The sequence below is a fragment of the Pseudomonas sp. genome (assembly GCF_040514055.1).
Lineage (GTDB): Bacteria > Pseudomonadota > Gammaproteobacteria > Pseudomonadales > Pseudomonadaceae > Aquipseudomonas.
This window is the reverse complement of sequence record NZ_JBEVDL010000064.1, coordinates 276,282-329,845: the sequence shown is the minus strand read 5'-3', so window position 1 is coordinate 329,845 and position 53,564 is coordinate 276,282. Positions and strand designations below refer to the sequence as shown.

Here is a 53,564-nt window from a genome sequence, read left to right as displayed (position 1 = left end):
CCATGGTGCAACCGGAGTACGGTGCCAGGAATTGCAGCGCAGGAGATTCCGAAGCACTGGCAGCCACGATGATCGTGTTGGCCAGGGCGCCGTTTTCTTCCAGCTTGCGAACCACGTTGGCGATGGTCGATTGCTTCTGACCGATCGCTACGTAGACGCAGAAAATGCCGCTGTTTTTCTGGTTGATGATCGCGTCGATGGCCAGAGCGGTTTTACCGATCTGACGGTCACCGATGATCAGCTCACGCTGGCCACGGCCGACAGGGATCATGGCATCGACAGCCTTGTAGCCAGTCTGTACAGGCTGGTCTACCGACTTACGCCAGATCACGCCTGGAGCAACTTTCTCGACCGCATCGGTCTCGGTGTTGTTCAGCGGACCTTTGCCGTCGACAGGGTTGCCCAGTGCGTCGACTACGCGACCCAGGAGTTCCTTACCAACCGGAACTTCGAGGATGCGGCCGGTGCACTTGGCACTCATGCCTTCAGCCAGAGAGGTGTAAGCGCCCAGTACGACAGCACCCACGGAGTCTTGCTCCAGGTTCAGTGCCATACCGTAAACGCCGCCCGGGAACTCGATCATTTCGCCGTACATAGCGTCGGCGAGACCGTGAATCCGCACGATACCGTCAGACACGCTGACGACTGTGCCTTCGTTTCGGGCTTGGGAGGCTACATCGAGGTTCTCGATGCGGCCCTTGATGATTTCACTTATTTCGGAAGGATTGAGTTGCTGCATTGCTCTGCTGCCCCTTCAAACTCAAGATTTCAATGCTTCGGCTAGTTGCGCGAGTTTGCCGCGAACTGAGCCATCGATAACCAGGTCGCCGGCGCGGATCACGACGCCACCAATCAAGGTGGCATCCTCCGCAGCGTGCAGGCGCACTTCCCGGCCGAGCCGTGCACTGAGAACCTTGGCGAGTTTGTCTTGCTGTTCATCGCTCAATGCAAAAGCACTGGTGACATCCACATCGACGGATTTTTCCTGTTCGGCCTTGTACAGCTCGAACAATTCGGCGATTTCCGGCAACAGCACCAAACGGCTGTTTTCGGCCACTACGTGGATGAAATTTCGTACCTGGGCATCGAACTTGTCACCACACACGTCGATAAACGTGTTGGCTTTATCTGTACTCGTCAGACGCGGAGCTTTGAGCATGCGCTGCAGGGTGTCGTCTTGCGACACCGCCGCAGCCAGGCCGAGCATGGCTGACCAATTGGCCAGTTGCTGGTGGGCCTGAGCGTACTCAAAGGCTGCCTTGGCGTAAGGTCGGGCCAGCGTGGTCAGTTCTGCCATGATCGCGCCCTCGCTTAAATTTCGGCTGCCAGTTTCGCAACCAGCTCCGCATGCGCATTTTGGTCGATGGAAGCGCCCAGAATCTTCGCGGCACCGCTGACGGCCAGGCTACCCACTTGGGCACGCAAGGCGTCTTTGACGCTGTTCAGTTCCTGTTCGATCTCGGCCTGAGCCTGAGTCTTCAGGCGCTCGCCTTCGACACGTGCCTGATCGCGAGCTTCGTCGACGATCTGGGTAGCGCGCTTCTTGGCTTGCTCGATGATTTCAGCGGCCTGAGTCTTGGCTTCGCGCAGTTGCTGACCCACTTTCTCGTGGGCCAACTCCAGATCACGCGCCGCACGACTGGCAGCGTCCAGACCCTCTGCAATCTTCTTTTGACGATCCCGCAAAGCCGTGATGACCGGAGGCCACACGAACTTCATGCAGAAAAGCACAAAGATGAAGAAGGCAACGGACTGGCCAATCAGGGTTGCATTAATGTTCACGCCAACACCTCGCTCGTTCGTTGTCCATCACACCAATCAACTCGAAAATTCGAGTGATTAGCCAGCGAGCTGACCAACGAAGGGGTTCGCGAAGGTGAAGAACAAAGCGATACCAACACCGATCATGGTCACGGCGTCGAGCAGACCCGCCACGATGAACATCTTCACTTGCAGCATCGGAACCATTTCCGGTTGACGCGCCGCGCCTTCCAGGAACTTGCCGCCCAGCAGGCCGAAACCAATGGCGGTACCCAGGGCACCCAGGCCAATCAGCAGTGCAACGGCGATCGCGGTCAGACCAACTACAGTTTCCATCTTTCCTCCCGACTTTTACGTCGTATTGGTTAAGGTTTTAAAGGTGAAGCGGTAAAGCGAAAATCGATTGAATCTGCCCTCGCGGGCCCCATCGAGTCTTCCCAGCCGCGCCGTACAGGCCGCGGCAGGGCGTTCTTAATGGTTATCTTCGTGGGCCATCGACAGATAAACGATGGTCAACATCATGAAGATAAAGGCCTGCAGGGTGATGATCAGGATGTGGAACACCGCCCACGCCCACTGCAGCACCACGCCCAGGCTGCTGAGCCAGAGCAGACCGCTGCCGAACATCACGGCGATCAGGATAAACACCAGCTCGCCCGCATACATGTTGCCGAACAACCGCAGCGCCAGGGAAATCGGCTTGGCCACCAGGGTCACGAATTCCAGCAGGAAGTTGATCGGGATCAGCAGGATCTGCACGGCGATGTTCTTGCTGCCGAACGGGTGCAGGGTCAGTTCGCCGAGGAAGCCGCCGATGCCCTTGACCTTGATGCTGTAGAAAATGATCAGCGCGAACACCGACAGGGCCATGCCCAGGGTCGCATTCGGATCGGTGGTCGGTACGGCGCGGAAGAAAATGTGCTCGTTGCCGGTGGCCCACATCGCGGCATGCGGGATCCAGTCGACCGGGATCAGGTCGATGGCGTTCATCAGGAAGATCCAGACGAAAATCGTCAGCGCCAGCGGGGCGATCAGCGGGTTACGGCCGTGGAAGGTGTCTTTCACGCTGCCGTCGACGAACTCGACCATGACTTCGACGAAGTTCTGCAGGGCACCGGGTTGGCCGGAGGTGGCTTTTTTCGCCGCCATGCGGAATACCAGGACGAAGAGCACGCCCAGGAGTACGGACCAGCCCAGGGTGTCGACGTGGAAGGCCCAGAAGCCCATTTCCTTGGCTTCCAGCGCGGTGTGGGCAAAGCCCCACTCGCCGTTGGCCAGTCGCCCGAAAGTCAGGTTCTGCAGGTGGTGCTGGATATAGCCCGAAGCGGTTTCTGCTGCCATGGTTGCCTCAAACGCCCTAAGGTCTCGAAAGTCTTGTTTTAATCAGCAGGGGAGCGAACCAGTTGACCAATTGGGTCAACACGAAGACACCGAATACCGCCAGCGCCTCCAATGGCTTCACGCCTGCAAACGTTAGTGCAAAAAGCACTGCCGTCAGAATTAATTTGCCCGCCTCGCCGGCGTAAAACGACCGGACTATGGCCTGGGCGGCCCGCGCCCCACTGAAGCGAAACGCCTTGTACGCAAAATACAGGTTGGGTAACCAGGCGATCAGCCCACCGCACAAACCAGAATAACCGGACACCGTGCCCAATAGCTGCCACAAAACGACAGAGGCGATTAACAACACGACGCCCTGGGCCAGCAAGACCGGAAACACCGGCCAGCGGCGGAAAGACAGGCGGTTTGGCGTACGCACCTCCATCTTCCTTTCCCCCTGCGCCGTCGGCTGCCTTAAATCACTGAATTGGCATAGTTTGTGCCGACAAAATGCGCGCAGAGTATAGGGGCGCATCCCCCCCGGTTCAACTGCCAGGTAGTGATTTCTGGCGACCCGCTACACGCCCAATTGTTTCAGCGGATGTGGGCCAGTACCCCTTGCAACTCGTCCAGCGAGTTGTAGCGGATCACCAATTGGCCCTTGCCCTTCTGTCCATGCTTGATCTGCACCGCAGAGCCCAGGCGCTCAGCCAGGCGCTGCTCCAGGCGGGCGATATCCGGGTCCACTTTAACCTCGGTTACCGGCTTGGTCTGGGTACTCAACCACTGGCGTACCAGTGCCTCGGTTTGGCGCACGGTCAGCCCGCGTGCGACAACATGTCGCGCCCCTTCAGTCTGTTGTTCGGCCGGCAGGCCGAGCAGCGCCCGGGCATGCCCCATCTCCAGGTCGCCATGGGACAGCAGGATCTTGATCTCTTCGGGCAGGGCGATCAGGCGCAGCAGGTTGGTGATGGTGACCCGCGATTTACCCACCGCCTCGGCCACTTGCTGCTGGGTCAGCTGGAATTCCTGCTGCAAGCGCTGCAGGGCCACCGCTTCCTCGATCGGGTTGAGGTCTTCGCGCTGGATGTTCTCGATCAGCGCCATGGCGATGGCCGCCTCGTCCGGCACGTCGCGGACCATGGCCGGAATCTTGTCCAACCCCGCCTGCTGGCTGGCCCGCCAACGGCGTTCGCCGGCAACGATCTCGAAGCGCCCGCCGCCGATGGGGCGGATCACGATCGGCTGCATCACGCCCTGGGCGCGAATCGACTGCGCCAGTTCCTCGAGCGCGGTGGCGTCCATGTCGCGGCGCGGCTGGTACTTGCCGCGCTGGATCAGGTCCAGGGGCACGTACTGCAACTCGCGGGTATCGACCTGCAGCGCCTCTTCCTGCAACGCGGTGACACTGGTGCCCCCCAACAGGGCATCCAAGCCGCGTCCCAGCCCTCGTTTTTTGACAGCCATGGAAATCCTTATGCGGTTGCGGTTGGCGCACTGCTGCGCTGGCGGCGAACCAGTTCGCCGGCCAGCGCCAGGTAGGCGATGGCGCCGCGCGATTGTTTGTCGTAGACCAGCGCCGGCATGCCGAAACTCGGCGCTTCGGCCAGGCGCACGTTACGCGGGATCACCGTGTGGTACAGCTGTTCGCCGAAATGCGCCTGCAGTTGGGCGGACACATCGTTGGTCAGGCTGATGCGCGGGTCGTACATCGTGCGCAGCAGGCCCTCGATCTTCAAGGTCGGATTGAGCAACTTGCCGATGCGCTGCACGGTGTTGACCAGGTCGGACAGGCCTTCCAGCGCGTAGTACTCGCACTGCATGGGGATGATCACCCCGTCCGAGGCGACCAGCGCGTTAACCGTGAGCATGCTCAGGGCCGGCGGGCAGTCGATCAGGATGTAGTCGTAGTTCTCGCGAATCGGCGCCAAGGCCTGGCGCAGGCGGTTTTCCTTGAAGTCCATGTCCAGCAGGCTGACTTCGGCGGCGGTCAGGTCGCGGTTGGCCGGCAGCAGCTGGTAGCCCCCGTGCTCGGAAAACTGCATGGCTTGCACCAGGTCGCATTCGCCGATCAGCACGTCGTAGATCGAATGTTCCAGGGCATGCTTGTCGATGCCGCTGCCCATGGTCGCGTTGCCTTGGGGATCCAGGTCGATCAACAGCACCCGGCGTTTGGTCGCCACCAGCGAGGCCGCCAAATTGATGCAGGTGGTGGTCTTGCCCACGCCGCCTTTCTGGTTGGCGATCGCGAATACCTTAGCCATGGCGATGCGTTTCCCTGCTCATAGAGTGCGCCGCAGTATCAGCAAATGCCGTTGGCCTTGGCAACCGGGAACCTTGAGCACCTCGGTGGCCTGCAGACGAAAATCCGCCGGCAATGCCTGCAGTTCGTCGTCCGGGTGCACGCCCTTCATGGCCAGCCATTGGGTCTGCCCGTCGCCGAGGTGACGGGTCCAGTTGCTGAAGTCTTCCAGGGCGCTGAAGGCCCGCGAGACGATGCCGTCGAACGGCTGCGGCGGCTGCAGTTGCTCGACCCGGCTGTGGATAACGTCCAGGTTGGCCAGTTTCAGTTCGAGTTTGACCTGGGTCAGGAAGCGGGTTTTCTTGCCGTTACTGTCCAGCAGGGTGAACTGCCGCTCGGGAAACAGGATGGCCAAGGGCACACCGGGCATACCGCCGCCGCTGCCGACATCCAGCCAGCGACTACCGCCTGCCGCGACGAAGGGCGCCACACTGAGGCTGTCGAGCAAGTGCCGCGACACCATCTCGTCCGGATCGCGCACCGCGGTGAGGTTGTAGGCCTTGTTCCATTTGACCAGCAGCGCCAGATAGGCCAGCAGCAGGCTGTGCTGGGCCTCGTTCAGCACGACGCCCAGCGTTTGGGCACCTTGGGACAGTTCTTCGGCATGGGAGCTAGTAACCTGACTCATCCGGCGTTCTGCTCCAGCTGGCGACCCGCGCCACGTTTTTTCAGGTGAATCAGCAGCAAGGAAATAGCGGCCGGGGTGACGCCGGGGATACGCGAGGCCTGGCCCAGGGTCTGCGGCCGGCTCTGGCCGAGCTTGGCCTGGATTTCCTTGGACAGCCCGGAAATGCCGCTGTAGTCGATGTCCTCGGGCAAGCCGGTATCTTCACTGGCACGCAGACGGGCAATTTCATCCTGCTGGCGGTCGATGTAGCCGGCGTACTTGGTCTTGATCTCGACCTGCTCGGCCACCTGCGGATCGTCCGAACCGGCACCGGTGATCGCGATCAGCCCGGCATAGTCGATCTCCGGGCGGGTCAGCAGGTTGAGCAGGTTGTACTCGTGGGTCAGCGGGGTGCCGAACCGTTCGGCGATCGCCGCCCCCTGGGCCGTGCCCGGTTGTACCCAGGTGCTTTTCAGCCGCTGTTCTTCCAGCGCGATGGCCTCGCGCTTGGCGCAGAACGCCGCCCAGCGGGCATCGTCGACCAGGCCCAGCTCGCGGCCTTTTTCGGTCAGGCGCAAGTCGGCGTTGTCTTCGCGCAGGATCAGCCGGTATTCGGCCCGCGAGGTGAACATCCGGTAAGGCTCCTGGGTACCCAGGGTGATCAGGTCATCGACCAGCACCCCGATGTACGCCTCGTCCCGCCGCGGGCACCAGCTGTCCTTGCCCTGGGCACGCAGGGCGGCATTGGCCCCGGCCAGCAAGCCTTGGGCACCGGCCTCTTCGTAACCGGTGGTGCCGTTGATCTGTCCGGCGAAGAACAGGCCTGCGATGACCTTGGTTTCCAGGCTGTATTTCAGGTCGCGCGGGTCGAAATAGTCGTATTCGATGGCGTAGCCCGGTCGCACGATATGGGCGTTTTCCATGCCACGGATCGAACGCACCAGCTCCAGCTGCACATCGAAGGGCAACGAGGTGGATATGCCGTTCGGATACAGCTCGTGGGTGGTCAAGCCTTCGGGCTCGATAAACACCTGGTGGCTGTCCTTGTCGGCGAAGCGGTGGATCTTGTCTTCGATCGAGGGGCAGTAACGTGGGCCGATACCTTCGATCACCCCGGAATACATGGGTGAGCGGTTGAGGTTGGCGGCGATGATCTCGTGGGTGCGCGCATTGGTGTGGGTGATCCAGCAACTGACCTGGCGCGGATGCTGCGCCTGGTTGCCGAGAAAAGACATCACCGGAATCGGCGTGTCACCCGGCTGTTCGGTCATCACCGAATAGTCCACCGAACGGCCGTCGATGCGCGGCGGCGTGCCGGTCTTCAGGCGACCGACCCGCAGCGGCTGCTCCCGCAAACGCTGAGCGAGTGCGATGGACGGTGGATCCCCGGCGCGGCCGCCGGAATAGTTCTGCATGCCGATGTGGATAAGTCCGCCGAGGAAGGTACCGGTGGTCAGCACCACCGACTCGGCGAAGATCCGCAGGCCCATCTGGGTGACCACGCCTTTCACGCGATCCTGTTCGACGATCAGGTCGTCGCAGGCCTGCTGGAAGATCCACAGGTTTTCCTGGTTCTCCAGCACTTCGCGGACCGCTGCCTTGTACAGGATGCGGTCAGCCTGAGCACGCGTGGCCCGTACCGCCGGGCCCTTGCGGCTGTTGAGCACCCGAAACTGGATACCACCCAGATCAGTGGCGTGAGCCATTACTCCGCCGAGGGCGTCGATTTCCTTGACCAGGTGGCTTTTGCCGATGCCGCCGATCGCCGGGTTGCAGCTCATCTGCCCCAGGGTTTCCACGTTATGGGTCAGCAGCAGGGTTTTGACACCCATGCGTGCGGCAGCGAGCGCAGCTTCAGTGCCGGCATGGCCACCACCGATCACGATCACATCAAAACGGGAAGGGAAATCCACCACGCACCTCGTGCCTGTTGAGAATTGGGGGAGGCTTTTTTCAGGAAAAGCGGAAAGCCGGCAAGTATAGGCACTTCGCTGAGGTGAAAGAAGCCTTTTGAACAAAAAATAGCCAATGGCCGTTCCAGCGTTTGAGCGTCGGTTAATAAGAGATATATGAATGAATTTTTATAAAGCTTTGTTTTTATGTTTATTACTTATAAGCCGGTTTTCTGTGGATAGATGGCTGCAGCCCAGACAGTATGGTCTGTACAGAGCTGTATAAGGCTGTGCCCAGGTACGCCAGAGGGGTCTGGATAAGCGACTTAAGCCTGTGGATGAAAGCGTAGGTTATCCACAGAGGGCATTATCCTCAGCTTTACCCCCCGCTTATCGACCGGGCTTAGACCCACTTTTCCACAGGGCTTAGACGTGCACCTTTCTCCTTGAACGAGCGGGAAAGTCCTTGGGACTAGATGGGATGGTGGGTGCCGGGGGATTCCAGTAAACGTTGGAGTGCACGACAGCATCGGATGGGCCTGGTTTTGTCCACCGGGTGGGCAGGAATTGGCGGCCTTGACTGTGCATAAGCCTGAGATGGCTTTGCGAAGAGGGCGAAGCCCTTATCCACACCAGCATTGGGCACCTGTCCGGGAGCTCAGAGGTGATAACCGAGATATCACTCACGGCTAGGCTCGCTGAGGTGCTCTAAACCTGGGCAATGCGGGCTGTACATATTCTGATCGCTGTTCCCGAACCCTAGTGCTACCTGCTCTGGAGCCAGGGCCAAACAGCTTATCCACAGCACCATCCACGGCAATCGGGGATAACCCGGTCCTCCTATGTGGATAACCGAAGGGGGCAGCAGCAGATTTCGCCATGGTGCAGCAGGGCCTAGCTTGGATTTTCTCCTGCAGCACCGCTGCATGGCCTAAGTCGGAACTTTTAAAGGCATAGCCTAAAAAATGATCGATAAGCGCCAGCCCCCGTCGTTGCTGGGGTGGGGAAAGGGCTTAACAGTTTATCCACAGGCCTGTCCAGACTAAACGGGGATAAGACGGCATGGCTCGTTCGATACAGTGAATAATCAGGGGCTCTGTCGGTCGACCTGCCGCGGCCCTCTACAGCAGAAGCCCTGTCCTATCGGCTGCGGCTCGGCTGGTTAGAAAACCAGCAAGGTCCACCAAGGCCCGTCATGGCTGGGCTGCATAAAGCGCCAAACAGCTTATCCACAACCCCATCCACGTTATACGGGGATAATTGGATGAGTATGTGCCCTGCTGTGAATAACCTAAAAAACAGCTGTTCCACAGAGGGGCCAAGGTTCTGGGAACCGCAGGCATTTCTCGGGCGGGGCGAGTGGCAGCTCTGAGCGTTAGTTTTCAGCCGGGTGGCACCGTGGATCGGTGTAATGCCGGGGTGCTGCACTGAAGCACCTCGTAAACCTGCAAGCTTTTGCAGGTGCGCACCACTTGTCCACAGCCAGTACTGACGGCCTCGCATCAGTTCCGCAAATAAACGGATGCCGTCGAGGCCCCGTGATACGGGGCCTGGGTAACTGGTTGTACAACTTATCCACAGATCGAAGACGGGCAGGAGGTTATGGACAGACGATTTTGAGGGCGCTTATGCATAACCCTTACCTTGGTCCCTGGGTATTCGGTCGTAAGCATTTCGGGCATGGGCCAGTGCGCTGTACAAAAAACGATCTAAGTCAGGAAGGCCGCGGCATCGCTGGGCTGGAACAAGGCGTGTACAGTTTATCCACAGGCTCATTAAGCATTAATGGGGATAATAGCGGCTGCATATCCATGGTGTTGTGAATAACCCCGTCTGGAGGCATCGAGATAGAGTCCCAGCTGCCTAAGGTGCAATCAGCAGGGTTACTTCAACAATTTGGGGTAAAGCAGTGTCGTTGAGTTATCCACAAGAGGCTGGCCATTCGGCAATGACAAAATAGCGCTGTGCAGGATTGACCAGAGTCGATCGTCCATAACCAGGGGCCCATGCCCGCTTCTACGCCGGACTCCAGCACGGCCGTCGCCATAACGTTCAGGGCACCCTCCAGCCCCGTTATACCCGCGTAGGCGGACACCACCGAAGCTCAAGGAAGCGGCCACCCACAACAAGGGCTACCCGCAAGGCGCCAACACTGGCGCCTGTGGATAAGTAAGCGCGACACACAGCGTGTTGCAGCTGTTACTTGCCGATGCAGAAGCTGGAGAAAATTCGCCCGAGCAGGTCGTCGGAGCTAAAGGCGCCGGTGATTTCACCCAGGGCCTGTTGTGCCAGGCGCAAATCCTCGGCCAGCAACTCGCCGGCGCCGGCCAGGGTCAGCTGGGCATGGCCATGCTCGAGAAATGCACCAGCCTGGCGCAGGGCTTCCAGGTGGCGGCGACGGGCGCTAAAACCGCTTTCGGCGGTCTGTTCGTAGCCCATGCAGGCTTTTAGGTGGTCGCGCAGCAGCTCCAGGCCCGCGCTGGATTTAGCCGACAACGCCAGGGTAACGTGACCATCGGCGCAACTGTCCAGGCCCACCGCTTCGCCGCTCAGGTCGACCTTGTTGCGAATCAGCGTGACCTTGGCCGGGTCGGGGCGCTGGTCGAGGAACTCCGGCCACAGGGCAAAGGGATCTTCGGCCTCTGGCGCGGTGGCATCCACCACCAGCAGGATGCGGTCGGCCTGGGCGATGGCCTCCAGCGCGCGGGCCACGCCGATGCGTTCCACCTGGTCCTGGGTGTCGCGCAGTCCGGCGGTGTCGACCACATGCAGCGGCATGCCGTCGAGATGAATATGCTCGCGCAGTACATCCCGGGTGGTGCCGGCGACATCGGTGACGATCGCCGCTTCGCGCCCGGCCAAGGCATTAAGCAGGCTGGACTTGCCGGCATTCGGTCGTCCGGCGATGACCACGGTCATGCCTTCGCGCAGCAACGCACCTTGCCCCGCTTCGCGCTGCACGCCGGCCAGGTCGGCACGCACGCTATCGAGCAGCCCAAGGACATGGCCATCGGCGAGAAAGTCGATCTCCTCCTCGGGGAAGTCGATGGCCGCCTCGACGTAAATGCGCAGGCTGATCAGGCGTTCGGTCAGGCCGTGGACACGCCGGGAGAACTCGCCCTGCAGCGAGCGCAAGGCGTTGCGCGCCGCCTGCTCGGAACTGGCTTCGATCAGGTCGGCGATGGCTTCGGCCTGGGCCAGGTCCAATTTGTCGTTGAGAAAGGCCCGCTCGCTGAATTCACCCGGACGGGCCAGGCGTGCGCCAAACGCGAGGCAGGCTTTGAGCAGCAGGTCGAGCACCACGGGGCCGCCATGCCCCTGCAGTTCCAGCACATCTTCGCCGGTAAAGGAGTGAGGTCCCGGAAAATACAGGGCCAGGCCCTGATCGAGTACCTGGCCGTGGGCATCGCTGAAGGGGCCATAGTGGGCATAGCGTGGCGTGAGGTGGCGTCCACTGACGGCCAGGGCGATGCTGCTCGCCAGCGGGCCCGAGACCCGCACTATGCCGACCCCGCCACGGCCTTGGGCGGTGGCAACGGCGGCGATGGTGTCTTGAACGTTGGACATGGCTCGCTCGTCAAAAAAATAGGCCCGTAGCACGCTACTCGCTGGGTCAGCGCCAAGGCCCTGCCACCCAAATTAGCCGGTCAGTGGCAGCTCGAGTGCGGCGCTCGCCGCCTGTGGATAACCTTGGGTTGCCTCTAGCTGGCCGTTAAAATCCACTCAACAAAACGCCCCACGAGGGGGCGTAATGTGATTACCGGTCAGGTTGCCAAGTGCCCTGCTTAGGCAGGCACCTTCTTGGCAGCCGCTTCGATCTTGCGGGTAATGTACCACTGCTGGGCGATGGACAGGCAGTTGTTGACCACCCAGTACAGCACCAGGCCAGCCGGGAACCAGAGGAAGAAGAAGGTGAAGATGATTGGCATCAGCTTCATCACCTTGGCCTGCATCGGGTCCGGCGGCGTCGGGTTCAGCTGCTGCTGGATAAACATGGTCGCGCCCATGATGATCGGCAGGATAAAGAACGGATCCTTGATCGACAGGTCGGTGATCCAGAACATCCAGGGGGTCTGGCGCATTTCCACGCTTTCCAGCAACACCCAGTACAGCGCCAGGAACACTGGCATCTGCACCAGGATCGGCAGGCAGCCACCCAGCGGGTTGATCTTCTCTTTCTTGTACAACTCCATCATCGCCTGGGACATTTTCTGGCGATCGTCGCCATGCTGTTCCTTCAGTGCCGCCAGCTTGGGTGCCACGGCGCGCATGCGGGCCATGGACTTGTAGCTGGCTGCCGACAGCGGGAAAAAGGCCAGTTTGATGATGATGGTCAGTACGATGATCGACCAGCCCCAGTTGCCCAGCAGCTCATGGATATGCCCCAACAACCAGAAGATCGGTTGGGCGATAAACCACAGAATGCCGTAGTCGATGGTCAGTTCCAGACCTGGCGACAGGGTTTTCAGGTGCTCCTGGCTTTTCGGGCCGGCATACAGGGTAGCGCTGGTCTGGCCCTGCTCACCCGGTGCTACGTTCAGCGCCGGGCCGGTAAAACCGATGATGTAGTTACCCTTGCTGTCCTTGCGGGTCTGCACGGTGTTGGCATCGTTCGCCGAGGGAATCCAGGCGGTCACGAAGTAGTGCTGCAACCAGGCGACCCACCCCCCCTGCACCTTTTCCGTGAGCGGTTGTTTGTCGATGTCTTTCATCGATACTTTCTTGTACGGCTCTTCCTGAGTCCACATGGCCGCGCCCAGGTAGGTGGCGGTGCCGGTGGCGGTACTGGAAGACGGGTCGCTGCTGGCATCACGCTTGAGCTGAGCGAACATGCCGCCGGTCCAGGCCGTCGGGCTCTGGTTGTCGATCAGGTAGGTCACTTCCACCTGGTAACCGTCGGCATTGATGCAGCCGGTTTTGCGCTGCTGCTGTTCCTTGCCCGAACACTGCGGGTTCAAGCCACGCTTGAAGCTGAAACGCTTGATGTAATGGATCCCGTCCTGGGTCAGCGTCAGGTCGACTACCAGTTTGTCCTGGCCTTCGCCCAGCTGATAGGCCTGTTTCGGACTGCTCCACAGCGCACGCTTGTCTCCGGTATCCGGGGCATTTTTGCCGGTCAGGCCGCTTTGCGCCAGGTAGGTACGCTCGCCGCTTTTTTCGAACAGCTGGAAGGGCACGTCAGGACGGTCCTGACGACGCGGGTACTGCGGCAGCATCAACTCGACGATATCGCCGCCCTGCGGATCGATGGCCACTTCCAATACGTCGGTTTTGACCCGGATCGGTGCATTGCTGCTCGCAGCCGCACTGGCGACCGGCGCGCTGGGGCTGGCCGTCTCGGCACCCTCGAGATTGGGCACATCATCGTTGGTCGCGGTCGACAAGGTCGGCGTATCCGGCAACGCCGGGGTGGCGCTGCTGGCAGCGACACTCTGAGTCGGCAGGGCGGCTTGGCCATAGTCCTGGTTCCACTGGAGAACCATCATGTAGGACACGACTGCCAGGGCGACGATCAGGATCGAGCGTTGGATATCCATGATTATTCGGCCATCGAAGAGGAACGGGATATGGGTGGAACCGGGTCGTAACCACCGGGATTCCACGGGTGACAACGACCGAGCCGGCGCAAGGCCAGCCAGCCGCCCGTCAGCAGGCCATGTTGTTCGATGGCCTCCTGAGCGTAACAGGAGCAGCTGGGGTAAAAACGACAATGACTGGCCATCAAGGGACTGATGGCATAGCGGTAAAACCGGATCGGAACGATCGCCAGTTTACGCATGGGGATTGTCGGTCACCCCAATTCCGGCGGCGACTTGCGGACCAGGCCGGCTGCGAGCCAGGCGCTTCCAGAGTTTGCCGAACTGTTGAATCAGTTCGGGGTTGTCCAGATCGCCTAGCCCCTTACGGGCGACTATCACGATGTCCCAGCCGACCAGGTCATCCTGGTTAAGCCTAAACGTTTCGCGTACCACCCGTTTGATGCGGTTGCGCTCAACCGAGAGCTTGACGCTCTTTTTACCTATGACCAAACCCAGGCGGGAGTGCTCGAGGTCGTTGTTGCGCGCCAGCAGCAGGACGTTCTTGCCCGGCACCTTGCCGGAAGGCGAATCGAAGACCGCAGAAAATTGCCGGGGTGTGAGCAGACGCTTTTCCCGACCGAAGCCTCGATTCACCGCCTGTGCCGAATCAGACTGCCAGACGCTTACGGCCCTTGGCGCGACGACGCGACAGGACGGCGCGGCCGTTCTTGGTGGCCATGCGGGCACGGAAGCCGTGGGTGCGAGCGCGTTTGATGGTGCTGGGTTGGAACGTGCGTTTCATGGTGCGATACCTGGAGGGTCGACTACGGGCCGGAATGGCCCCCGGTTTTAAGAGACCGGCGATTCTAGAGAAAGCCGCGTGTCAGGTCAATTTCCAACCAGCATTTTCCTTGTCGGCCCTTTTCTTATCGAAGGGGCATAAGAAAATAAATTAAGAAGATATTTAAATCTTTTTAGTGATGTTTATAACTCTTATAGGAGCGATTTTCTGTGGATAAGGTGCTGCAGCCCACGTGGTTAGTGGTCTACAGCGATCGGCAAGGGTGTCCATAGGCCGTGCGGCGGCTGTGGGAGGACAGCGCATAAGCTGGGGACAGAACGGTCTTTTATCCACAGCAGGGTTATCCACCGTTTGTCGGCAGGGGTTATGCGCAGCCCTGAGGCGCAGTTATCCACAGGGCTTGTTCCATACCCCGGCGTGTCCGGCAAAAGTGCCTAAGTAACTGAATTACCGGTGCGAAGGCCACGCTTCATGTGGATAACTCCCAGGCCGCTGGGTACAATGGCGGCTGTTTTTTGCCTCGCCGTATTGCGATTTAGGGGATGTCCGTGTCCGTGGAACTTTGGCAGCAGTGCGTGGATCTTCTGCGTGACGAGCTGCCGGCTCAGCTATTCAACACCTGGATCCGCCCTTTACAGGTCGAAGGCGACAGCGCCGAGCTGCGTATCTATGCACCCAACCGCTTTGTCCTCGACTGGGTCAACGACAAGTACCTGGGGCGTTTGCTCGAACTGCTGGACGAACGCAGTGAAGGCCAGGCGCCAGCGCTGTCCTTGCTGATTGGCAGCAAACGCAGCACAGCGCCCCGTGCCCCGCTGAATAACCCGGCTCCCGGGCCGTCCAGCGCAGCGTTGCAGACCTCGTCTGCCGTCATCGCGGCCCCGCCGCGCAACGAGACACCGCAGCCGAGCAATGAACCCTCGCGTTCGAGCTTCGACCCCATGGCCGCTTCCCACTCGCAGCCGCAGACGGTGCGCACCGAACGCTCGGTCCAGGTCGAAGGCGCGTTGAAGCACACCAGCTACCTGAACCGCACCTTTACCTTCGAGAATTTCGTCGAGGGCAAGTCCAACCAGCTGGCCCGTGCCGCCGCCTGGCAGGTCGCGGACAATCCCAAGCACGGGTACAACCCCCTGTTCCTGTACGGCGGCGTTGGTTTGGGTAAGACGCATTTGATGCATGCGGTGGGCAACCATCTATTAAAGAAGAACCCCAATGCCAAGGTGGTCTACCTGCATTCGGAGCGCTTCGTCGCGGACATGGTCAAGGCTCTGCAGCTGAACGCCATCAACGAATTCAAGCGGTTTTACCGTTCGGTCGATGCGTTGCTGATCGACGACATTCAATTTTTCGCCAAGAAGGAACGCTCTCAGGAGGAGTTTTTCCACACCTTCAACGCCCTGCTTGAAGGCGGCCAGCAGGTGATCCTCACCAGCGACCGTTATCCCAAGGAGATCGAAGGCCTGGAGGAGCGCCTGAAGTCGCGCTTCGGCTGGGGCCTGACCGTGGCGGTCGAGCCGCCGGAGCTGGAAACACGGGTGGCGATCCTGATGAAAAAGGCCGACCAGGCCAAGATCGAGTTGCCCCACGATGCGGCGTTTTTTATCGCCCAACGCATTCGCTCCAATGTCCGCGAACTGGAAGGCGCGTTGAAGCGGGTGATCGCCCATTCGCACTTTATGGGACGCGACATCACCATCGAGCTGATTCGCGAGTCACTCAAGGATCTGCTGGCGCTGCAGGATAAACTGGTCAGCGTCGACAATATCCAGCGCACGGTGGCCGACTACTACAAGATCAAGATCTCCGACCTGCTGTCCAAACGACGTTCCCGTTCAGTGGCCCGACCGCGGCAAGTGGCCATGGCCCTGTCCAAGGAACTGACGAACCACAGCCTGCCGGAAATCGGCGACGCCTTCGGCGGCCGCGATCACACCACGGTATTGCACGCCTGTCGTAAGATTGCTGAATTGAAGGAATCCGATGCGGACATCCGCGAGGACTACAAGAACCTGCTGCGTACGCTGACTACCTAAACCGCAGCTCCATAGGCAAGGGACGAGACCATGCATTTCACCATTCAACGCGAAGCCCTGTTGAAACCTCTGCAACTGGTCGCCGGCGTCGTCGAGCGACGCCAGACCTTGCCCGTGTTGTCCAACGTCCTGCTGGTGGTTCAAGGGCAGCAGCTGTCATTGACCGGTACCGATCTCGAGGTCGAACTGGTGGGGCGCGTGACCCTGGACGAACCCGCTGAACCGGGCGAGATCACGGTACCTGCGCGCAAGCTGATGGATATCTGCAAAAGCCTGGCGAACGATGCGCTGATCGACATTCGGGTCGACGAGCAGAAACTGGTGGTCAAGGCCGGTCGCAGCCGCTTTACCCTGTCGACCCTGCCGGCCAATGACTTCCCCACCGTCGAGGAAGGTCCAGGTTCGTTCACCTTCGAACTGCTGCAGGGCAAACTGCGCCGTCTGATCGAACGCACCAGTTTCGCCATGGCCCAGCAGGACGTCCGTTATTACCTCAACGGCATGCTGCTGGAAGTGCAGACGGGCCTGTTGCGCGCGGTGGCGACCGACGGCCATCGCCTGGCCATGTGCTCCATGCAGGCGGCGATCGAACAGGCTGAAAAGCATCAGGTCATAGTGCCGCGCAAGGGTATCCTCGAGCTGGCCCGGTTGCTCACCGAGCAGGACGGTACGGTCAGCATCGTTCTGGGCCAGCACCATATCCGCGCCACCACCGGCGAGTTCACCTTCACTTCCAAGCTGGTGGATGGCAAGTTCCCCGACTACGAACGCGTCCTGCCCAAGGGCGGCGACAAGCTGGTACTGGGCGATCGTCAGGCGCTGCGCGAAGCCTTTAGCCGCACGGCCATCCTGTCCAACGAAAAGTACCGGGGCATTCGTTTGCAGCTGGTCGCCGGCCAGTTGAAAATCCAGGCCAACAACCCCGAGCAGGAAGAAGCCGAGGAAGAGATCGCGGTGGATTACAACGGCGGCAGCCTGGAGATCGGCTTCAACGTCAGCTACCTGCTCGACGTACTGGGCGTGATGACCACCGAGCAGGTTCGCCTGATTCTGTCGGACGCCAACAGCAGCGCTCTGGTGCAGGAATCCGACAACGACGATTCGGCCTACGTCGTCATGCCGATGCGCCTCTAAGCGTCCATGTCCCTCAGTCGTGTCACGGTCACCGCGGTGCGCAACCTGCATCCGGTGACGCTCCACCCCTCCCCGCGTATCAACCTCCTTTCCGGCGATAACGGCAGCGGCAAGACCAGCTGGCTGGAAGCCGTGCACCTGCTGGGCCTGGCCCGGTCCTTCCGCAGCCTGCGGCTCAATCCCGTCATTCAATACGAGCAACCGACCTGCACGGTGTTTGGACAGGTGGAGCTTGGCGACGGGCGACATAGCAGCCTGGGTATTTCCCGCGATCGTCAGGGCGAGTTGCAGATCCGCATCGATGGGCAGAACGCGCGCAGTGCGGCGCAGCTGGCCGAGACCCTGCCGTTGCAGCTGATCAACCCGGACAGCTTCCGCCTGCTCGAGGGCGCGCCGAAGATTCGCCGGCAGTTCCTCGACTGGGGAGTGTTCCACGTGGAACCTCGCTTTATGCCCGCCTGGCAGCGCCTGCAGAAGGCCCTGCGGCAACGAAACTCATGGCTGCGTCATGGTACACTGGACCCCGCGTCACAAGCGGCCTGGGACCGCGAGCTGTGCCTGGCCAGCGATGAAATCGACCAGTATCGACGCGCCTATATCCAGGCGCTCAAGCCGGTGTTCGAACGCACATTGAAAGAGCTGGTGGCACTCGAGGGCTTGTCCCTGAGTTACTACCGGGGCTGGGACAAGGAGCGTGAGTTGGGTGAAGTGCTCGCTAGCGCCCTGTCCCGTGATCAGCAACTGGGCCATACCCAAGCAGGTCCCCAACGGGCCGATTTGCGTTTGCGGTCAAACGGCCATAACGCCGCGGAAGTACTTTCCCGTGGCCAGCAGAAGCTGGTGGTTTGCGCGCTTCGCATCGCCCAGGGACACTTGGTCAGCCAAGGGCGACGTGGACAATGCATCTACCTGGTGGATGACTTGCCCTCCGAACTGGATGATCAGCACCGGCGCGCGCTCTGTCGCTTGCTGGAAGAATTGAACTGCCAGGTGTTTATCACCTGCGTAGACCTTGAAGTACTGAAGGACGTCTGGCGCACGGATACGCCGGTCGCCATGTTCCACGTGGAACATGGCCGTATCACCCAGACCCACGACCATCGGGAGTAAGGCATGAGCGATAACCAAACGTACGACTCGAGCAGCATCAAGGTGCTGAAAGGGCTTGATGCCGTACGCAAACGTCCCGGCATGTACATCGGCGACACCGACGATGGCTCGGGGCTGCACCATATGGTGTTCGAGGTGGTCGACAACTCCATCGACGAGGCCTTGGCCGGGCACTGCAACGACATCTGCATCACCATCCACCCGGACGAATCCATCACCGTGCGCGACAACGGTCGTGGCATCCCGGTGGATGTGCACAAGGAAGAAGGCATCTCCGCCGCCGAGGTCATCATGACCGTGCTGCACGCCGGCGGTAAGTTCGACGACAACTCCTACAAGGTCTCCGGCGGTCTGCACGGTGTGGGTGTGTCGGTGGTCAACGCCCTTTCCGAGTTGCTGCTGCTGACCGTTCGCCGCAGCGGCCATATCTGGGAACAGACCTATGTGCACGGTGTGCCCCAGGAACCGATGCGCATCGTCGGCGACTCCGACAGCACCGGTACCCAGATCCATTTCAAGCCCTCGGCCGAAACCTTCGCCAATATCCACTTCAGCTGGGACATTCTGGCCAAGCGCTTGCGCGAACTGTCCTTCCTCAACTCGGGGGTCGGTATCGTCCTGAAGGACGAGCGCAGCGGCAAGGAAGAGCTGTTCAAGTACGAGGGAGGCCTGCGCGCCTTCGTCGAATACCTGAACCAGAACAAGACCGCGGTCAATCAGGTGTTCCATTTCAACGTTCAGCGTGACGACGGCATCGGTGTTGAAGTCGCGCTGCAATGGAACGACAGCTTCAACGAAAACCTGCTGTGCTTTACCAACAACATTCCCCAGCGCGATGGCGGCACCCACCTGGTGGGTTTTCGCTCGGCGCTGACGCGTAACCTGAACAACTACATCGAGCAGGAAGGCCTGGCCAAGAAGCACAAGATTGCCACCACCGGCGACGATGCACGGGAAGGCCTGACCGCGATCATTTCGGTTAAGGTACCGGACCCCAAATTCAGCTCCCAGACCAAGGACAAGCTGGTCTCCTCCGAGGTCAAGACCGCGGTTGAGCAGGAAATGGGCAAGTACTTCTCCGACTTCCTGCTGGAGAACCCGGCGGAAGCCAAGGCCGTGGTTGGCAAGATGATCGACGCCGCCCGCGCCCGTGAAGCCGCGCGCAAGGCCCGGGAAATGACCCGCCGCAAGGGCGCCCTGGACATCGCCGGCCTGCCGGGCAAACTGGCCGACTGCCAGGAAAAGGACCCGGCGCTGTCCGAGCTCTATATCGTGGAAGGGGACTCCGCGGGCGGCTCTGCCAAACAGGGCCGTAACCGCAAGACCCAGGCCATCCTGCCGCTCAAGGGCAAGATCCTCAACGTCGAGCGCGCGCGTTTCGACCGGATGATTTCCTCCCAGGAAGTGGGCACCCTGATTACCGCGCTGGGCTGCGGTATCGGGCGCGATGAATACAACATCGACAAACTGCGCTACCACAACATCATCATCATGACCGACGCCGACGTCGACGGCTCCCACATCCGCACCCTGCTGCTGACCTTCTTCTTCCGTCAGTTGCCGGAGCTAATCGAGCGCGGCTACATCTATATCGCCCAGCCGCCGTTGTACAAGGTCAAGAAGGGCAAACAGGAGCAGTACATCAAGGACGAGGAAGCCCTGGAAGAGTACATGGCCCATTCGGCCCTGGAAGACGCCAGCCTGCACGTCAACGAGAGCGCTCCGGGCATCTCCGGTGGCGGCCTGGAGCGGCTGGTTAACGACTACCGCATGGTGATGAAGACCCTCAAGCGCCTGTCGCGCCTGTACCCCATGGAGCTGACCGAGCACTTCGTCTACTTGCCGCGAGTCAGCGTTGAGCAACTGGCCGACCAGGGCGCCATGCAAGGCTGGCTGGACCTGTTCGACGTGCGCCTGCGTGAGGTGGAAAAATCCGGCCTGGTGTACAAGGCCAGCCTACGTGAAGACCGTGAGCGCCACCTGTGGTTGCCGGAAGTCGAGCTGATCTCCCACGGGGTGTCGAGCTATATCACCTTCAACCGCGACTTCTTCGCCAGCAACGACTACAAGACCGTCACCAGCCTGGGCGATCAGCTCAACAGCCTGCTGGAAGACGGGGCTTACATCAAACGGGGCGAGCGCAAGAAACCGGTCACCCGCTTCAAGGACGCCCTGGAATGGCTGTTGACCGAAAGCACCAAGCGCCACTCCATCCAGCGTTATAAAGGGCTGGGCGAGATGAACCCGAGCCAGCTGTGGGAAACCACCATGGACCCGGACGCGCGCCGCATGCTCAAGGTGACCATCGAGGACGCCATTGGCGCCGACCAGATCTTCAACTGCCTGATGGGTGACGAAGTGGAGCCGCGTCGCGAGTTTATCGAGGCCAACGCCCTGGCGGTGTCGAACCTGGATTTCTGATCCAGTCGTTCACGGCAGTTAAAAAGCCCGGGGATGCCAATCCGCCGGGCTTTTTTTATCGGTAACCGTAAGGAAGCAAAGGACGACAGCCGCGCGCCGAAATGCGCCCTGAGGCCGGCTCCAAGCCTGGGCACGCACAGCTGCTGGGAAGCGTAAGCAACTAAACCGCCAGAAAATCCTTGTACTGACCCATTTTTGTGGTGAACAAATCAGGACGGCTCCAGCATCCCTTCCAGCTCCCGAGCCCGGCGCTGGGTGGTCTCGAGCACGCAACTGGCACTGATGATGCTGTCGACGCTGCCGCCAGTGGCGCCTTCATAAAAAGCGCAGCTGGCGTCGCGGTACTGCAGCCATAGCCGTTGGATATCCCGCAGCTGGGTCTTGCGGGCCGGCTCCAGGGTCTTGCCAACGGCCTGGTAGGCGGCATTCAAGCGGTTATCCTGCACTTTGAGTTCATCGTCGATGCAGTCGAGCATGCCGGCGGTGGTGTCGCCCAAGGCTTCCATGCAGTGCGAATAAGCCGTGGAGGCTTCCTCGTCGTCCGCATGGCCGCCGATCGGCAGTGCCGCGAAGACGGCGGTCAGCAGTACAGCAAACAAACGGCCCATAACGACTCCTCAAGCACCCTGGTAGTGGCTTGTGCAGGTGCATAAGCCCTGGGCGGTAACGCGCAGATCCACCGTTGTTCACCATAACGCGCCGCCGTCGAGATTTCACTGTTAAGCGGTAGCCACTTCACGCCTCTATCGGCAAACAGAACTCCACCTGCCCTCGCCCACCGACCGGATCGAAATCCTCGCTGCAACGCACCAGCTCCGGACGGTCGCCAACCGGGTAACCCGACTGCGGCAACCAGTGCTGCCAGATATGCTCGATGCTGTCACGCAGCTCGGCGATATGCCCGGGGTGTTGGAACACCGCGTAACGGCCGGCGGGTACCTTGAGCCGCTGCCAGGACGCCGGTAGACCCTCCAGGCGCGAGACCTCGATGCCGGCCAGGTAATCGAAGCCACCTTCGTCGTCGCGCTCGCTGCATACGCCGTAGACGCAACCGTCGACGCGGTTGGGCACTGCGCCAATCCGGGGGGTGAAGCGTTGCCAGAGCCGCGGAATGTTTTGCCGGGTCCCATAGCTCAAGCGTTCTCCCAGCCCACCAATCAGCAAGGCCCCCAGGTGTTCCAGCCTCGGCGGTGGCAATGCCACCGGCGGACGCCGCTCCAGGTTGAACGGCTCCACCAGTCGCAGGGTGTCCAGGTTGCCCTGGGCCCGCAGCGCTTCCGGGGTCAGGTCGAAGTGCTCGCGAAACGCCCGGGTAAAGGCTTCATGGGAGCCGTAACCGGCACCCAGCGCCAGGTCGAGGATGCTCTGCGTACTTGCCGAACCGGCGGCCAGTGCCCTCGCCGCCTCGCTCAGGCGGCGGGCACGGATATAGCGCATGACCGAATAGCCGGTGCTAAAGCCGAACAGCCGCGCCAGACTGAAGCGCGACAGCCCGCTGAACTGGGCGATGCCGTCCAGGCTAAGTTCGCTGGCGAGCTGGCTTTCGATCAACCAAAGCGCTTTGCCGATGGGGTTCATAGCGGTACTCGCACAGTAGGGGGATGGCCAGTATGGGAGAGCGGCCAGCGCGGCATTTGATCGCCGTTGCAGGGGGGCAATTCGGCAATTCTGCGGTACCCATGGATCATCTCAAGGCTGCGCAGGGGGCGGCTACCGGCGTCCGACCACTCCCGGCGTCATACCCGCGGAGGCGGGTAACCAGGGCCCGTATAACAAGGGTACCTTGGGCATGGTTGGGCGCCCTCGCCTGCCTGAAAAGCCCCGGGAAATTCGTGTGCCCTGGGCCTCTAAGCAGGGCGACACGACGGGAGCATAGATGGCGGGCTGGCACTAAATGTGGCAGTGGTATGGGCCCCTATGAGGGCTGCTCGACCCAGACAAAGTGCTCGGCGGTGAGTTCGCGTTCACCTTGCCAGCGGTAGGCGCAGAGCTTGCCCGGGCCCTTGCCTGTCAAGGGATCGTTGGCGGCGATACTGTAGTCCAGGCAAGCGATAGAGCGGCTCAAGGGCGCCGGGGTGCCACTTAACCAATAATGGCCCACGAACAGCGGCTTTTCGCCGTCATATCCCGGCAGCACATCCTCGGGCACGGGAGTATGAGGCAGGCTGGCGATCACCTCGGCGGGCGCCATGGCCAGGTCGCGGTAGGTCAGGTGCTGCGACCACCAGCGAGTGCGAATATGGTTGCGCAGGTGCCCGTCCTTGTCGGCGTAGTGGACGCCCTCCGGCAGCGGCACCTCCAGGCCCTTGAGTACGGTCTCCAAGGCCCGGAAGGCCAAGCTGCCCTCTGCGGTCAGGGCCGGCCAGGCATCGGGCAGGATACGTTGCCGATCGTCCAGATACGGCTGCAGCTGCGCGAGATAGAGCGGATGCCAGCACGCATGCACCACGCGCAGCCCATCCAGGTCCAGATACAACGGCAAGCTTTTGAACCACTCGATGGCGTCGCGGTGGGCCGCGGAGCCCTCCTCCAGTTGCGTCAGGAAGGCCTGATGCTGCTGGCGATTCTTGGCGCTGTGCGGTCGCAGGTATTCTGCCTGGCGAACCGGATCGACGCTGGCCCAGGCCACGGCATTGAACTCATGATTGCCCATCACGGCTTGCGCACGCCCGGCGTTCACCATATGGCGAACGATCACCAGCGTTTCCCGTTGCGCCGGACCGCGGTCGACAAAATCGCCGAGGAAAATCACCTGGCGATCCGGATGGCCCCAGGTGCCGTCGCGTTCGGCGTAACCCAGCCGACGCAACAGCCTGACGAGCGGATCCGCGTAACCATGGATATCACCAATCAGGTCATACATGGGCAGCTCTACCTTGGCCTAGTCGCACCGCGAGGGGCCGTGCACCAACGGATGGAAAAACTTATGCACTTTTTGGCGCCAGCCGACTGTCGTCCTGACAGCCCCGTGACGCGGGGGCTTGACCGACCAAAAGGTTGGTCAAACGGCAGACTGTCCACAGCTTATCCACAGACGCCGGACTTTACTGGCGGCTACTTTAAGGCAGTGTCGCGAGCGGACTAGGACGGTTCGGTCAACGAGCTGGCTGCGCCCGGGGATTCGACGTTCGAGAGTCGGCGCTGCGTCTGTTCCACCCAGTGGAAGGCGCGATCGTTCAGCTCGGCGATGGCCCTCGGGCCGCTGCCCTGGGCATGCATCAGCGGGCCTATGACCACCTGGATGGTACCGGGAATTTTCGTCCAACCCAGTTTTGGCCAGAACTCGCCGGCATTGTGGGCGACAGGCAGCACCGGCCGGCCGGCATTGACCGCCAGGGCCGCGCCGCCGCGGGAAAACTTGCCGATCTGGCCGACCGGAATGCGCGTGCCTTCGGGGAACACCAGGATCCAGGCGCCTTTTTCCAGGAACTCATTGCCCCGTTTGGCCAGTTGCTTGAGGGCTGCCTTGGGGTTGCTGCGGTCGATGGCGATGGGGCGCAACATGGCCATGGCCCAGCCAAAGAACGGCACGAACAGCAACTCGCGTTTGACCACCTGGCTCAAGGGTTCGAAAAATCCACAGAGAAAAAACGTTTCCCAGGTGCTCTGGTGTTTGGCCAGGATGACGCAGGGGCGCTGAGGGATGTTTTCCAGGCCGCTAACCTCGTAACGGATGCCGGCCACCACCTTGGCCAGCCAAACCGCCAGGCGGCACCAAGTCTGGATCACGAAACGGTAACGCGCCCGGAACGGCAGGAAAGGGGCGACGAAGACACTGACAATGCACCAGACAAACGAACTGGAAGACAGCAACAGGTAAAAGAGAAGGGTTCTGAAGACCTGCAGTGTCGACATGGAAGAATTTACCCTAGTGAAGAAGATGGGCGGCAACTGCCGCCAGATCGTCGAATACCAAGGTACCTTCTGGCAAGCGCTGGTCCAGGGTCCGTTGGCCTTTACCGGTCTTAACCAAGACTGGCTGACAATCGACGGCCACGGCGGCCTCGAGGTCACCGCGGCTGTCGCCGACAAACCAGATGCCCGCCAGGGGTTGGTCGTAATGCGCGGCGATTTGCAGCAGCATGCCCGGTCGGGGCTTGCGGCAGGCACAGCCTTCATCGGGACCATGGGGACAATGGACGATCAAGCCCACCTCACCGTCCTGTTCGGCCACCAGTGCCTCAAGCCGCCGGTGCATGGCCTCCAACGCCGCCAGGTGGTAATAACCGCGCGCCAGGCCGGACTGGTTGGTGGCGACCGCCACGGTCCAGCCGGCACGGCTGAGGGCTGCGATGGCGTCGATCGAGCCGGGGATGGGGATCCACTCCTCGACCGATTTGATATAGGCGTCGGAGTCCTGGTTGATCACCCCGTCGCGGTCGAGAATCAGCAGTTTCATCACTCAGCCTCAAATCGTAGGATGGGTTAGCCGCGCCGCGGTGTAACCCATGCTGGTGGGAGGTGCCCGCCCGAGCGTCGGTAAAACACCGGCCAGCCCAGCCGCAAGGGCCGTAGGATGGGTTAGCCGCGCCGCGGCGTAACCCATGCTGTTCCTAGGGTACGCCGGTCAGCCCAGCAGCGAGATATCGGCTACCCCGAGGAACAGCCCGCGCAACTGCGCCAACAAGGCATAGCGGTTGGCCCGTACCGCGGCGTCCTCGGCATTGACCAGCACCGCCTCGAAGAAGGCATCCACCGGTTCGCGCAGGCTGGCCAAGCGTTCCAGCGCCTCGCGGTACTGACGCGCAGCGGCCAGCGGCGCGACGCCTTCGGCGGCGGCGGCCACGGCCTGGGCCAGGGTTTTCTCCGCGTCTTCCTGCAGCAAGCCGCTGTCCACCGCAGCCGGGACTTGCCCCTCGAACTTGCCCAGCAGGTTGGAGACCCGCTTGTTGGCGGCGGCCAGGGCGGCGGCTTCGCTGCGGGCACGGAAGGCCTGCACCGCTTGCACACGTTGGTCGAAATCCAGTGGCGCGCTGGGCGACAGGGCGCGCACAGCCTGGTAGACACTGACCTCGATGCCTTCGTCCTCGTACCGGGCGCGCAGGCGATCGAAGATAAAGTCCTGCACCTGGACGGCGAGGCCCTCGGTCTTGACCTTGTCGCCGAACTGCCCGATGGCGAACGCCACGGCGTTCAGCAAATCCAGGTCCAGGCGTTTTTCGATCAGGATCCGCAGTACCCCCAGGGCGGCGCGGCGCAGCGCATAGGGGTCCTTGCTGCCGGTGGGCAGCATGCCGATGCCAAAGATGCCGACCAGGGTGTCGAGCTTGTCAGCCACCCCGACCGCGGCACCGGTCAGGGTGCCCGGCAGTTCGGCGCCAGCGCCACGGGGCATGTACTGCTCGTTGAGGGCCAAGGCGACATCCTCGGCCTCGCCATCGTGTTTGGCGTAGTAGTAGCCGGCGATACCCTGCATCTCCGGGAACTCGCCGACCATTTCGGTGGCCAGGTCGCATTTGCTCAGCAGGCCGGCCCGGGCGGCGCGTGTCGCGTCGCCGCCGATCCGCTCGGCGATAAAGGCGGCCAGGGCCGAGACCCGCACCGCCTTGTCATGCACCGAGCCGAGTTGGGCCTGGAACACCACGTTGGCCAGGCGCGTGTTGAAGCTTTCCAGTTTCTGCTTTTTGTCCTGTTTGAAGAAGAACTCGGCGTCGGTCAGGCGCGGTCGCACCACCTTCTCGTTGCCGGCGATGATCTGCGCCGGGTCCTTGCTTTCCAGATTGGCCACCGTGATAAAGCGCGGCAGCAGCTTGCCCTGGGCATCCAGCAGGCAGAAGTACTTCTGGTTGTCCTGCATGGTGGTGATCAGGGCTTCCTGGGGCACCTCGAGGAAACGCTCCTCGAAGCTGCAGACCAGCGGTACCGGCCATTCCACCAGGCAGGCCACTTCGTCCAGCAGCGCTGGCGGCACTATGGCCGTGCCCTGCTGCTCGGCTGCCAGCACGGCGACACGCTGGCTGATCAGCTCGCGGCGCTCACCCAGGTCGGCCAGCACGTAGGCGGCACGCAGGTCGTCCAGGTAGCTGGCTGGCGAGGCGATGGCAACCGCTTCGGGATGGTGGAAGCGGTGACCGCGGGAGTCGCGACCTGCTTTCTGGGCGAGGATCTCGCATTCGATCACCGCGTTGCCAAAGAGCATTACCAGCCACTGGGTCGGACGGACGAATTCTTCCTTGCGCGCCCCCCAGCGCATGCGCTTGGGTATCGGTAGTTCGTTCAGCGAGGTGCTGACGATGGCGGGCAGCAGCTCGGCGGCGGCCTGGCCGGGAATCTGCTGGCTGTACTTGAGCTTGGGCCCGCTGCGGTCGATGGCCGCGATGTCGACGCCGCATTTTTTGGCGAAGCCCAGGGCGGCCTGGGTCGGCTTGCCCTCGGCATCGAAGGCGGCCTGCACGGGCGGACCATCGAGGTTCAGGCTGCGATCCGGTTGTTGCACGGCCAGGGCCAGCACACGTACCGCCAGGCGCCGTGGGGCGGCGAACACCTGGGCTTCGGTGTAGGCCAGACCAGCGGCTTTCAGGCCTTTTTCGATCCCGCCGAGGAAGGCCTCGCCGAGGCTCTTGAGGGCCTTGGGCGGCAGCTCTTCGGTGCCCAGTTCGACCAGGAAATCCAAGGAATCGCTCATTGCATCGCCTCCAGCTTGGCCAATACTTCGTCACGCAATTCGGGGGTGGCCATGGGGAAGCCGAGTTTGGCCCGCGCCAGCAAATACGCCTGGGCGACCGAGCGCGCCAGGGTCCGCACGCGCAGGATGTACTGCTGGCGCGCGGTGACCGAGATGGCCCGGCGTGCATCCAGCAGGTTGAAGGTGTGGGACGCCTTGAGGACCATTTCGTAACTGGGCAGCGGCAGTGGCTGTTCCAACTCGATCAGGCGCTTGGCTTCGCTTTCGTAGAAATCGAACAACTCGAACAGCTTGTCGACGTTGGCGTGTTCGAAGTTATAGGTGGATTGCTCCACCTCGTTCTGGTGGAACACGTCGCCGTAGGTCACCTTGCCGAACGGGCCGTCGGCCCAGACCAGGTCATAGACCGAGTCCACGCCCTGCAGGTACATGGCCAGGCGTTCCAGGCCATAGGTGATCTCGCCGGTCACCGGGTAGCATTCGATGCCGCCGGCCTGCTGGAAGTAGGTGAACTGGGTGACTTCCATGCCGTTGAGCCAGACTTCCCAGCCCAGGCCCCAGGCGCCCAGGGTCGGCGATTCCCAGTTGTCTTCGACGAAGCGCACGTCGTGCACCAGGGGATCGAGGCCGACGTGTTTCAGCGAGCCCAGGTAGAGCTCCTGGAAGTTGTCCGGGTTGGGTTTGAGCACCACCTGGAACTGGTAGTAATGCTGCAGGCGGTTGGGGTTCTCGCCGTAGCGGCCGTCAGTCGGACGACGGCTGGGCTGCACATAGGCGGCGTTCCAGGTTTCCGGGCCGATGGCGCGCAGAAAGGTGGCGGTGTGAAAGGTGCCGGCGCCCACTTCCATATCGTAGGGCTGGAGCACCACGCAACCTTGCTCGGCCCAGTACTGCTGCAGGGCGAGGATCAAGTCTTGGAAGGTGCGCACGGCAGGCGTAGTCTGGCTCACGGAAAATTCACCTGTACTGATGAGGCTGCGACAGAAAGGGCGGGAGTATAACCCGATTCCCCGATGCCTCCACCGCCCTGGAAGGCTTATGCCACGCTGCTTTTGGTGTACCGACGATCCGCTTTACATCCACTACCACGACCACGAATGGGGCGTGCCGCTACGCGACGGCCAGCGGCTGTTCGAGTTGCTGCTGCTGGAGGGCTTCCAGGCCGGCCTGTCCTGGATCACCGTGCTGAAAAAGCGTCAGCGTTACCGCGAGGTGTTGTTCGGCTTCGACCCGCAACGCCTGGCGCACTTAAGCGACGAGGAGATCGACGGGCTGATGCAGGACCCGGGGATCATTCGCAACCGCCTCAAGCTCAGGGCCGCCCGGCAGAACGCCCAGGCCTGGTTGCGCCTGGCGGACCCGGTGGCGCTGCTCTGGTCCTTCGTCGACGGGGTCCCGCGGATCAACCACTTCGAGGCCCGCGGCCAGGTGCCGGCGATCACCGCTGAAGCCGAAGCGATGAGCCGCGCGTTGAAAAAGGCCGGTTTCACCTTCGTCGGCCCGACCATCTGTTATGCCTATATGCAGGCCAGCGGCATGGTCATGGACCACACCACCGATTGCCGGCGTTACGCCGAGTTGGCGGGTCGCGCGCCTCTATAGCGCGGGCGTGGTTACAATAGCGGCCCGCAACGATCAGGAGGTGCCCGTGGAGAAGCTCAAAGGAGCGCTGGTGGTGGGTTTTCTGCGCCTGTTCGCCCTGTTGCCCTGGCGCGTGGTGCAGCATCTGGGCGCTGCCATCGGCTGGTTGATGTGGAAACTGCCCAACGGCTCGCGCGAGGTGGTGCGGACCAACCTGGCCAAGTGTTTCCCCGAGCTCGATCCCGCGGCCCGCGAACGCCTGGTCGGCCAGACCTTGATGGACACCGGCAGGACCCTGACCGAAAGCGCCTGCGCCTGGGTCTGGCCGGCGCCCAAGACCATCGGTCTGATCCATGAGGTGCAGGGGGTGGAGGTGCTACACGCGGCGCTGGCCTCGGGCAAGGGTGTGGTCTGCATCGCCACCCACCTGGGCAATTGGGAGGTGTTGAATCACTACTTCTGTTCGTTGTGCAAACCGATCATTTTCTACCGGCCGCCCAAGTTGCAGGCGGTCGATGACCTGCTGCGGCGCCAGCGCACGCAGTTGGGCAACCGGGTCGCCGCCTCGACCCGGGAAGGCATCCTCAGTGTGATCAAGGAAGTCCGCAAAGGCGGCGTGGTCGGTATTCCGGCCGATCCGGAGCCCAGTCGCTCGGCCGGGGTCTTTGTGCCCTTCTGCGGGATTCAGGCCTTGACCGGCAAGTTTGTGCCCGGCCTGTTGGCGGGTGGCAAGGCCGAGGGCCTGTTTATCAACTCGGTGCGCCTGCCGGGCGGGGTGGGCTTCAAGGTGATCTTCGAGGCGGCGCCCGAGGCCATGTACAGTGAGGACGTGGAAGTGGCGGCGGCGGCCATGAGCGGCGTGGTGGAGCGTTACGTGCGGGCTTATCCGAGCCAGTACATGTGGAGCATGAAACGCTTCAAGAAACGTCCCGAGGGTGAGGCCAAGTGGTATTGAGCGCAGAGTGCGTTTGGCCGTCGTCGGCGCTAGAACATACGCGGTGAAAAGTGGCTAATTGCCGCTTTTTTACGCGCAGCACTGGGCGTTGAACCAAATATGCGGTATTAACGGCAGACCGTCGTTCAGGACCCTGCCCCATGGCCCAGCAGCGTGTACACCCCCGTACCCCAATGAAGTGCCGGATAAAGATCAGCCACCCGAGCTTTGGCGAGCTGATTGCCATGACCCTTGACCTGTCCAACGGCGGGGTTTTCGTCAAGCATCCCGACCTGGTGGCCCTGCCCCAGGGCACGCGGGTCACCGGCCAGGTGCAGGACCTGCCGATCGAGGCGCCGGTGCTGCAGATGGAAATCATGCGAGTGACCGGGGATGGGGTCGGCCTGCGTTTTATCGACGAGTGACCGTCAGTACTCGGCGCCTGGTGGGGTAGGCATCATCAGCACCAGGGGCTCGCACGCCGCCTGCCAACAGCCCCAGAAGAAGCGATCGCCGCCAGGCTGCCAGGTGCTGGCCGTGGCCGCTGGGTTGATCTCGAACCGCCAGGTTTGGCCATTGGCATCGCGCAAGCTGCCTTCGAGGTGGCACGGCATCCAGTCGAAACTGTCATGCAAGGCGCGGCTGTCCTGGATCTCGCTCAGGGCAAAAAACCCATTTGCCTGTTGCACCGATAATCCCCACGCCCGGCAGGCTTGCTCCGCCGATGGATCCTGGCGAGCCTGATCCGCCAGCTGGATGGCGCCGATGCGCTCGACCTGCAGGGGTTTTTGCGGCCCGCTCGCGGCCCAGCCGAGGGGGCTGCCCAGCAGGGCCAGGGCAAGAATCGAACGGACTGCGCTGCTGAACATGCTGTGCTCCCGGAATCACTGGGTGTGACGGTCGAGGCGCTTGAGAAACACCGCGATTTCCTTTTCCGCCTGCTTGTCGCCCTGCTCCCGGGCGCTTGCCAGCCCGTGCTCCCAGGCCTGCCGTGCGGCGTCGCTATCGCCCAAGGCGTGCTGGGCCTTGCCGAGCAGTTTCCAGGCCGCGGAGTAGCGTGGGTCCAGCGCCACGCAGCGCTGCAAATGCTCACGGGCGGCGGAGGCGTCGTTCTGGTCCAGGCAGGCCTTGCCAAGGCCGAAGCGCAGCAGGCTGTTGTCGACCCCCTTGGCCAGCATTTTTTCCAGGGATTCACGCATGCGGCGGCTCCGTGTCGATCAGAAAAAGGTCAGGCCGACCTGGAATAGGCGTTCGACATCGCGAATGTACTTTTTGTCGACCAGAAACAGGATCACATGGTCGCCAGACTCGATCACGGTAATGTCATGGGCGATCAGCACCACTTCATTGCGAATGATCGCGCCAATGGTGGTGCCCGGCGGCAAGGCGATGTCCTCGATCGCCCGGCCAACCACCTTGCTCGACTTGGCATCGCCATGGGCAATGGCTTCGATGGCCTCGGCGGCGCCGCGGCGCAGCGAGTGCACGCTGACGATGTCGCCGCGACGCACGTGGGTCAGCAGGGTACCGATGGTGGCCAGCTGCGGGCTGATGGCGATATCGATCTCGCCGCCCTGGACCAGGTCGACATAGGCCGGGTTGTTGATCAGGGTCATCACCTTGCGCGCGCCCAGGCGCTTGGCCAGCAGCGAGGACATGATATTGGCTTCGTCGTCGTTGGTCAGGGCCAGGAAGATATCGGCGTCGGCGATGTTCTCCTCCACCAGCAGGTCACGGTCCGACGCGCTGCCCTGCAGCACTATGGTGCTGTCCAAGGTTTCCGACAGGTAGCGGCAACGCGCCGGACTCATCTCGATGATCTTGACCTGGTAGCGGCTCTCGATGGCCTCGGCCAGGCGTTCACCGATATGCCCACCGCCGGCGATCACCACCCGCTTGTAGCTGTCGTCCAGGCGGCGCATCTCGCTCATCACCGCGCGGATATGGGCCTTGGCGGCGATAAAGAACACTTCGTCGTCGGCCTCGATCACCGTATCGCCCTGGGGCAGGATCGGCCGGTCGCGGCGGAAGATGGCGGCCACCCGGGTATCCACATTGGGCATATGTTGGCGCAGCTGACGCAGTTGCTGGCCCACCAGGGGGCCCCCGTAGTAGGCCCGCACGGCGACCAGCTGCGCCTTGCCGCCGGCGAAGTCGATTACCTGCAGGGCGCCGGGGTATTCGATCAGCCGCTTGATGTAGTTGGTCACCACCTGTTCCGGGCTGATCAGCACGTCCACGGGAATGGCGTCGTTGTGGAACAAGCCGGTCCGGGTCAAGTAGGCCGATTCACGCACGCGGGCGATCTTGGTCGGTGTATGGAACAGGGTGTAGGCCACCTGGCAGGCGACCATATTGACCTCGTCGCTGTTGGTCACGGCGATCAGCATGTCGGCATCATCGGCGCCGGCCTGGCGCAAGACCGTCGGAAACGAACCGCGGCCTTGCACGGTGCGGATATCCAGGCGATCACCGAGGTCGCGCAGGCGGTCGCCGTCGGTGTCGACCACCGTGATGTCGTTGGCTTCGCTGGCAAGGTGTTCGGCGAGGGTGCCGCCGACCTGGCCGGCGCCGAGAATGATGATCTTCATCGCGCAGTGTCCTTAGCCGCGGGGTTCGGCGGCGATCTTCATCAGCTTGGCATAATAGAAGCCGTCGTGGCCGTCGGGCTGGGTCAATAGCTGGCGTCCATGGGGCTGCTCGAGACCGAAAGGACCGGCGATCGCCAGTTCCCGCGCCCCGGGGGTGCGCTGGAGAAAAGCGCCGATGACTTCGCTGTTCTCTGTCGGCAGGGTCGAACAGGTGGCGTACAGCAGCACGCCACCCACCGCCAGCGTCGGCCAGAGGGCGTCCAGCAGCTCGCCCTGAAGCACCGCCAGGGCGAGGATATCCTCGGGTTGGCGGGTCAGCTTGATGTCCGGGTGGCGACGGATCACCCCGGTCGCCGAACAGGGGGCATCGAGCAGGATGCGCTGGAACGGTTGACCATCCCACCAGAGCTCGGTCCGTCGGGCATCGGCGGCGATCAGCTCGGCGCTCAGGCCCAGGCGCTGCAGGTTTTCCTCCACGCGCAGCAGGCGCTTGGCTTCCAGATCGATCGCCACCACCGCGGCCAGCTCGGGTTGAGCTTCCAGTACATGGCAGGTCTTGCCGCCGGGGGCGCAACAGGCGTCCAGCAGCCGTTGGCCCGGTGCCAGGTCGAGCAGCTCGGCGGCCAGCTGGGCTGCCTCGTCCTGCACGCTGATCAGGCCCTCGGCAAACCCTGGCAACTCGCGCACGTCGCAGGGGCTGGTCAGTACGATGCCGTCGCCGCTGTAAAGGCAAGCCTTGGCATCGATGCCTGCCGCCAGCAGTTGCGCCAGATAGTCCTCCCGGCTGCCGTGGCGGCGGTTGACCCGCAGGATCATCGGTGGATGGGCGTTATTGGCCGCGCACAGCGCTTCCCAATGCTGTGGCCAATGGGCCTTGAAGGCTTTCTGCAGCCAGCGCGGGTGGGCGGTGCGCGCGACCGGGTCATGCTCCAGTTCGGCCAGCAGGCTGGCGCCTTCGCGTTGTGCGCGGCGCAGCACGGCATTGAGCAGGGCCTTGGCCCAGGGTTTTTTCAGCTTGTCGACACAGCCAACGGTTTCGCCCAGGGCCGCGTGGGCGGGAATACGGGTATAGAGCAGCTGGTAGAGGCCGACCAGCAGCAAGGCTTCGACATCCTTGTCGGCGGCCTTGAAGGGCTTTTCCAGAAGTTTGTCCGCCAGCAACGCCAGGCGCGGCTGCCAACGGGCGGTGCCAAAGGCCAGGTCCTGGGTCAGGCCACGGTCACGGGCGGCGACCTTGTCCAACTGGCTGGGCAACGAACTGTTGAGCGAGGCCTTGCCCGCCAGCACCGTGGCCAGGGCGCGGGCGGCGGCCAGGCGCGGATTCACGCCGGTGCTCCCAGGCGAGTACCCGGGGCGAAGTGTTCGCGGCGGCTGTTGAACAGGTCGGCAAAGGCCAGCGGCTTGCCGCCGGGCAATTGCAAGCGGGTCAGGCGCAGCGCACCTGCGCCGCAGGCGACGGTCAGGCCGTCGCGCGTGGCCTCGAGCACGGTCCCCGGCTCGCCCTGGCCTTCGCCCAATTGAGCACCGAGCACTTTCAGGGCTTCGCCGTGCAAGGTGCTGTGGCACACCGGCGTGGGGTTGAACGCGCGAATCTGCCGTTCCAGTTCGACGGCCGGGCGATTCCAGTCCAGACGGGCCCCGTCCTTGCTCAGTTTGTGCGCGTAGGTGGCCAGTGCATCGTCCTGCACTTCGCCGACCAGGGTGCCCTCCGCCAGAGCCGCGATCGCCTCGACCAAGGCCTGGGCGCCGAGGGTCGCCAGGCGGTCGTGCAGGCTGCCGCCGGTATCGTCGCAGGCGATGGGCGTGTGCACTTTCAGCAGCATCGGTCCAGTGTCCAGGCCGGCTTCCATTTGCATCACCGTCACTCCGGACTCCGTATCGCCCGCCTCGATCGCCCGCTGGATCGGTGCCGCGCCGCGCCAGCGTGGCAACAGCGAGGCGTGGCTGTTGATACAGCCCAGCCGCGGCGTATCGAGCACGGCCTGGGGCAGGATCAAGCCATAGGCCACCACCACCAGCAGGTCCGCCTGCAGCGCCGTCAATTCGGCCTGAGCCCCGCTATCGCGCAGGGTCTGCGGCTGGTAAACCGCGATGCCGTGCTGCTGGGCCAGTTGCTTGACCGGGCTGGGCATCAGCTTCTGCCCACGGCCGGCGGGGCGATCCGGTTGGCTGTACACGCCGACGACCTGCAGGCCATGTTCCAGCAGGGCCTGCAGGTGCTGGGCAGCGAAGGCGGGGGTGCCGGCGAAGACAATGCGCACGGGAAGCTCCAGAAAAGAAAAAGGCTTGCCGCAGCAAGCCTTGGGTCGAAGGGGTCAGGCTTGCTGGCGGTGCTGCTTTTCCAGCTTTTTCTTGATCCGGTCGCGCTTGAGGGTCGACAGGTAATCGACAAACAGCTTGCCGTTGAGGTGGTCACATTCGTGCTGGATGCAGACCGCGAGCAGCCCTTCGGCCAGCAACTCGAAGGGCTGGCCATCGCGGTCCAGCGCCTTGATCCGCACTTTTTGCGGACGGTCGACGTTTTCGTAGAAGCCAGGTACCGACAGGCAGCCTTCTTGGTACTGCTCCATTTCGTCGGTCAGGAACTCGAATTCGGGGTTGATAAAGACCCGCGGTTCGCTCTTGTCCTCGCTGATATCCATCACCACCAGACGTTTGTGCACGTTGACCTGGGTGGCCGCCAAGCCGATACCGGGAGCGGCGTACATGGTCTCGAACATGTCGTCGATCAGCTGGCGCAAGGCGTCGTCGACCACATCCACCGATTTGGCGATGGTACGCAGACGTGGATCGGGAAATTCAAGGATGTTTAGGATTGCCATATGCGTTGTGTGATGCACTTGTGGAATAAAGTCAAAATCCGCTGCTAAGATGATGAGCAGCATTGAAAAACGGCTTCACGCCGTGCCCTCAAGGGTAAGTCACGGCGCTAGGGCGCTCCACGCGAAGACACATAATAAAGGGATTCACCGCATGAGGAAATCACTACTCGCCCTGCTACTCCTCGCCGCGGGTGGCTTGGCCCAGGCCGAAGTGCAGCTCAAGGAGGGTCATCCGGACCGCTATACCGTGGTCAGGGGCGACACACTTTGGGATATTTCTGGCAAGTTTCTTCGTCAGCCGTGGAAGTGGCCAGAAATCTGGCACGCTAACCCACAGGTGGAAAACCCGCACCTGATCTACCCGGGCGATCAATTGAGTTTGGTCTATGTAGATGGCCAGCCACGCTTGATGCTCAATCGGGGTGAATCCCGTGGTACCGTCAAATTAACGCCAAATGTGCGCAGCACCCCGATGGCCGAGGCTATTCCGACCATCCCGTTGGAAGCGATTAACAGTTTTCTCATCGCCAACCGGATCATGGACACGCCCGAAGAGTTTCTGGCCGCACCCTATATCGTCGCGGGCAACGCCGAGCGCGTGATCAGCGGCGCGGGTGACCGTATCTATGCGCGCGGCTTGTTTGACCCGGAAAACAAGGTGTACGGGATTTTTCGTCAGGGCAAAACCTATACGGATCCCGACACGAATGAACTCCTCGGTATCAACGCCGACGACATCGGTGGGGGCGAGGTGGTGGCCGACGAGGGCGATATCGCCACCCTGGAGTTGAACCGTTCGACTCAGGAAGTCCGTCTGGGCGACCGCCTGTTTCCTACCGAAGAGCGCGCGATCAATTCGACCTTCATGCCTAGCGCACCGGAGGCGGATGTCGACGGTCTGATCATCGACGTGCCGCGTGGGGTGACCCAGATCGGTCAGTTCGACGTGGTGACCTTGAACAGAGGCAAACGCGACGGGTTGAGCGAGGGTAATGTATTGGCCGTGTTCAAGACCGGCGAAACGGTGCGTGATCGCATCACCGGTGAGTCAGTGAAGATTCCCGACGAACGTGCCGGCTTGCTGATGGTGTTCCGTACCTACGAAAAACTGAGTTACGGGTTGGTATTGAATGCCTCTCGCTCACTGGCGTTGAAGGATCAGGTCCGCAATCCCTGATCGGCGCTACGCTGGACAAGAACCCCCGCTCACCCGGGGGTTTTTTTATCCCGCCACAACACCGCCGCCTGGTGCGGCGCGACCGATCAAGGATGATCGCCATGTCGCATTCTTCATTTCAGGCGGTCTCGCCCGCCGAACAGGAAGCCCGCCTGCGTCTGCATGCGCTGCCGCAGTTGGGCCCACGACGCTTTTATCGCCTGCTCGAAGCTTTTGGTACCGCCGCGGCCGCACTTAGCGCTCCCGCCGCTGCGTGGCTGGCGTTGGGGCTGCCATCGAGTTGTGCCGAGCCCCGGCGCAGCGCGCCGGTACGTGACAGCGCCAGCGCTGCGCTGCGCTGGCTGGAACAGCCGAATCAACACTTGCTGATGTGGGATGACCCGGCTTACCCAGCACTGCTGGCCGAGCTACCGGATGCGCCGCCGCTGTTGTTCGTGGCCGGGGCGCCGGCGATTCTGGAACGCCCGCAGCTGGCGGTGGTGGGCAGTCGACGGGCTTCGCGCCCGGGGCTGGACACTGCACGGGCCTTTGCCCGCAGCCTGGCGGCCGCCGGCTTTGTAATCACCAGCGGCTTGGCCCTGGGGATCGACGCGGCGGCGCATCAGGGGGCATTGGATATGAACGGCGCCACGGTGGCGGTGTTGGGCACCGGACTCGAGCGGCTGTATCCGCGCCAGCATCGTGGACTGGCGGCGGCGATCATCGAACAGGGCGGCGCGCTGATCAGCGAATTTCCCTTGGACTGCCCACCTCAGGCGAACAATTTCCCCCGGCGCAATCGCCTGATCAGCGGCTTGTCCCTGGGCGTGCTGGTGGTGGAAGCCAGTCCCTCCAGTGGCTCGCTGATTACGGCCCGGTTGGCCGCTGAGCAAGGGCGCGAGGTCTATGCGATTCCCGGCTCCATTCATCATCCGGGTGCTCGCGGTTGCCATCAATTGATTCGCGAGGGCGCTGTCCTGGTGGAAAGCGTCGAGCATATCCTGGAAACCCTGCGCGGTTGGCAGGCGCTGCCGCCGATGTCCGCTCCATTGGCACTGGAGCCCGACCCGCTGCTGTGCCTGTTGGCCGCGGCACCCCAGGCCGGCGAGGCCCTGGCGGCCGCCAGCGGCCTGCCGCTGCCCCAGGTGCTGGCGGCACTCAGCGAGTTGGAGTTGCAGGGCAAGGTGGCGCAGCAGCAAGGGTGTTGGAGCTTGCGCCCCGGGCCCTGGATACCCGGCTGAGTATCGGCGCCCCACCGGGCATGGCTGTTGTGCCGACCTGCAGACTGAGCTTGGTACACTGTGCCGAGGATAAATCTGGAGAACGCACGATGGTCAGCAGGTGGCAGCTACAACAGGTGGCAAGGGCGGTGCACGCCGGTGGTGTGGTGGCCTACCCGACCGAGGCCGTCTGGGGCCTGGGCTGTGACCCCTGGGATGAGGACGCCGTGTATCGCCTGCTGGCGATCAAGGAGCGGCCACTGGCCAAGGGCTTGATCCTGGTGGCGGGCCATATTGACCAGTTCGATTTTCTGCTCGATGAGTTTCCTGAACGCTGGCTGGAGCGGCTGGCCAGTACCTGGCCAGGCCCCCACACCTGGCTGGTACCCCACCAGAATCGCCTGCCCGCCTGGATCGTCGGGCAGCATGCCAGCGTGGCCTTGCGGGTCAGTGCCCACCCCGGCGTGCGCGCCCTCTGTGCCCGGACCGGCCCACTGGTGTCCACTTCGGCCAATCCGGCCGGACGCCCGGCGGCGCGCACCCGGTTGCGGGTCGAGCAGTATTTTCGTGGGCAGCTGGACGCCGTGCTCGGCGGCGCCCTGGGCGGGCGCAAGAACCCCAGCCTGATCCGCGACCTGATCAGCGGTGATGTGGTGCGGCCGGCTTAGGCTGGGTAGCGCCGTTTTTTGGCGAAACCCTGCGGGTCAATTAGCAGGGTTTCACTTCGCTCTACACCAGCCTACGGCAGCAAAATCGTCGAACCGGTGGTCTGTCGGGCCGAGAGTGCCCGTTGTGCTTCGGCCGCATCCCGCAAAGCGAAGCGCTGGCTGATCTCCACCTGCACTTGGCCGCTTTCGAGCATGGCGAAGAGTTCATCGGCCATCGCCTGCAAATGCTCGGGCGTGTCGGCATAACTGGCCAGGGTCGGGCGGGTCACGTACAGCGAGCCCTTTTGCGAAAGCACCCCGAGATTGACCCCGGTCACCGCGCCCGAGGCGTTGCCGAAGCTCACCAGCAGGCCGCGGGGCGCCACGCAATCGAGCGAACGCTCCCAGGTGTCGCGCCCGACGCCATCGTAGACCACCGGGCATTTGCGCCCCTCGGTCAGGTCCAGCACCCGCTGCACCAGGTCTTCCCGGCTGTAATCGATGGTGGCCCAGGCGCCCAGGCGCAAAGCCTGGTCGGCCTTTTCGGCGCTGCTGACCGTGCCGATCACTTTGACCCCCAGCGCCCTGGCCCATTGGCAGGCCAGCGAGCCCACGCCCCCGGCGGCGGCGTGGAACAGCACGGTCTCGCCGCCCTGCAGGACATAGGTCTGGCGCAGCAGATACTGCACGGTCAGGCCTTTGAGCAGCACCGCCGCGGCCTGTTCGAAGCCAATGCTGTCCGGCAGACGGATCAGCTTGTCTTCCGGTAGCACGTGCAACTCGCTGTAAGCGCCAAGGGGGCCGGTGGCATAGGCCACGCGGTCGCCGACCTGAAAGCGTTCGACGGCACTGCCCACCGCCTCGACGATGCCGGCCCCCTCGGTGCCCAGGCTCGAGGGCAAAGCCGGCGGGGCGTAGAGGCCGCTGCGATAGTAGGTGTCGATAAAATTCAGACCGATCGCCTGGTTGCGCACGCGCACCTGCTGCGGTCCGGGCTGAACCGGTGCATAGGCGCGGTACTGAAGGACCTCGGGACCGCCGTGGGCGGTGAATTCGATGCGGTGGACCATGACCGGTGCTCCTGGGGGCTGACGGAAGGCCCCCATGCAAACGCGTCGCTTGCCCCGGGTCAAGTCGGCGGCGCATCAGCCGGTGGTATGCTTAGCGCCTTATTTTGCCTGCAGGCCACGCCAAGCGTGGTTTGATCTGCCCTTCAAGGTGAGCCCGTGAGTGACCGTACCGAAGCCGTCAAGGCCTACCTGCTGGACCTGCAAGACCGTATCTGCGCCGCGCTGCACCAGGAAGACGGTGGTGCCGGGTTCGTCGAGGATGCCTGGCAGCGGCCGGCCGGCGGTGGTGGCCGGACGCGGGTGCTGGAAAACGGTGGACTGATCGAAAAAGGCGGGGTGAATTTTTCCCATGTTTTCGGCAGCGGCCTGCCGCCGTCGGCCAGTGCCCACCGGCCGGAACTGGCCGGGCGCGGTTTCGAAGCACTGGGTGTGTCCCTGGTGATTCACCCGGTTAACCCGCATATCCCGACCTCCCACGCCAATGTGCGGTTTTTCAGCGCGGAGAAGGAGGGTGAAGAGCCGGTCTGGTGGTTCGGCGGCGGCTTCGATCTGACGCCCTACTACGCCGTGGAAGAAGATTGCGTGCATTGGCACCGGGTCGCCGAGCGTGCCTGCGCGCCCTTCGGCGCCGAGGTCTACCCGCGCTACAAGGCCTGGTGCGACAGCTACTTCCACCTCAAGCACCGGGGCGAACCCCGGGGCATCGGCGGGCTGTTCTTCGACGACCTGAACCAATGGGACTTCGACACCAGTTTCGCCTTCCTGCGCGCCATCGGTGACGCCTATATCGAGGCCTACCTGCCGATTGTGCAGCGCCGCAAGCACCTGCCGTTCAGCGAGCAGCAGCGCGAATTCCAGGCGTTTCGCCGCGGCCGTTATGTCGAGTTCAACCTGGTCTACGACCGCGGTACGCTGTTCGGCCTGCAGTCCGGGGGGCGCACCGAGTCGATCCTGATGTCGCTGCCGCCCCAGGTGCGCTGGGGCTACGACTGGAAACCGGCGCCGGGCAGCGAAGAGGCGCGCCTGACCGAGTATTTCCTGACCGACCGCGACTGGCTTTCAAATTTACCCTGAACGCTGTTGCGTTCGGCGATGCTGCGTTGAAAGCGAACTCGGAATGCTCATTTACTGCAGTAAACTCAGCTTCCTCGTCCGCTTTCGCCTTGCCTTGCCTTGCCTTCACTCTCGACGCGTTCAGCGCACATTTTGAAGTTTTGTAGCCGGATAACATCAGCGTTATCGACACAGGGTTTTTATGGACAGCTACGGCGTATTCGGTAATCCCATCGGCCACAGCAAGTCGCCGTTGATCCACCGCCTGTTTGCCGAACAGACCGGCCAGGCGGTGCGCTATGAGACCTTGCTGGCGCCCCTGGATGACTTCGAGGGGTTTGCCCGGGCCTTCTTTCGCCAAGGCCTGGGGGCCAACGTCACGCTGCCGTTCAAGGAGCAGGCCTATCGCCTGGCCGACCGCCTGAGCCCGCGGGCCGAACGTGCCGGGGCGGTCAATACCCTGAGCCGCGGGGCCGACGGCTCGCTACTGGGTGATAACACCGATGGCGCCGGGCTGGTCCGCGACCTGGTGGTCAATGCCGGTTTCAGCCTGGCGGGTCGCCGCATCCTGCTGTTGGGGGCCGGCGGCGCCGCGCGTGGCGTGCTCGAGCCGCTGCTGGCCGAACGACCGGCGGTGTTGGTGATCGCCAACCGCACCGTGGAGAAAGCCGAGCTGCTGGCGCGTCAGTTCGCCGACCTGGGGCCGCTGGCGGCCAGCGGTTTCGACTGGCTCGACGCGCCGGTCGACCTGATCATCAACGCCACCTCCGCCAGCCTGGGCGGCGAGGTGCCGCCCATTGCCGCGAGCCTGATCCAGCCGGGGCATACCCTTTGTTACGACATGATGTACGCCAAGGCCCCCACGGCGTTTAACCGCTGGGCCGCGGAGCAGGGTGCGGCGCGGACCCTGGATGGCCTCGGCATGCTCGCCGAACAGGCGGCGGAGGCGTTTTATCTCTGGCGCGGTGTACGCCCCGACACCACCCCGGTACTGGCCGAGTTGCGCAGGCAGCTGGCGACGGGCTAACGAGACCGTCCCGCCGCCACTGCTTTCATTCTTCGAACTGCAGTGGGCAGTGCTCGAGGCCTTCGAGCTTGAGCAGCTCGTCGCGCACTTGGGGTCGTGCGCGCCTGAGGATCAACTGACGCCCCTGGACGAGCAGGCGACGGGCTTCCTGGTGGAGCATCTCGACGCCGGCATAGTCGATGAAATTGACATGGTGAGCGTCGATGATCACCCGCGCACCCTGGCTGCGCTGCAGGCGCAGTTGCAGGTAGTGGCAGGCGCCGAAAAAGATCGAGCCCTCGACGCGCAGCCATTCGTCCTCGCCTTCGCGCCACTGGCTGACCCGCGGTTGCGAGGTGCGCTTGAGGTAGAAAAACAGCGACGCCAGTACCCCGGCGTAGATGGCGGTCTGCAGTTCCAGCAGCAGGGTCGCGCACAGCGTCAGCAGCATCACCAGGAATTCCGAATGGCTGACCCGGCGCAGGGCACGGATGGCCTTGAGGTCCATCAACCCCCAGCAGATCAGCAGGATACTGGCGGCCATGCTTGGCAGCGGAATATGGCCGATGAGGGCGGCGCCGAACCAGGCGAACAGGGCCACCAGCAGCGCCGAAAACACCCCGGCCAGCGGCGAGCGTGCCCCCGCTTGCAGGTTGAGCGCCGAGCGGGTGAAGGAGCCCGCTGACAGCGAGCCGGAAAACCAGGCGCCGAGCATGTTCGACAACCCCTGGGCGCGGACTTCCTGGTTGGCATCGAGCAGCTGCTGGGACTTGCTCGCCAGGGCGCGGGCGATCGACAGGCTGGTGACCAGGCCCAGCATGCCGCAGGCGACCGCGGCGGGCAGCAGACGCAACAGGGTTTCCAGGTCCAGCTGCAGGGGGCTGAACGGCGGCAGGCGACCGCTGAAGGTGTTCACCAGTCGCACCTGCGCCAGGTACTGGGGCAACGCCATCACCAGCAGCCCACCGGCGATAATGCCCATCAGCAGGGCCGGCACCCGCGGCCAGAGCCGCCGCACCAGCAGCGCTACCGCCAGGGTGGCCAGTGCCACCAGCAGCGAGGGCCAGTGCAGCCCGTTCAGGTTTAGCAGCAGGTTGGACAGGCCGTTCAGGGCCGTGCTCTGGCTCGGCAGGTCGAGTCCGAGCAGGTTGGGTACCTGGCCCAGGGCGATAACGGTGGCGGCGCCCAGGGTGAAGCCGAGCACCACCGAGTGCGAAACGAAATTGACCAGAGCGCCGAAGCGTAGCAGGCCCAGGAGCCATTGGAACAGGCCGGCGAGAAAGGTCAGCAGCAACACCAGGGCCACGTAGTCCTGGCTGGCCGGTTGCGCCAGGGGGCTGACGCTGGCGAACAGGACGATGGAAATGGCCGCGGTCGGGCCGCAGATCAGGTGCCAGGACGAGCCCCACAGCGAAGCGACCAGCACCGGCACTATGGCCGCGTAGAGGCCGTACTCGGCGGGCAGGCCGGCAATCAGGGCGTAGGCGATCGATTGCGGCAGCGCCAGAATGGCCCCGCTCAGGCCCACCAGGAAGTCGCTGCCCAGGCTGGCGCGCGTTTGCTGCGGCAGCCAGGCGAGAAAGGGCAGAAGCATCAGGCGGTCGGGCCAGCGCATGGGGGCTCTCGGTGACAGGTCCGCTGGCAGCGCCAGCGGGCCTGGAAAGGGGATCAGGCGGCGCGCGTTCCCGGGGCGTTGCCCGGGACCGCCACGACCCTGCTCAGAGTTTCGCTTTGACCGCCGCCAGGGCATCGCCGCCGTCGAGGGTTTTCACCCCACTGAGCCACTGATCCAGGACCGCGGGGTTGGCCTTGATCCAGGCCTTGACCGCGTCGCCATTGCTGGTCTTCTTGTCCACCAGCGTCGACATGATGCTGTTTTCCATCTCCTGGGTAAAACTCAGGTTGCTCAGCAGTTTGCCGACATTCGGGCAGGCTTCGCTGTAGCCCTTGCGGGTCAGGGTATGCACGCTGCCGGTCGCCCCGAAATAGGCTTCGCCGCCCTTGAGGTAGTTCATCTTGAACTGCACGTTCATCGGGTGCGGCGTCCAGCCGAGGAAGACGATATAGCGCTCGCGTTTTACCGCACGGGCCACTTCGGACAGCATCGCCTGCTCGCCGGATTCCACCAGCTTCCACTGGCCCAGCTCGAACTCGTTTTTCTTGATGATCTCCTGCAACGAGGCGTTGGCCGGCGCGCCGGCGCCGATGCCATAGATCTTCTTGTCGAACTTGTCGGCCTGGCTGTTCAGGTCGGCGAAACTCTTGATCCCGGCGTCGTATACGTAGCTGGGGACCGCCAGGGTGAATTCGGTGCCCTGCAGGTTCTTCGCCAGTTGGGTGACGTCGCCAGTGGCCACGAACTTGTCGTAGAAGCCCTGTTGCGCGGGCATCCAGTTGCCGAGGAAGACGTCCACCAGGCCGTCTTTCAGGCCACCGAAAATGATCGGCACGGCCAGGGTGTCGATCTTCGCCTGATAGCCCATGCCCTCCAGAAGGAAGGCCGTGACGCCGTTGGTGACGGCGATATCGCTCCAGCCCGGGTCGGCCATCTTGACCGTGCTGCAACTGCTCTCGGCCTGGGCGGGTAGAACACTCAGCGCCAGCCAGCCGGCGCCGGCCAATACCACTGCGGATAAGCTTTTCATGCGATGCCCCTTTATCAGGTGTTTTTCTGGTCGTGGGTGGTGGTCTGGCAGGGTTGCGGAAAACGTGCCTTGCGCTCCAGGTCGTCGAGGTCGATATGGTTGCGCATGTACTGTTGGCTGGCATCGACCCAGGGCTGGTGGTCCCAGCTCTTGAGGGTGCCCTGGCTCAGCGCCTGGGCGACGAAGCGACGGCGGCGCTGGCTGGCGAGCACCTGTTGGTGGATCACCGGGATATTCCATTTCGCCCGCGCCTCGGCCAGAAAGGCGGCGAACAGCGGCTGGTGTTCGGCGCTGTGGCTGAGCTCGAGCAGTTCGTCGGGGTCGCCCGCGGTGTCGTACAACAGGCAAGGGTCCTGCTCGGAGTAGATGAATTTGTAGGGGCCGCGGCGAATCATCATCAGCGGACCTATGGTGCCTTCGGCCATGTACTCACCGAAGACCTCGTCGTGCCCGCCCTGCCCTTGCAGGTGCGGCAACAGCGAACGGCCATCCAGGGGCAAGTCGGTGGCCAGCTGCCCGCCGGCCAACTCCACCAGGGTCGGCAGCAGGTCGGCGGTGGAGACCGCCTCGCTGACCCGGCGCGGGGCGAACTGGCCCGGCGCGTAGACCAGCAGCGGCACCCGGGCGGCCATCTCGAACCAGTGCATCTTGTACCAGAGGCCGCGCTCGCCAAGCATGTCGCCATGGTCCCCGGAAAACACGATCAAGGTGTCCTCGGCCAGCCCGGTGTCTTCCAGGGTCTGCAGCAGCTTGCCGATGTTGCTGTCGATATAGCTGCAGGCGCCGAAGTAGGCGCGGCGCGCATCGCGGATCTTCTGCTCGGGCAGGGGCTTGTCCCACAGGTCGATGACCTTGAGCAGGCGCTGGGCATGGGGATCCTGGTCCTGCTGGGCGATGCTGACGCGGGGCAGCGCGACAGGTTCCGGGTAAAGGTCCCAGAACGGCCGCGGGATGGTGTAGGGGTCGTGGGGGTGGGTCATGGACACGGTCAGGCAGAAGGGGTGTTCGCCGTCGGCGCGGACATGGTCGAACAGGTACTGCTGGGCCTTGAACACCACCTCCTCATCGAAGTCCAGCTGGTTGGTGCGCACGCACGGCCCGGCTTGCAGCACGGAGGCCATGTTGTGGTACCAGCTGGGCCGCACCTCGGGTTCGTCCCAGTTCACCGCCCAGCCGTAATCGGCCGGGTAGATATCGCTGGTCAGGCGTTCTTCGTAGCCATGCAACTGGTCGGGTCCACAGAAGTGCATCTTGCCCGACAGGGCCGTCTTGTAGCCCAGGCGCCGCAGGTAATGGGCGTAGGTCGGTACATCGGCGGGAAAATCCGCGGCGTTGTCGTAGGCGCCGATCTTCGACGGCAGCTGGCCGCTGACCAGGGTGAACCGCGAGGGTGCACACAGTGGGCTGTTGCAATAGGCGGCGTCGAAGACCACCCCCGCGGCGGCCAGGCGCTGTAGGTGCGGCATGCGGATCGGCGAGGCCGGATCGTGCAGGGGCAACAGGGGCGCCGCCATTTGATCAGCCATGATAAACAGGATGTTCTTGCGTTTCATGCTCCGCCGTTCCATATAGCTGGGTTATGTGAAGGTGCTGGTCACGAGCATGGAAGCCAAGAGCGACTGGGTAAAGCGTATGCAGGCACATGACTCGGATAAGTAGGATTTATGGCAGAAGTGAATGAAAGGCTGTCCCTTGACCTGCTGCGGGTGTTCGAATGCGCCGCCCGTCACCTGGGGTTCACGGCGGCGGCGATCGAGCTGGGCACCACCCAGCCGGCGGTCAGCCAGCAGATCCAGCGCCTGGAAAAGCAGCTGGGCAGCCGTTTGTTCGACCGGGTCTACCGTGGCATCGAGCTGACCGATGCCGGACGGCTGTTGTTCGACCATGTGCAGGAGGGGTTGGCCCTGATCAACGCCGGCCTGGCTGCTGTGGGTGCACAACCGCGCCACGAAGTGCTGCAGGTGGCCACCGACTTCGCCTTTGCCGCCTACTGGCTGATGCCACGGTTGCACCGCTTTCACCAGGCCCACCCGGAAGTGGACGTCAGCCTGGTGACCAGCGACCGCAGCATGAGCATGCTGCGCTCGGAGATCGACGTGGCGATTGCCTTCGGTGACGGCCGCTTCAAGCATGGCGAGGCCTTGTCGCTGTTTCGCGAGGAAGTCTTTCCGGTGTGCAGCCCCCAGCTGTTGCGCGGCATGCCGACACCCTTGCCGCCCTCCAGTCTGGTGCAACTGCCCCTGCTGCACCTGAAACCGGAAATGCGCACGCGCTGGTTCGACTGGAACGGCGTTTTCCGCCAGCTCGGCCTCAGCGAAACGCCTGCCTCGGGGCTGTTGCGGTTCGACAACTACACCCTGTTGATCCAGGCTGCCATCGCCGGGCGAGGCGTGGCCATCGGCTGGCGCTACCTGGTCGATGAGTTGATCGAACAGGGGCTGCTGTGCCGGGTCATCGCCACCAGCCTGTGCTCCGAATTCGGCTATTACGTGGTCCTGCCCGAACGCAAGCGGCGCCAACGGCTGACCCAGCACTTCGTCGACTGGTTGAGCAGCGAGCTGCAGGCTGCCCCCGCGGGGCCGCCTGGCGCTGGCTCGGGCGTATCGATTTCCAGTATCGCGATTTGAGCAGGACCGTCCGCGTGGTATAGCGGGGGGATGGGCGCAGGCGCGCGCCCGTCGATGGAGTGATGGTTCAAGGCAAGGAGCCTGTCGTTGATCGCCACTGTTCGCCGCTCTCCCCGTTCCCCCATGATCCCTCAACCCTCCGTGCCCTGGGCGCCACCCTGGCGCCCGCGTCTCGTGGCCCACGCCCCTGCCTGTCACTCCTGCCCAAGCCGGCCCGCGGCCCACGTCACCCGCTGTCCTTCACAAATGCCAGAGCTGCTTCGTCCTGATTGCTCCGGCCGGATTGTCGGACGCTCTCCCTGCAGAGCCCCCCAGCGCCGGCCTTACCAGCGAGCAAGGAAGGATCATGGCCAGGTTAAGGCAGGCGGACGAGCGCGTCATTCAGGGTGGCAAGGATCAGGCGGATATCTGGAGGTTTCTGATGGACAACGAAGCAATCCTGCGACAGCGCTGTCGCCAGGTGATCCGTAGCCCCCAGGACGCCGAGGACGCGCTCAGCGAGTTGCGCCTGCGGCTGTTCAACCTGTTGCTCAGGGAGCCGCAGCGGTTGACGGGCATCGACAATGTGCCGGCCTGGTTGCGCCGGGTGGCGAGCAATCACTGCATCGATCGACTGCGCCAGGCACTGCCCAACTGCAGCCTCGACTGGGTCGACAGCCAGCAGTTCAGCGACAGCCATCTGCAGGCCGGTCGCGGTGGGCCGGAGCACACCGCATCGATGCACGAGAGCCTGGATGCCCTGAGCGTGGCCATGCAGCGCCTGCCGGAGCAGTTGTTCCAGGCGTTCGAGCAGCGCTGCATCGGCGGAGTGGGCTATGGCGAAATTGCCGGTGCGCTGGCGATCAGCGAACCGAATGCGCGTAAGCGGGTGCAGCTGGCGCGTCAGCTGCTCAGGGGATGGCTGCCGGGAGAGTACGCATGAGCGAGTCGAACATGGACCTGCCGCATCGGCGGCAGCTGGGCCCGGTCGAGCTGGCGTGGGAGTGGCGTGGCACCCTGGAGCAGCCCCTGTTGCAGGGCCAGGTGCTCCACGGGCCGGGGCTGCCTTTCGTGCTGACGGCCGAGGACAGGCAGTGCGGACACTGGGTGCAGCTGGCGGAGCAAACCCTGGCGTTGACCTTGGTCCTGCAGCGCGAGGGCGATCATTGGTGGTTTCTGGTCCGGCAGCTGGTCGGCGTGCCCGAACCGCATAAGCGGGTGGTGCGGCGCTGGCGCTTGGGCGCGCGCGTGGTTCCGGACCGTGGCGAACTCGAGTTGCCGTCGCCCTGGAGCGGCACCTGGGCCTTGCGCGGCGGCGAATCCACCTGGCTGGACCTGGATCTCAGGGCACCCGGCATGGCCTTGCCCACGGCCAGCCTGGGGGTAGGTACGACAGAATGGCGGACCAACCTACCGGCCCCCCTGGGTCGCCTGGAATGCTCCTTGAGCCTGGATATCGCCGCCGATAGCCAGTGCACCTGTCACTTGCGCTTGCCGGTGCTTAACGGCAGCGAGCGCGAGGAGCGCTTGCAGCGTTGGCCCGCCGTGCCGGAGTCCGAAGCAGGGCTGCCGCCGGAACCTTGGCCGCCGTCGCCCTCGCCTGTCCCGGGGCGCGACGCCGAGCGACCCGCCCTGGGTGCGTGGGCACCCTTGCGTCAACTGGGTTTTCTGACGCTGGCGCCGCCGTCGGCCGACCAGGGGTTGCGGCATTTCGTGCTGGAGAACGCCTCGGTGTATTACCGACAGCTGCTGGGGCTGGCCGAGACACGCCAGCCAGCCGCTTTACACGACCTGGCCGAGGCGTTCCTGGAGGGCAGGAGTCCCTGGGGTGGGCAGTCGGTGAGCGCGCTGGAGACCTTGCCGCCGCCTTTCGCGTATTTGGCCGAGCCGGGTGCCGAGGCGCTGCTGGAGCAGCCCCTGGCCGATCGTCCGGCGCTGCAAGCGGGCATCACCCAGCTGCTGGGTCTGGCTCCCGCACAAGTGCTGGCCTTGCCCTTGTTCAGCGAGGTCTGGGCGCGTCTGGCCAACAGTTACCTGAGCCGGCTGATCCTCAATGGCAGCCAGGCCGAGTTGATGGGTCGGCTCGACCGTGGCCTGCGCGTGCTCGCCCTGATACGGGGGTTGTACCTAGCACCCCTGGCGCTGATCAGCGGCGAACAGATCGGTGTGGCGCAGCAGGCGCGACCCTTGCTGGATAGCCGGTTGTTTCCCCTGCCGCTGGTCAGCAGCCTGTCCGCATCGCCCGCGGTCTTGCTGGGAATCGGCCGGCTGTTCTGCGTCGCCGAACCGCTGCGCGATTATGCACTGGGGGCGTTGGCCGAGGGGGGCGAAACGCCTCGCCGGCGTTTCTGCCATGGGATGCTCGAGCGACGCGAGGCCAGGTTGCGCGACCAGGGGCCGCGGGTGCTGTTGCACTGGTGCCTGGACGCGCCTGGCGAGGTGTTGCTCAACCAACTCAATGGCCCACACGGGCCACGCTGGACGCTGCCGACACCGCCCTGGCTGGACCAGCCAGGGAGTCCGGGCGTTGCTGGCGCCAGCGAGCTCGACCAGCAGAGCTACTTGAACCTGGCTCGCCGCTATGGGCTGGCGCAGTTGCTGGCGGCGCCCCAGCAGACGCTGCAAATCAGTCAGCAGCTGAACCGGGCGACGGACCGCGGCGGCGCGCAGCTGAGCATTCCTGCCGGTTATCGATCCTGGTCGCTGACCTACGGTGCCCCGCCTGGTATGCATGGCCAGTTGCTGATCGCAGGGCACAGCCTGGATTTGAGCCAGCCGCGGACCCTGGACCTGCCGGGCTTAAGTGGCGTGTTGCCGTTCACCCTGGTCAGTGCCTGTCCCGATGCGGCCGTCAGCCTGCGCCTGCTGTGCCGCGAGCGGCATTATGCCGTGCGCCTGGCGACCTGGCAGGCCCGTGCCTACCAGCAGTTGAACGACGCCTACCAGCAGGCCCTCGACGGCTGTTGGGTGGCGCTGCAGGCGTCGTGCGTCGATCAAGTCGGTGGGTTGGTGGAACGCCTGGTCGCGGTGCTGCAGGCTGAGCTGCTGAACGCGGTGCAGGCGCAGTTCCCGGATGACAGCGACCAGGCGCGACGCCGCGCCCTGCAGCTGGAACCCTGGCTGCGCCGCGCCCTGCCCTGGCAGCACGGTGTGTGGGCCTGTGCCCGTGCCGATCAGGCGGTCGATGGGCTGCCCCTTGGCGAACAGGGCCAGGCGCAACCGGGCATCGAGTTGCTTCAGACCGCGCAATGGCGCCTGACGCTGGCCCTGGACCCGCAGTGCACGGCTCGCCTCTGGTACCTGCTGCGCAGCGGCGGCCGCCTGTGGTTGGGCGAAGAGCGGCGGATCCCGGTGTTCGCCGAGGACAGCGCCCTGGATGAGCTCTGGCAGGCGCTGCGCCACCAGTCGCTGGCGCCCGACCCGCAATAGCCCTCCAGGGTCGAGACGCGCCACCGTTAGCTGGCCGATCGATTACCGGTGGTGCCGCCCGGGGCCGTCGAGTAACCCGCCTGCCGAATCCGCAACGGCTGTCGCCGGCGCCGGGCCGCTGGGGTCTGACCGCCGCAGGCGCGCCTGGGGTGTTGGCACGGGCCGGCGTGCCGAGTGCGTCCTGATCAAGATGGTTAAGGTTGCGGGCGGTCCATGCGCGTTAGGTCATCGCCTGTGGGCGACGAGGTCGCCCTGCCCGGGGTTTTTGAAGGACAGTTGGGCGCGACCCGCAGGCCGCGCCCCGAGCTTCAGAAGGTGGCGATCGGGTAGACCGTGTTGAGGGTCCAGACCCCCATGAGTTGATTCAGGTAACCGCGCAGGGTGAAGGGAAAGCCGCTTTCGCCCGTGCAGTAACCCACTGCGCCGACGCTCGGCGCCGAGGGGCCGGCGAACCAGTTCCCCGGAGCAGCCAGGGCCGCGGGGCTATAGGGGTGCATATAGGCGTAGCGAATCGAGGCCACCACCTGTTGCTGGGTGCAGCTATCGGGATAGAAGGTTGAAGGCGCGGCCTTGGCCACCCAGGCATTGGTAACGGTATTGAACACCTGAATGCCATTGGCCACATACCGGTAGGGGGCGGGATGGTTGTTGCCGGGCGGCACGATAAACAGCTGGCCCGCGGTGATGCGCGCGGCTTGTTGGGCGGTGGGTGCCGTGCCCAGCAGGGGGTCGTGGCTATTGGGGCGGGAGTGATACCCCACCGCGAGGCCGGCCCCATTGATTTCGCCACAGAAGACATGCCGCTGGTTGATCTGCGGGTTGATCCGGCTGTTGGCGATCGGCGCGTTGCTGACCTGCACCGGGATGGGGTTGACCGCCAGCGAACCGGCGGCGCAGTTGATCTGGGCGCTGGCCGACAGGCTGAACAGGGCGGCTGTCAGGCCAAGTGGTAGCGTGGGTAGTCTGTGCATGGTGTCACTCCTCGATAAGCGGGACGGCTGTCCCACTGTCAGGACGCCACGGCTGCGCGGTTGTGAATCGCCCCCGTGCCGGCCAAGGTCACTGGCCAATCGGGGGGGCGTGACCGTGCATCAACAGACGCTGGACCCTGAGGCGGTTTCGGCTGAGCTGCCGACTAACGGGAGGACCGGGCGCGGCCGGTCGGTCGCCCTGCCGACGGGAGGTCGCAGCAATGCCGACGCCAGCCCCTGGCTGAGGGGCTCTCGCCGGCGTCGCTTCGCCCGGCGCTCGAGCGCCACCGGGAAAACTCTTTTCACAAGTCATGGCATGGCGGCGTCAGGAGAGGCAAGTCACGGCGCTTGGCCGCGGCTTCAATCGGAACGAAAGGAGTTGGACCATGACCGTTTTTAATCTGAACTTCGCTGTCGATGACATGGAAGGCAAAACCGTGCTGGTGTTCCTCAAGCCGCAACGTCCGCAACGCGACTACCGCATTCATGCTTGGCAGGTGCTGACCGGCTCCGCAGGCTCCACTGAGTCTTTCGACTACCAGGCGGTTATCGAGACGGACGTCACGACCCTGGGCGATCGGGACAATCAGATCATTTCCGGTCGCCGTCAGGTGGCGCCTGGGCAATTGCTGCAGGCCATCAGTCCGGACAAGTTGTCGCCGTTCCTGCAGCCGGCGCCGGCCTCGCTGGCCCTGGAAAAGCTGACGCCCCAGCAGTGCGGGGTGATCAACAAGACCAACCCGTACCTGCAGTTCGACAGCAACTGGTACGTCAACGGTCGTCCGGTGGTGACCATGCCCCTGGTCGATGCGCAGATGACGGTCAGCTTCGAATACGAGCCGAACTTCTACTTCATGGTGGCCACGCCACCCATGGTCGGGCAGACCTATATCGTGCAGAACTTTTCTGACATGACCAAGTACGTGGCGCCCATTACCGCTACCGAGGTGGATGTGAGCCTGACCCGCACCAATGGGCTCTGGAGCTTCGACTTCCTCGCCAGCTGAGGATGCTCGACGCGGCGCCGAACCGGCGCCGCGTCGCTCCTTTCCAGAACTGGCAGGTCGTTTTGGTACCCTTGCCGTTCCAATCGCGACAGCGGTGCCGCCCCCTTGGTTCACCCCGCCTTTGGTTGGGGGCGCAAGCGCGGCGAGCGGTCTTGAGTAGAGGCGACCTGGGTTGCAACACCCTTGCAACAATCAGGATCGATGCTCAATTCCAATAACAATCCGAGCGCACCCTTATGAACACCACCCTCACCGCAATGGCCGTCGGCCTTGGCCTGTCCCTTCTCACCCAGCAGGCCAGTGCCTGGTCACAACCCACCCACAAGAACATCGTCAAGGACGCCCTGGCCTTTATGAACTCGGCAAACGCCAGCGCCGACATGCGCCGGGCCTACCAGTTTTATGTCGGTGCCGCCGGCAGCGAGGCGCGGGCCGGGGAGATCCTCGGTCAGGCGGCCTACGACGTCGACGACTTCAAGGACACCCGCCTCGGTGGCTGGTGGATCGGCTACGAACACGCCCCGCTGTTCGGCGCGGCCGCCGCCATCGTCAACTACACCTCCTACTGGCATTTCATCAATATGGGTCGCCAGGGCGATGTGCACGGCAATGACCGTGGCGGCTATGACTACCGCTACCACAAGGTCGACGGTGGCATCGCCGATGTCGACTGGTACGCCATGGTGTACCTGTACAACCGCGAGCTGAAAAAGGACGACTTCAACAGCACCGAGGCGCACTACCGCCAGGGCACGGTCTCCAATTGGTCGGAACATTACGGCGACTTCCAGACCACCGCGTTCCAGCCCATCGATAACCTGGCCAAGTACTGGTTCGAACAGTTCCAGGCCGCGCCTTCGCTGCAGACCCTGGGTTATGCCCTGCATGCCACCGGCGACGTGGCGCAGCCGCACCACACCTGGATCACTTCGGCCAATGGTCACTCGAGCTGGGAAGGCTGGGTCGACGACCGCTATTTCAGCGAGCAACTGAACAACCCGACCGCGGTGGCCAACCTGGTCAGCGGCTATGACGCGGGCAAACCGGTGCGCGACCTGCTGACTCAGACCGCCCAGGTGGCCTACCAGCATCCCGAACCGCTCTATGACAGCAGTAACGCGACCCGCCTGCGCCTGGCCAAGGTGCTGATCCCGGAGTCCATCGCACTGACAGTCACGGTGCTGACCAAGGGCGCCAACACCTTCTACAGCCAAGGTGCGCTGTAACCCTCGGGGGCCGGCTCGCGGGCCGGGCCCCAGTCTGAGGCGCGCGACGCAGGTGTTGGCCCTGCTGACTG

General features: G+C 63.3%; 50 protein-coding genes. 17 read left to right on the top strand and 33 right to left on the bottom strand.

Translation table 11 applies throughout. The annotated features are described in order from the left end of the window. The 15 genes from ABWY06_RS16275 to rpmH form a co-directional block, all read right to left on the bottom strand. Nucleotides 1–739 (bottom strand): F0F1 ATP synthase subunit alpha (locus tag ABWY06_RS16275; protein WP_502948213.1); only part of this gene is annotated, 739 nt, incomplete at its 3' end. A 21-nt stretch (nt 740–760) separates the two neighbouring features. Then, nucleotides 761–1,297, bottom strand: coding sequence for a F0F1 ATP synthase subunit delta (locus ABWY06_RS16270; protein ID WP_353926598.1), 537 nt, complete (start codon nt 1,295–1,297; stop codon nt 761–763). A gap of 14 nt (nt 1,298–1,311) precedes the next feature. Continuing rightward, on the bottom strand, nt 1,312–1,782 hold the full coding sequence (locus tag ABWY06_RS16265; protein WP_353926597.1) for a F0F1 ATP synthase subunit B: 471 nt from the start codon (nt 1,780–1,782) through the stop codon (nt 1,312–1,314). Between the two features lie 57 nt (nt 1,783–1,839). Then, the gene (atpE, locus tag ABWY06_RS16260; RefSeq protein ID WP_002555987.1) at nt 1,840–2,097 is read right to left on the bottom strand and encodes a F0F1 ATP synthase subunit C; all 258 of its coding nucleotides are present in this window, start codon (nt 2,095–2,097) and stop codon (nt 1,840–1,842) included. A gap of 135 nt (nt 2,098–2,232) precedes the next feature. Beyond that, the gene (gene atpB / locus ABWY06_RS16255; protein WP_353926596.1) at nt 2,233–3,102 is read right to left on the bottom strand and encodes a F0F1 ATP synthase subunit A; all 870 of its coding nucleotides are present in this window, start codon (nt 3,100–3,102) and stop codon (nt 2,233–2,235) included. Nucleotides 3,103–3,118: 16 nt separating this feature from the next. After that, nucleotides 3,119–3,526, bottom strand: a complete 408-nt coding sequence (locus ABWY06_RS16250; RefSeq protein WP_353926595.1) for a F0F1 ATP synthase subunit I — start codon at nt 3,524–3,526, stop codon at nt 3,119–3,121. Nucleotides 3,527–3,675: 149 nt separating this feature from the next. Continuing rightward, nucleotides 3,676–4,548 carry a ParB/RepB/Spo0J family partition protein gene (locus ABWY06_RS16245; RefSeq protein ID WP_353926594.1) on the bottom strand — a complete coding sequence of 291 codons (873 nt, stop codon included), beginning with the start codon at nt 4,546–4,548 and terminating at the stop codon, nt 3,676–3,678. Nucleotides 4,549–4,556: 8 nt separating this feature from the next. Next, a complete protein-coding gene (locus ABWY06_RS16240; protein ID WP_353926593.1) occupies nt 4,557–5,345 on the bottom strand; it encodes a ParA family protein in 789 nt (262 codons plus the stop codon). Between the two features lie 18 nt (nt 5,346–5,363). Continuing rightward, nucleotides 5,364–6,011, bottom strand: coding sequence for a 16S rRNA (guanine(527)-N(7))-methyltransferase RsmG (gene rsmG, locus ABWY06_RS16235; RefSeq protein ID WP_353926592.1), 648 nt, complete (start codon nt 6,009–6,011; stop codon nt 5,364–5,366). Then, on the bottom strand, nt 6,008–7,903 hold the full coding sequence (mnmG, locus tag ABWY06_RS16230) for a tRNA uridine-5-carboxymethylaminomethyl(34) synthesis enzyme MnmG (protein WP_353926591.1): 1,896 nt from the start codon (nt 7,901–7,903) through the stop codon (nt 6,008–6,010). The genes rsmG and mnmG overlap by 4 nt, the downstream gene beginning before the upstream one ends. A 2,178-nt stretch (nt 7,904–10,081) precedes the next feature. Continuing rightward, nucleotides 10,082–11,449, bottom strand: a complete 1,368-nt coding sequence (gene mnmE, locus ABWY06_RS16225; protein WP_353926590.1) for a tRNA uridine-5-carboxymethylaminomethyl(34) synthesis GTPase MnmE — start codon at nt 11,447–11,449, stop codon at nt 10,082–10,084. Nucleotides 11,450–11,667: 218 nt separating this feature from the next. Further along, entirely contained in the window at nt 11,668–13,419 is a 1,752-nt protein-coding gene (yidC, locus tag ABWY06_RS16220; protein ID WP_353926589.1) for a membrane protein insertase YidC, read from the bottom strand. A 2-nt stretch (nt 13,420–13,421) separates the two neighbouring features. Then, nucleotides 13,422–13,661 carry a membrane protein insertion efficiency factor YidD gene (yidD, locus tag ABWY06_RS16215; protein ID WP_353926588.1) on the bottom strand — a complete coding sequence of 80 codons (240 nt, stop codon included), beginning with the start codon at nt 13,659–13,661 and terminating at the stop codon, nt 13,422–13,424. Next, nucleotides 13,654–14,055 carry a ribonuclease P protein component gene (gene rnpA, locus ABWY06_RS16210; RefSeq protein ID WP_353926587.1) on the bottom strand — a complete coding sequence of 134 codons (402 nt, stop codon included), beginning with the start codon at nt 14,053–14,055 and terminating at the stop codon, nt 13,654–13,656. The genes yidD and rnpA overlap by 8 nt, the downstream gene beginning before the upstream one ends. Before the next feature lie 13 nt (nt 14,056–14,068). Beyond that, the gene (gene rpmH, locus ABWY06_RS16205; RefSeq protein ID WP_002551315.1) at nt 14,069–14,203 is read right to left on the bottom strand and encodes a 50S ribosomal protein L34; all 135 of its coding nucleotides are present in this window, start codon (nt 14,201–14,203) and stop codon (nt 14,069–14,071) included. Nucleotides 14,204–14,751: 548 nt separating this feature from the next. Here rpmH and dnaA point away from each other — a divergent pair. From dnaA to gyrB, 4 genes are read left to right on the top strand one after another with little or no spacing between them, the layout of a single operon-like run. Further along, nucleotides 14,752–16,239: a chromosomal replication initiator protein DnaA gene (dnaA, locus tag ABWY06_RS16200; RefSeq protein WP_353926586.1), complete on the top strand. Its 1,488-nt coding sequence runs from the start codon at nt 14,752–14,754 to the stop codon at nt 16,237–16,239. 30 nt (nt 16,240–16,269) lie between these two features. After that, on the top strand, nt 16,270–17,373 hold the full coding sequence (gene dnaN / locus ABWY06_RS16195; protein WP_353926585.1) for a DNA polymerase III subunit beta: 1,104 nt from the start codon (nt 16,270–16,272) through the stop codon (nt 17,371–17,373). Between the two features lie 6 nt (nt 17,374–17,379). Then, nucleotides 17,380–18,483 carry a DNA replication/repair protein RecF gene (gene recF / locus ABWY06_RS16190; RefSeq protein WP_353926584.1) on the top strand — a complete coding sequence of 368 codons (1,104 nt, stop codon included), beginning with the start codon at nt 17,380–17,382 and terminating at the stop codon, nt 18,481–18,483. 3 nt (nt 18,484–18,486) lie between these two features. After that, complete coding sequence (gene gyrB / locus ABWY06_RS16185) at nt 18,487–20,904, top strand: DNA topoisomerase (ATP-hydrolyzing) subunit B (RefSeq protein ID WP_353926583.1); 2,418 nt, start codon at nt 18,487–18,489, stop codon at nt 20,902–20,904. A gap of 209 nt (nt 20,905–21,113) precedes the next feature. On the opposite strand, the gene ABWY06_RS16180 is transcribed toward gyrB, so the two are convergent. The 7 genes from ABWY06_RS16180 to glyQ all read right to left on the bottom strand — a co-directional run bounded on the left by ABWY06_RS16180 (nt 21,114) and on the right by glyQ (nt 28,479). After that, nucleotides 21,114–21,512, bottom strand: coding sequence for a lysozyme inhibitor LprI family protein (locus tag ABWY06_RS16180; protein ID WP_353926582.1), 399 nt, complete (start codon nt 21,510–21,512; stop codon nt 21,114–21,116). A 127-nt stretch (nt 21,513–21,639) separates the two neighbouring features. Further along, complete coding sequence (locus ABWY06_RS16175) at nt 21,640–22,482, bottom strand: GyrI-like domain-containing protein (RefSeq protein WP_353926581.1); 843 nt, start codon at nt 22,480–22,482, stop codon at nt 21,640–21,642. A 337-nt stretch (nt 22,483–22,819) separates the two neighbouring features. Continuing rightward, entirely contained in the window at nt 22,820–23,767 is a 948-nt protein-coding gene (locus ABWY06_RS16170; protein ID WP_353926580.1) for a metallophosphoesterase, read from the bottom strand. A gap of 218 nt (nt 23,768–23,985) precedes the next feature. Next, on the bottom strand, nt 23,986–24,759 hold the full coding sequence (locus tag ABWY06_RS16165) for a lysophospholipid acyltransferase family protein (RefSeq protein ID WP_353926579.1): 774 nt from the start codon (nt 24,757–24,759) through the stop codon (nt 23,986–23,988). Nucleotides 24,760–24,772: 13 nt separating this feature from the next. Then, the gene (gene gmhB, locus ABWY06_RS16160) at nt 24,773–25,303 is read right to left on the bottom strand and encodes a D-glycero-beta-D-manno-heptose 1,7-bisphosphate 7-phosphatase (protein WP_353926578.1); all 531 of its coding nucleotides are present in this window, start codon (nt 25,301–25,303) and stop codon (nt 24,773–24,775) included. Between the two features lie 168 nt (nt 25,304–25,471). Beyond that, a complete protein-coding gene (glyS, locus tag ABWY06_RS16155; RefSeq protein WP_353926577.1) occupies nt 25,472–27,529 on the bottom strand; it encodes a glycine--tRNA ligase subunit beta in 2,058 nt (685 codons plus the stop codon). Beyond that, on the bottom strand, nt 27,526–28,479 hold the full coding sequence (gene glyQ / locus ABWY06_RS16150; RefSeq protein WP_353926576.1) for a glycine--tRNA ligase subunit alpha: 954 nt from the start codon (nt 28,477–28,479) through the stop codon (nt 27,526–27,528). The genes glyS and glyQ overlap by 4 nt, the downstream gene beginning before the upstream one ends. 88 nt (nt 28,480–28,567) lie before the next feature. Here glyQ and ABWY06_RS16145 point away from each other — a divergent pair, with 88 nt between their 5' ends. From ABWY06_RS16145 to ABWY06_RS16135, 3 genes are all read left to right on the top strand, one after another. Next, the gene (locus ABWY06_RS16145; protein ID WP_353926575.1) at nt 28,568–29,131 is read left to right on the top strand and encodes a DNA-3-methyladenine glycosylase I; all 564 of its coding nucleotides are present in this window, start codon (nt 28,568–28,570) and stop codon (nt 29,129–29,131) included. A 46-nt stretch (nt 29,132–29,177) separates the two neighbouring features. Continuing rightward, complete coding sequence (locus ABWY06_RS16140; RefSeq protein ID WP_353926574.1) at nt 29,178–30,065, top strand: lysophospholipid acyltransferase; 888 nt, start codon at nt 29,178–29,180, stop codon at nt 30,063–30,065. A gap of 140 nt (nt 30,066–30,205) precedes the next feature. Next, nucleotides 30,206–30,469: a PilZ domain-containing protein gene (locus ABWY06_RS16135; RefSeq protein ID WP_353926573.1), complete on the top strand. Its 264-nt coding sequence runs from the start codon at nt 30,206–30,208 to the stop codon at nt 30,467–30,469. 3 nt (nt 30,470–30,472) lie between these two features. Here the strand turns inward: ABWY06_RS16135 and ABWY06_RS16130 are convergent, their stop codons facing one another. From ABWY06_RS16130 to def, 6 genes are read right to left on the bottom strand one after another with little or no spacing between them, the layout of a single operon-like run. Next, nucleotides 30,473–30,913 (bottom strand): hypothetical protein, encoded by a 441-nt coding sequence (locus tag ABWY06_RS16130; RefSeq protein ID WP_353926572.1) that lies wholly within the window; start codon nt 30,911–30,913, stop codon nt 30,473–30,475. Between the two features lie 15 nt (nt 30,914–30,928). Next, nucleotides 30,929–31,243 carry a tetratricopeptide repeat protein gene (locus tag ABWY06_RS16125; RefSeq protein WP_353926571.1) on the bottom strand — a complete coding sequence of 105 codons (315 nt, stop codon included), beginning with the start codon at nt 31,241–31,243 and terminating at the stop codon, nt 30,929–30,931. An 18-nt stretch (nt 31,244–31,261) separates the two neighbouring features. After that, nucleotides 31,262–32,635 carry a Trk system potassium transporter TrkA gene (gene trkA, locus ABWY06_RS16120; protein ID WP_353926570.1) on the bottom strand — a complete coding sequence of 458 codons (1,374 nt, stop codon included), beginning with the start codon at nt 32,633–32,635 and terminating at the stop codon, nt 31,262–31,264. A 12-nt stretch (nt 32,636–32,647) separates the two neighbouring features. Further along, complete coding sequence (gene rsmB, locus ABWY06_RS16115; RefSeq protein ID WP_353926569.1) at nt 32,648–33,961, bottom strand: 16S rRNA (cytosine(967)-C(5))-methyltransferase RsmB; 1,314 nt, start codon at nt 33,959–33,961, stop codon at nt 32,648–32,650. Further along, nucleotides 33,958–34,908 (bottom strand): methionyl-tRNA formyltransferase, encoded by a 951-nt coding sequence (gene fmt / locus ABWY06_RS16110; protein WP_353926616.1) that lies wholly within the window; start codon nt 34,906–34,908, stop codon nt 33,958–33,960. Before fmt ends, rsmB begins: the two co-directional genes overlap by 4 nt. Before the next feature lie 42 nt (nt 34,909–34,950). Beyond that, nucleotides 34,951–35,457, bottom strand: coding sequence for a peptide deformylase (def, locus tag ABWY06_RS16105; protein WP_353926568.1), 507 nt, complete (start codon nt 35,455–35,457; stop codon nt 34,951–34,953). Between the two features lie 151 nt (nt 35,458–35,608). Here def and ABWY06_RS16100 point away from each other — a divergent pair, with 151 nt between their 5' ends. The 3 genes from ABWY06_RS16100 to tsaC all read left to right on the top strand — a co-directional run bounded on the left by ABWY06_RS16100 (nt 35,609) and on the right by tsaC (nt 38,501). Next, nucleotides 35,609–36,634: a LysM peptidoglycan-binding domain-containing protein gene (locus ABWY06_RS16100; RefSeq protein WP_353926567.1), complete on the top strand. Its 1,026-nt coding sequence runs from the start codon at nt 35,609–35,611 to the stop codon at nt 36,632–36,634. A 101-nt stretch (nt 36,635–36,735) separates the two neighbouring features. Further along, on the top strand, nt 36,736–37,854 hold the full coding sequence (gene dprA, locus ABWY06_RS16095; RefSeq protein WP_502948212.1) for a DNA-processing protein DprA: 1,119 nt from the start codon (nt 36,736–36,738) through the stop codon (nt 37,852–37,854). An 89-nt stretch (nt 37,855–37,943) separates the two neighbouring features. Continuing rightward, nucleotides 37,944–38,501: an L-threonylcarbamoyladenylate synthase type 1 TsaC gene (gene tsaC / locus ABWY06_RS16090; RefSeq protein WP_353926565.1), complete on the top strand. Its 558-nt coding sequence runs from the start codon at nt 37,944–37,946 to the stop codon at nt 38,499–38,501. Between the two features lie 71 nt (nt 38,502–38,572). Here the strand turns inward: tsaC and ABWY06_RS16085 are convergent, their stop codons facing one another. Then, on the bottom strand, nt 38,573–39,550 hold the full coding sequence (locus ABWY06_RS16085) for an NADPH:quinone reductase (RefSeq protein ID WP_353926564.1): 978 nt from the start codon (nt 39,548–39,550) through the stop codon (nt 38,573–38,575). Nucleotides 39,551–39,706: 156 nt separating this feature from the next. Here ABWY06_RS16085 and hemF point away from each other — a divergent pair, with 156 nt between their 5' ends. Both hemF and aroE read left to right on the top strand, forming a co-directional pair. Next, nucleotides 39,707–40,624: an oxygen-dependent coproporphyrinogen oxidase gene (hemF, locus tag ABWY06_RS16080; RefSeq protein ID WP_353926563.1), complete on the top strand. Its 918-nt coding sequence runs from the start codon at nt 39,707–39,709 to the stop codon at nt 40,622–40,624. 181 nt (nt 40,625–40,805) lie between these two features. Then, on the top strand, nt 40,806–41,630 hold the full coding sequence (aroE, locus tag ABWY06_RS16075; RefSeq protein ID WP_353926562.1) for a shikimate dehydrogenase: 825 nt from the start codon (nt 40,806–40,808) through the stop codon (nt 41,628–41,630). Nucleotides 41,631–41,655: 25 nt separating this feature from the next. On the opposite strand, the gene ABWY06_RS16070 is transcribed toward aroE, so the two are convergent. The 3 genes from ABWY06_RS16070 to betC form a co-directional block, all read right to left on the bottom strand. Next, nucleotides 41,656–43,224: a SulP family inorganic anion transporter gene (locus ABWY06_RS16070; RefSeq protein ID WP_353926561.1), complete on the bottom strand. Its 1,569-nt coding sequence runs from the start codon at nt 43,222–43,224 to the stop codon at nt 41,656–41,658. Nucleotides 43,225–43,327: 103 nt separating this feature from the next. Then, a complete protein-coding gene (choX, locus tag ABWY06_RS16065) occupies nt 43,328–44,254 on the bottom strand; it encodes a choline ABC transporter substrate-binding protein (protein WP_353926560.1) in 927 nt (308 codons plus the stop codon). Nucleotides 44,255–44,268: 14 nt separating this feature from the next. Beyond that, nucleotides 44,269–45,807 carry a choline-sulfatase gene (betC, locus tag ABWY06_RS16060; RefSeq protein ID WP_353926559.1) on the bottom strand — a complete coding sequence of 513 codons (1,539 nt, stop codon included), beginning with the start codon at nt 45,805–45,807 and terminating at the stop codon, nt 44,269–44,271. 111 nt (nt 45,808–45,918) lie between these two features. Between betC and ABWY06_RS16055 the strand changes: the two genes are divergently transcribed. From ABWY06_RS16055 to ABWY06_RS16045, 3 genes are all read left to right on the top strand, one after another. Continuing rightward, the gene (locus ABWY06_RS16055) at nt 45,919–46,881 is read left to right on the top strand and encodes a choline sulfate utilization transcriptional regulator (protein WP_353926558.1); all 963 of its coding nucleotides are present in this window, start codon (nt 45,919–45,921) and stop codon (nt 46,879–46,881) included. Nucleotides 46,882–47,302: 421 nt separating this feature from the next. Then, nucleotides 47,303–47,803, top strand: a complete 501-nt coding sequence (locus tag ABWY06_RS16050; RefSeq protein ID WP_353926557.1) for an RNA polymerase sigma factor — start codon at nt 47,303–47,305, stop codon at nt 47,801–47,803. Then, nucleotides 47,800–50,289 carry a hypothetical protein gene (locus ABWY06_RS16045; RefSeq protein WP_353926556.1) on the top strand — a complete coding sequence of 830 codons (2,490 nt, stop codon included), beginning with the start codon at nt 47,800–47,802 and terminating at the stop codon, nt 50,287–50,289. The genes ABWY06_RS16050 and ABWY06_RS16045 overlap by 4 nt, the downstream gene beginning before the upstream one ends. Nucleotides 50,290–50,597: 308 nt before the next feature. Here the strand turns inward: ABWY06_RS16045 and ABWY06_RS16040 are convergent, their stop codons facing one another. Next, nucleotides 50,598–51,260 carry an EndoU domain-containing protein gene (locus tag ABWY06_RS16040; protein WP_353926555.1) on the bottom strand — a complete coding sequence of 221 codons (663 nt, stop codon included), beginning with the start codon at nt 51,258–51,260 and terminating at the stop codon, nt 50,598–50,600. Between the two features lie 386 nt (nt 51,261–51,646). On the opposite strand from ABWY06_RS16040, the gene ABWY06_RS16035 reads away from it, so the two are divergent. Further along, nucleotides 51,647–52,267 carry a hypothetical protein gene (locus tag ABWY06_RS16035; protein WP_353926554.1) on the top strand — a complete coding sequence of 207 codons (621 nt, stop codon included), beginning with the start codon at nt 51,647–51,649 and terminating at the stop codon, nt 52,265–52,267. 236 nt (nt 52,268–52,503) lie between these two features. After that, nucleotides 52,504–53,493, top strand: a complete 990-nt coding sequence (locus ABWY06_RS16030; RefSeq protein WP_353926553.1) for a phospholipase C/P1 nuclease family protein — start codon at nt 52,504–52,506, stop codon at nt 53,491–53,493. The last annotated feature ends 71 nt before the right edge of the window (nt 53,494–53,564 follow it).

Coding starts and splice junctions, on each gene's coding strand:
- mnmE (WP_353926590.1), bottom strand. CDS start 11,449: ATGTCCAACGTTCAAGACACCATCGCCGCCGTTGCCACCGCCCAAGGC.
- choX (WP_353926560.1), bottom strand. CDS start 44,254: ATGAAAAGCTTATCCGCAGTGGTATTGGCCGGCGCCGGCTGGCTGGCG.
- yidC (WP_353926589.1), bottom strand. CDS start 13,419: ATGGATATCCAACGCTCGATCCTGATCGTCGCCCTGGCAGTCGTGTCC.
- ABWY06_RS16040 (WP_353926555.1), bottom strand. CDS start 51,260: ATGCACAGACTACCCACGCTACCACTTGGCCTGACAGCCGCCCTGTTC.
- ABWY06_RS16250 (WP_353926595.1), bottom strand. CDS start 3,526: ATGGAGGTGCGTACGCCAAACCGCCTGTCTTTCCGCCGCTGGCCGGTG.
- ABWY06_RS16100 (WP_353926567.1), top strand. CDS start 35,609: ATGAGGAAATCACTACTCGCCCTGCTACTCCTCGCCGCGGGTGGCTTG.
- rsmG (WP_353926592.1), bottom strand. CDS start 6,011: ATGAGTCAGGTTACTAGCTCCCATGCCGAAGAACTGTCCCAAGGTGCC.
- dnaN (WP_353926585.1), top strand. CDS start 16,270: ATGCATTTCACCATTCAACGCGAAGCCCTGTTGAAACCTCTGCAACTG.
- dprA (WP_502948212.1), top strand. CDS start 36,736: ATGTCGCATTCTTCATTTCAGGCGGTCTCGCCCGCCGAACAGGAAGCC.
- atpB (WP_353926596.1), bottom strand. CDS start 3,102: ATGGCAGCAGAAACCGCTTCGGGCTATATCCAGCACCACCTGCAGAAC.
- ABWY06_RS16270 (WP_353926598.1), bottom strand. CDS start 1,297: ATGGCAGAACTGACCACGCTGGCCCGACCTTACGCCAAGGCAGCCTTT.
- rpmH (WP_002551315.1), bottom strand. CDS start 14,203: ATGAAACGCACGTTCCAACCCAGCACCATCAAACGCGCTCGCACCCAC.
- ABWY06_RS16170 (WP_353926580.1), bottom strand. CDS start 23,767: ATGTATGACCTGATTGGTGATATCCATGGTTACGCGGATCCGCTCGTC.
- tsaC (WP_353926565.1), top strand. CDS start 37,944: ATGGTCAGCAGGTGGCAGCTACAACAGGTGGCAAGGGCGGTGCACGCC.
- ABWY06_RS16070 (WP_353926561.1), bottom strand. CDS start 43,224: ATGCGCTGGCCCGACCGCCTGATGCTTCTGCCCTTTCTCGCCTGGCTG.
- ABWY06_RS16240 (WP_353926593.1), bottom strand. CDS start 5,345: ATGGCTAAGGTATTCGCGATCGCCAACCAGAAAGGCGGCGTGGGCAAG.
- ABWY06_RS16125 (WP_353926571.1), bottom strand. CDS start 31,243: ATGCGTGAATCCCTGGAAAAAATGCTGGCCAAGGGGGTCGACAACAGC.
- gmhB (WP_353926578.1), bottom strand. CDS start 25,303: ATGAAACTGCTGATTCTCGACCGCGACGGGGTGATCAACCAGGACTCC.
- atpE (WP_002555987.1), bottom strand. CDS start 2,097: ATGGAAACTGTAGTTGGTCTGACCGCGATCGCCGTTGCACTGCTGATT.
- def (WP_353926568.1), bottom strand. CDS start 35,457: ATGGCAATCCTAAACATCCTTGAATTTCCCGATCCACGTCTGCGTACC.
- ABWY06_RS16145 (WP_353926575.1), top strand. CDS start 28,568: ATGCCACGCTGCTTTTGGTGTACCGACGATCCGCTTTACATCCACTAC.
- gyrB (WP_353926583.1), top strand. CDS start 18,487: ATGAGCGATAACCAAACGTACGACTCGAGCAGCATCAAGGTGCTGAAA.
- ABWY06_RS16165 (WP_353926579.1), bottom strand. CDS start 24,759: ATGTCGACACTGCAGGTCTTCAGAACCCTTCTCTTTTACCTGTTGCTG.
- yidD (WP_353926588.1), bottom strand. CDS start 13,661: ATGCGTAAACTGGCGATCGTTCCGATCCGGTTTTACCGCTATGCCATC.
- ABWY06_RS16180 (WP_353926582.1), bottom strand. CDS start 21,512: ATGGGCCGTTTGTTTGCTGTACTGCTGACCGCCGTCTTCGCGGCACTG.
- ABWY06_RS16175 (WP_353926581.1), bottom strand. CDS start 22,482: ATGAACCCCATCGGCAAAGCGCTTTGGTTGATCGAAAGCCAGCTCGCC.
- ABWY06_RS16045 (WP_353926556.1), top strand. CDS start 47,800: ATGAGCGAGTCGAACATGGACCTGCCGCATCGGCGGCAGCTGGGCCCG.
- ABWY06_RS16130 (WP_353926572.1), bottom strand. CDS start 30,913: ATGTTCAGCAGCGCAGTCCGTTCGATTCTTGCCCTGGCCCTGCTGGGC.
- aroE (WP_353926562.1), top strand. CDS start 40,806: ATGGACAGCTACGGCGTATTCGGTAATCCCATCGGCCACAGCAAGTCG.
- ABWY06_RS16035 (WP_353926554.1), top strand. CDS start 51,647: ATGACCGTTTTTAATCTGAACTTCGCTGTCGATGACATGGAAGGCAAA.
- ABWY06_RS16085 (WP_353926564.1), bottom strand. CDS start 39,550: ATGGTCCACCGCATCGAATTCACCGCCCACGGCGGTCCCGAGGTCCTT.
- trkA (WP_353926570.1), bottom strand. CDS start 32,635: ATGAAGATCATCATTCTCGGCGCCGGCCAGGTCGGCGGCACCCTCGCC.
- recF (WP_353926584.1), top strand. CDS start 17,380: ATGTCCCTCAGTCGTGTCACGGTCACCGCGGTGCGCAACCTGCATCCG.
- ABWY06_RS16050 (WP_353926557.1), top strand. CDS start 47,303: ATGGACAACGAAGCAATCCTGCGACAGCGCTGTCGCCAGGTGATCCGT.
- ABWY06_RS16030 (WP_353926553.1), top strand. CDS start 52,504: ATGAACACCACCCTCACCGCAATGGCCGTCGGCCTTGGCCTGTCCCTT.
- betC (WP_353926559.1), bottom strand. CDS start 45,807: ATGAAACGCAAGAACATCCTGTTTATCATGGCTGATCAAATGGCGGCG.
- ABWY06_RS16055 (WP_353926558.1), top strand. CDS start 45,919: ATGGCAGAAGTGAATGAAAGGCTGTCCCTTGACCTGCTGCGGGTGTTC.
- ABWY06_RS16245 (WP_353926594.1), bottom strand. CDS start 4,548: ATGGCTGTCAAAAAACGAGGGCTGGGACGCGGCTTGGATGCCCTGTTG.
- glyS (WP_353926577.1), bottom strand. CDS start 27,529: ATGAGCGATTCCTTGGATTTCCTGGTCGAACTGGGCACCGAAGAGCTG.
- ABWY06_RS16135 (WP_353926573.1), top strand. CDS start 30,206: ATGGCCCAGCAGCGTGTACACCCCCGTACCCCAATGAAGTGCCGGATA.